Below are 57671 nucleotides of genomic sequence, written 5' to 3'. Positions count from 1 at the left end.
GACTGCCATGTCTAACACTCCTTTGAAAATAAAAATTTTAAATTGAATTGGTCTTAAAACGCTGACGCGAAAATAACGTCAACGCGTGCTGGTCTTTATCACAGAGCGCGTTTGTCCGCCGTGAAACAGATCACATTTGCCCATAGATTGGCAGTTGACCTACCGGGAAATAGTCGGATCAGGCACAGATGATGTTATGCGGAAGTGGCTAAAAGGCTCTGACGCAGAAAGCCCAAGGCAATATCGGTTGCGTCATCCGGGCTGAGGTTTCCGCCCTTGAACGACAATCGAATGTAGAGCCCATCAATCAACGATGCCAGCGCCACCGCAACCTCTTCAGCCCGCGTGCCGACAAGTGGTTTCAGATTGCTTTTCAGATTGGATTGCAGCCTGTGATAGTAGATATGCAACAGGCGTTCAGTGTCTTTGGAATATTGCGCCTGCACATAGAAACTCAGCCAGGCATTGGTGATCCCCGGACGGAAGTTCTGGCTGGAAAAACAAGATATAACAATGGCTTCCAGGCGCTGTTCAGGCGACTGTGATCGCGCCAGCCCTTTGCGCACATCGGCCCCAAAGATCGTCAGAATGCGCCGCATGGCCGAGATCAGGATCTGTTCCTTGCTGCCAAAATAGTGATGCGCCAACCCGCTGGACACTCCGGCAACATCCGCGATCTTTGCAACCGTAATATCGGTTGAGCCGGTCCGACCAATCTCGGCAATGGCGGCTTCGATGATCTCGTTTTTGCGTATGTCTTTGATTTTTGTTCTTGGCATATCCAGCGCCTAGTTCATCATAGAAACAGGGTCAAATAAATTGATTATTGACTAATGAATCAATTTTTTGATTATACGTCAACAAATATACAAGAAACCAATGGGAGAACATGATGTCTTTTAAAGTGACTGCAACGGCGCTGGCGGCGCTTCTGAGCGCAAACGCAGCTTATGCCGCCTGCGACAAGGTTACATTTTCGGATGTGGGATGGACAGACATCACCGCGACCACAGCGACGACCACAACCATTCTTGAAGCGCTGGGTTATGAGACGGATGTCAAAGTCCTGTCCGTGCCGGTGACTTACAAATCGCTCGAACTGGGGGATGTGGATGTCTTCCTGGGCAACTGGATGCCCACGATGGAGGCCGACATCGCCCCTTACCGCGAAGCTGGTACTGTCGACACCGTGCGGGCCAACCTGAAAGGCACTCAGTACACCCTGGCCACCAATGCGGCGGGTCGTGATCTGGGAATTGCCACCTTCGCCGACATTGCCACACATGCCGACGCTCTGGATGGGACCATCTACGGGATCGAGCCGGGCAATGACGGTAACCGCATTGTTCTGGACCTGATTGCCGAAGACAAGTTTGGTCTATCCGCGATGAACCTGGTCGAAAGCTCGGAACAGGGCATGCTGGCGCAAGCATCGCGCATCGACGGCCGTGGCAAACCCGTGGTGTTCCTGGGCTGGGCACCGCACCCGATGAACTCGAATATGGAGCTAACCTACCTGACGGGCGGTGAGGAATGGTTCGGCGCCGAGGGCGACGTCTATACTAACACACGCAGTGGCTATGTCACCGAATGCCCCAATGTTGGTGCGTTGCTGACCAATCTTGAGTTCACGCTGCCGATGGAAAACGAGATCATGGCGGCCATTCTGGAAGATGGTCAAGATCCGGCAGACGCGGCCAAGGCCTGGCTCGCAGGCAATATGGACACTGTCGAGGTTTGGCTGGACGGGGTCACAACGCTGGATGGCGGTGACGCGAATGCCGCGGTCAAAAGCGCTCTGGGTCTCTGATCTCAGCTGAAAACCAACTCTGTCTCCGGCCCTTATTTCTCCGTGGGGGTCGGAGATTTTTTGTGATGCGAAAGGGAAACCATGGATTGGCTAGAGGGTTCGAAAATCCCGGTCGGGAAGTTTCTCGAACAGATTTTTTTGTGGGTGCAGAACAAGGGTGCATTCTTCTTTGACGCCCTGGCAACGGGCCTCGAGGCGCTGATTGACGGTATTTTGTGGGTTCTTCAAACCCCCAACCCGCTGATCACGGTGCTTGCATTTACCGCAATATCCTATCTTTTGCAGCGCAATTGGAAGACCAGTTTATTGGTGTTTCTGTCCTTCCTGTTTGTGATCAACCAAGGCTATTGGGAAGAAACCACCGAAAGCCTGACGCTGGTTCTGTCAGCCTGTGTCGTCTGCATGTCAATCGGTGTGCCAATTGGCATTGCCGCAGCCCATCGCCCGCGATTTTTCAGCTTTTTGCGGCCGGTGCTGGACCTGATGCAGACCTTACCAACCTTTGTCTATCTGATCCCTGCGATCGTCTTCTTTGGCATCGGCATGGTGCCCGGACTGATTGCGACGGTTATCTTCGTTCTGCCCGCCCCGATCCGCCTGACCCATTTGGGCGTGTCTTCGACGCCCGAGTCTTTGCTTGAGGCAGTGGATGCGTTTGGTGCGACCCCGTTTCAGAAACTTGTCAAAGTCGAGATTCCCTGGGCGTTCCCACAGATCATGGCCGGATTGAACCAAACGATCATGCTATCGCTGTCGATGGTGGTGATCGCGGCTCTGGTCGGGGCCAGCGGTCTGGGGGTTCCGGTTGTGCGTGCCCTGAACCAGGTCAACACGGCGCTTGGGTTCGAAAGCGGCTTGGTCATCGTGGTCATCGCCATCGCGCTTGACCGGATGCTGAGAATGGAGCGCTGACCATGACAACAGCTGTCAAATTCGACAATGTTTCGATTGTGTTTGGGGACAACCCAAAGCGCGCCCTGCCCGAGATGGATCAGGGAAAGGATCGCGCTGAAATCCGCGATCTGACCGGTCAGGTTCTGGGGGTCCATGATTGCTCGCTGACGGTGGATGAGGGCGAAATCCTAGTCTTAATGGGCCTGTCCGGATCCGGTAAATCAACCCTGCTGCGCAGTGTGAATGGCCTGAACCCTGTGGTACGCGGCGATGTGCAATTGCGCCATCAGGGGTCGCTGGTCAACGTGAACCGCGCAGACGCAGCGACCCTGCGATCCATCCGCCAAAGCAGCGTTGCGATGGTGTTTCAGCAATTCGGCCTGCTGCCCTGGCGCAGCGTCCGTGAAAATGTCGGCCTTGGGCTGGAACTGAGCGGCGCACCGCAAAAAGAGACCATCGAGCGCGTGGACCGACAACTGGAGCTTGTTGGTCTGTCCGAATGGGCCGATCTGAAGGTTTCAGAACTGTCGGGTGGCATGCAGCAACGCGTTGGGCTGGCGCGTGCCTTTGTCACCGAGGCGCCGATCCTGTTGATGGATGAGCCGTTTTCGGCCTTGGACCCGCTAATCCGCAACCATTTGCAAAACGAGTTGCTGGAGCTTCAGCGCAAGCTCAAACGCACAATCATCTTTGTCAGCCACGATCTGGACGAAGCCTTCAAGCTGGGCGACAAAATCGCCATCCTCGAAGGTGGGCGCATCGTGCAAAGCGGAACACCAAAGGAAATCTATACGGACCCCGCGAATGAGTATGTGACGGAATTTGTCAATCACATGAATCCTCTGGGCGTACTGACTGCCGAAGATGTCATGGGGCCACCCGGTCAGGCGGAAGGGCGCGAGATCCCGGCCGAGATGGCCGTCAAAGACGTCATGTCAATTCTGCCCGATGACGGAACGCCTTTGATCGTCATGCGAGACGGATCGCGATTGGGCGAGATATCGAACACCTCACTGGTCAAAAACCTGTCCGAGCGGTGCTGAGCAACAGCCCCGATGACATAACGGAATATCAAGATGGACTTTCAACCAAAGGCCAGCCATTTCGTGAATGGCGCCTATATCGAGGATGCAAACGGAGCCCCGATTTCCTGCGTCTTCCCGGCAAATGGCGAAGAAATTGCCCGCCTGCATTCGGCCACACCCGAGATTGTCGAGCTTGCCGTCAAAAGTGCGCGCGCAGCGCAGATTGAGTGGGCCAAACAAACCGGAACCGAACGGGGCCGGGTGCTGCGGCGCGCCGCCGATCTGATCCGCGCCCGCAATCATGATCTGTCCTGGTTAGAAACCCATGACACGGGCAAACCGCTGCAAGAGACGATCTGCGCCGATGCGACCTCGGGCGCGGATGCACTGGAGTATTTCGGCGGGCTTGCCGCCAGCCTGACCGGCGAACATATCCCGCTGGGTGAAGATTGGGCCTATACAAAACGCGTCCCTTTGGGCGTGTGCGCCGGTATCGGGGCGTGGAACTACCCCACTCAGATCGCGTGCTGGAAAGGGGCCCCTGCCCTGGCCTGCGGAAACGCGATGGTCTTCAAGCCGTCCGAATTCACGCCGCTGAGCGCATTGAAAATTGCCGAGATTCTGATTGAGGCAGGTGCGCCTGCAGGTCTGTTCAACGTCATACAGGGCTATGGCGATGTCGGCGCGGCGCTGACACAGCATCCTGATATCGACAAGGTCTCACTGACTGGGTCGGCTGCGACCGGAGCCAAGGTCTATGCCTCGGCGGCAGCGGGTATGAAGCATGTGACGATGGAGCTGGGCGGAAAATCTCCTCTGATCGTCTTCGACGACGCGTCGCTTGAAGACGCGGTTGGCGGCGCGCTGCTGGGCAACTTCTATTCAACCGGTCAGGTCTGTTCGAACGGAACCCGCGTGTTCGTTCAGTCCGGGATCAAGGACCGTTTTCTGGAACGCCTGATCGAACGCACATCTAAGATCATCATCGGCGACCCTCGGGACGAAGAAACCCAGATGGGTCCAATGGTATCGGCCCGCCAGCTTGAGATTGTCGAAGGCTACATCGCCAAAGGCAAAGCCGAAGGCGCAACCCTCGCCTATGGCGGCGCACAGATCGACAGAGATGGGTTCTTTATTGAACCGGTCATCTTCTCGGATGTGAACGATGACATGACCATCGCGCGGGAAGAGATTTTCGGCCCGGTCATGTCGATACTTGAGTTCGAAACCGAAGACGAGATGATCACCCGTGCTAACGACACCGAATTGGGGCTGGCAGCGGGTGTGTTCACTTCGGACCTGACGCGCGCGCATCGGGTCATTGACCGCTTGGATGCGGGCACCTGTTTCATCAACTCCTATAACGACGCGCCAGTCGAAATCCCTTTTGGCGGGATGAAGAAATCGGGCGTCGGGCGCGAGAACTCGAAGGCTGCAATCGAGCATTACAGCCAGCTCAAGACGGTTTTCGTGCGCATGACACCGGTTGAGGCTCCGTACTGATCATGACCAAGCTGAATGCAGATTACATCATCATCGGCGCAGGCTCTGCCGGGTGTGCGATGGCCTATCGGCTGTCAGAAAATGGCAAACATTCGGTTCTGGTGATCGAATTTGGCGGCTCGGATGTGGGGCCGTTTATTCAAATGCCCGCGGCGCTGTCCTACCCGATGAACATGCCCCTATACGATTGGGGGTTCCAAAGCGAACCGGAACCACAGTTGAACAACCGACGTTTGGCGACGCCACGCGGCAAGGTTATCGGTGGATCATCGTCGATCAACGGGATGGTTTATGTCCGTGGCCATGCGCTTGACTATGACCATTGGCAAGATGCCGGTGCTGATGGCTGGGCCTATAAAAACGTGCTTCCCTATTTCAAACGGATGGAAACCTGGAACAGCGCCGGGCACGGCGGCGACCCGATGTGGCGGGGTACGGACGGGCCGCTTCATGTGACGCGCGGCCCGCGAAAAAACCCGCTGTTTCACGCCTTTGTCGAGGCCGGTCATCAGGCCGGATACGAGTTAACCGAAGACTATAACGGCCAAAAGCAAGAGGGCTTTGGCCCGATGGAGCAGACCGTCTACAAAGGTCGGCGTTGGTCTGCTGCGAATGCCTATCTGAGGCCAGCCCTGAAACGCGAAAACTGCCGCCTTGTCCGCGCCTTTGCCAAACGTATCGTGATCGAAAACGGACGCGCGACCGGCGTCGAAGTGATCAACGGATCAAAAACCGAGGTTCTGCATGCAAACCGAGAGGTGATTGTGGCGGCCTCTTCCATCAACTCTCCGAAACTGCTGATGCTGTCGGGCATTGGACCAGCCGCGCATCTGAAACAGCATGGGATCGAGGTCGTCGCCGACCGACCCGGGGTTGGGCAGAACCTACAGGATCATCTGGAACTCTATATCCAGATGGCCAGTAAGCAGCCGATCACATTGTACAAACACTGGAACCTGATCTCCAAGGCGGTAATCGGGGCGCAATGGTTGTTCTTCAAGAAAGGGCTTGGGGCGTCGAACCAGTTTGAATCAGCTGCGTTTTTGCGGTCTGAGCCATCAAAAACCTATCCAGATGTACAGTACCATTTCCTGCCCATGGCGGTGCGGTATGACGGCAAAGCCGCTGCCGAAGGCCATGGGTTTCAGGCACATGTCGGCCCAATGCGATCGCCTTCGCGCGGGTCGATCCAACTACGGTCTGCGGATCCGTTGGCAGCGCCGGAAATCCGGTTCAACTACATGAGCACCGAACAGGACTGGATCGATTTCCGCAGGTGCATCCGCATGACACGCGAGATTTTTGCGCAGGACGCGTTCAAACCTTATGTGAAATCTGAAATCCAGCCCGGTTCGGCGCTGCAATCAGATGACGATCTGGACGGTTTCATCCGCGAACATGCCGAAAGCGCTTATCACCCCTGCGGCACCTGCAAAATGGGCCGAGCCGACGACAAAAAAGCCGTAGTTGACCCAGAATGCCGCGTCATCGGAGTGGACGGGCTGCGCGTTGCCGACAGCTCGATCTTTCCGCGTATTACCAACGGGAACCTAAACGCACCCTCGATCATGGTGGGGGAAAAAGCGTCTGATCACATTCTGGGCCAAACGCCCCTGCCGCCCTCAAATGCTAAGCCATGGTTGCACACGAGTTGAAAGTCAGAATGCGCGCCGGCATCGGTACGCATAGAATGGGTTGGTAGAAGCAAGATTACTATTGGGTCAGGATAGACGCGCAAGAAAGGCATCCGCAGTCGCAACGTATCGATCTCTTCTCTCTGGCTTCATTCGGGCCGCAGTTCGGCACATCATGGCCCAGCGTGGATTTCGCCCGAGATTGTCCTGATGCTTGATTATGAACCGCCAATACAGGGCATCCCAGACCTCTGACCAAGGCCCTTTGGCCCAATGGCTCATTTTACGGATGTAGTTTGAGCCACAGAAATAAGGTTTGGTCGTGATAAGCCCGCCATCTGCGTGTTGGCTCATGGCATACGTATTTGGGACCATGACCCAATCGTAGCTGTCCACGAACATCTCCATGAACCAGCGGTACACGTCGTCTGGATCAATTTCACACAGAAACATAAACCCACCCAAAACCATGAGCCGTTCAATGTGATGGCAATATCCGGTCTGAAGAACCCTCGTGATGGTATCGTCGATTGGGCCTATCCCTGTCGTGCCATAATAAAACGCTGTCGGCATCCTTCGGTTGTGTCCCCAATGGTTGGTCGTCCGCATACGGACGCCAAGGTCTTCATACGTGGCACGCATAAACTCTCGCCAACCAATGATCTGACGGACAAAACCTTCTATGGAATTGAGCGGAACGTCTCGGGATTGCGCATAATCAACAGTTGCGTCGATTACTTGTTTTGGAGTTAACAACCCGATGTTCAGCGCGGGCGTCAGGACCGCGTGCCAGAGCCAGTTTTCGCCTTCTACAATTGCATCTTCATAGTCGCCGAACCGATCAAAACGGCGCTCGAGAAATTGGTTCAACCAAATCTCGGCGGCCTTATGAGATGTCGGGTAATACAGCCCGTCCAGTGAACCATAAGCGTTTGGAAAATCTGCGTTTATACTATCCCTTGCAGCGTGATCCAGCGCGCCATGTTCCGGCCAGTCGATCCAAGGCAAACAGCCCAGAAGAGCTTTGGGAACTTTCTTGCGGTTTTCGTGGTCAAAGCTCCATTGTCCACCGATTGGTTCATCGCCGTCCATCAAAACACCCAGCCGGCGCCGCTGATGCTTATAGAAGTCGGCCATGAACCAGCGTTTGTGACCACTTCGCCAAATTTCATTGTCTGCCTGAGTATTCAGAAAACCGGGAGATGGACGAATTTCAAGCGTGATACCCGCATGAAGCGCAGCCTGTTGCAGGCGCTTCTCTGCGATGAAGTCTACCGGGTCAGCCATCACAACCGAACTGACACCGTCCTGCGACAGCCCGTGGAACAAGAGACCGCACGCATCTGTTCGCATTTCATAAGAAAAGATTTCGGCATTCAGGCCTTTATCCAGCAGGTTGCGGTGGTATCGGGACATGCTTGCACGATGCAACCAAAGCTTTTGCTTGTGCATCTTTGCCGGGTACTGCGCGTCGCCAAAGAACAGGGGATCCTCAAACAAGATCACACGCGTCGAAGCGTCGACTAATCCGGGGTGATCGGCATAAAGCTGATTGGGAAGAATGAGTGTCGCCGCGGTCAATCCATATCTCCAAGCTAGAAAGTCATTAGGCCTAGCTCGCGCACATCTGCACAGGCGCAGAAAGGCGTGTCAGTTCGCCAATGCCGTCGATAGGGCAAGAACCGAATCTTCGTAGCTGTTTACGAAATCTGCACCCTCCGGCCTATGGACAAGAGGTGGGAAGACCACATTCTGCATCCCCAGCTCTTCCACAGCTCGCAACGCTGCCATTGGTGGATCTGCTTCCCAGATCAATACCTCTGCACTTGTCTGTTGTTTGAGATCAAGCAATTCGGCCAATTGCTCCGAATTTGGAGCGGCCCCAGCCTCCCACTCAAGCGATGCGATTTCCAGACCGTAGCGGCGACCGAAATACTGATACCTTGGATGCGTCGCGATCAGAGTGACATCTGTGCCGCCCGCAAGCAGCGATTGGGCCCTCTGATCCAACGCCAGCAACTCAGCGCGGAGCGTATCGAGCTTAGCTGCTATTTCATCGGGCGGGGCAAGCGCACGCTGAGTTGCGGCCCTCGCAATTGCCTCCGCCTGCGTAATCGCCAAAGTTGGGTCAAGCCAGATGTAGGATGCTAATCCCTCATGCGAGTGTTCTCCACCCTCACCATGGCTGTGGGTGATACTTTCGGTAGCGATGTATCGGTCCTCAAGCGCGGCAGAGGTGTTGACCAACCGGGATCGCGGCAGAGACACGCGATCAATCCAAGTGGCAAAGGCGGCACCGTTCAGCAGGATCAGGTCTGCCGATTGGATCATGCTGATATCGGCGATAGAGGGCCGCCAAAACGAAGGATCGACATCCGCAGGTACGGGAAACACCACATCTGCGGCATCCCCTAAAAGGCGCTCGGCGAAATACTGCAACGGGTAGTTAACTGCTACAATTTTTGACCGTTCTTGTGCAGTCGCAAACGTGGCCATCAGCAGGCCCAGAACCATCAGCGCACCACACGTGAGCATCCTTTTCATGATCAACTCCCGCATTTCCGCGCGATATCTTCGGGCGTGACAATCCAGTAGTTATCGTGGCCTCCGGTATCAACCTCGATCACCAGACCGGTTGAATGATCAACACTGCTGAGGGGGATATGCGCCATGCCATCGCTGTCAACCGAGAGGGTTTGCAGCAATGCATTCTGACCATCCAGTACGCGCACCTCACCTTTTTGGGCGGGTTTTCCGTTCGAAAACTTCGCTTCAACCGTCACCATTTTGCAATCGACCGAGGCGAAAACGACAAGTTTGTGTGCAGCCGCAGCGAAGGGGGCAGCGGCGCATAGGGCGGCTAAACCAAGTGTTCGGATCACTGACCTGTCCATTCCTCGAAATGCACCCAAAGAACTGCGCCCAGTTCGACAGCCTTGTCTTCACCGTCCTGAGGCAAGGTATAGTCCGCCGTATTAAGCGCAGCAAAACCCCACCAACCGTCGGATGGCGCCGCATAGGTAAAGACACCATCTGCGTCTGCCTTCACTGTTTGTGTGATCATCAACTCATCCGGCGCGGTTGCACCTGCGCCATTGTTGAAGAACTCTACCTCAACTTCGGCATAAGGTACGGGTGTCCCATCCATCTTGACGATACCCTGAAAGACATTGTGCTCCCACAGACCAAACGGTTTAGACAGGGGCACAATCTCGGTCTTGAGACCAAGCTCCGCATCCCAACCCTCATCATCTCCGTAAGCCGTTACATAGGTTTTGGTGTAGTGAATGATGAACGCATCTTCAGCGGGTTCCCAGTAAGGTTTGGGCTCCATCGCAAAGATGTAAGTGCCCGGGCGTTCAAGCGGAAAATCGAGCGTATATCCCTGTTCATCCATAACAGTGGCACCCTCAAGGCTGCTCAGGATGTCTGTTGTTTGCCCTTCATGTGTGACGGTAAAGGCTGCAGGTTTTTCCAGTGTCATCCCGTCCAGTTCAAACGGATGTGAGAAGGACATGGTCAAGGATAAGCTGCGGCCATCTTCCTGACTAATCATCGGATCATTCGGGATGATCATTCCGTAGTGGGCAAGCGCAGGTGTGGCGGCAACGCTGCCTGCCAATGCCGCCAGAAGAATATGCTGTTTCATAGTCTTTCCTTTCTGATCATGTGCCGAGCGAGAGCAGCCAGCCCACCCACGTCTCAGCATGTCGTGACACCAACGCAGCACCAAAGGCTGCGATACACCCTGAAATGAACAGCAGAGTGACTGTTTCGGCTGCCAGCAGACGCAAAACCATGCCCTGCCTGGCCCCCAACTTGACGGCTGTCGCAATCTCTTTTGCGCGCAGCCGATAGCTTAGGAAAACGGCAAGCCCAACGGCGGCAACAGCCGCCACTGCGATGATCGCCGTCACCACGTCCAATAATGATTTGATCCGAAATATCCGATCGACCAGCCCTTGTATGACCTGCGCCGGTTCAAACAATTGGCTGGGATTTTCGCTGTCCAGATACCGCCCTTTCAGGATCGTGGCCGACCGCCGGTCATTCGGGACTAAGATCACAGCAGTGGCTGGAAACTCAGCCTGTGCCCCATGAAAATGAAAGCTATCGATATTGTCCGGCGTGATACGCTGATATTGCACCACAGCTGCATTCGCCAGCGCATCAGTCCCAGCTGCAATATCCGCGGCGGTCACCACATCCTCGTGGCCATGCCCAATCCCTTGGATCACCCAAGCCGTTTTGATATCAACAAAAATCGCTTGATCGTCTGGCGTGTTGGTCGGAGCCAACACCCCGACAATTGGCATCTCTAGAGGGTAAACGCCATCAAGGTCGAACAGATTCTCGGGCGCGGAGACTAACACATCGCCCATGCCCTTCCCCAAGTCTTGGGCCACTTGCGCCCCGATCACCGCTTCCCCCAGAAAGGACAGACCCCTCCCATCTGCAAGTGCCAGATCCCTGAACTCAAAGTAGTCGAGTGTCGTTCCTACGATCCGGAACCCGCCGGACGAAAACGCAGTATGAACCGGAATGGGAAGAGCCAAATTGCTGTCCCAGATCACATCCACCTCGCGCATTGCCATGGGATCAGGGCGTTCATCTGAGAAATACAGGGCAGCCATTGTCAGATCCAACCGCGATCCACGATTTCCCAACAGCAGTGGCGTCGCCTCACCCCGCGCGACCAAGGATGTCTGACTTGTGGAAAGCAAGATCTGTGTGGCAACCGGCACAAACAGGATCAGCGCCGTCGCAATCACCAACACAAGACTACGCGCCCAATGATAACGCAGATAGGAAAGGGCGAGGTAGAGCGCATTCATACCTCGGCCACCTCGCGATATTGCGCAAAGTCGATAACTCGCTCAAAACGCGGCAAAAGTTCGTGATCATGGGTCACGGCCAGAACCGTCGCCCCCGCGCTTGCGGCTTGCTCGAACAGCAAATCCAGGATGCGTCCTTTGCTTTCCGGATCCAGATTGCCGGTCGCCTCGTCAGACAGAATAAGCTTGGGTTGGGTGACCAAAGCACGGCAGATGGCGACGCGTTGCTGTTCCCCCTGGCTAAGGGCCTCGGGATGCCTGTCCAGCTTATCACCAATACCACAGGCCTCCGCCAAAGCCTCTGCCCGGCTCCACACCGCGGAATCCAGTTTGAGCGCTGGTGTAATGCGATAAGGATACAGGATGTTTTGCCGTGCACTCAGGTAATCCAGCAGAGCAAAATCCTGAAAAACGAAACCGATATGGCTGGCGCGAAACCGACGACGCACCGCATTTGGCAATCCCGAGACATTTGTTCCGGCCACCTCGATACACCCTGTTTCAGGTGTCAGAATACCCGCGATCAGATTCAGCAGGGTTGTCTTTCCACTGCCGCTTGGCCCAACGATGGCCAAACGTTCGCCCTCGGTCAGGGATAGCTGCGACACCCGCAGGCGAAACGCGCCGGAACTGTAACTAAAGCTAAGGTCTTCGACGCGGATCATTGATTTTCTTCCGAAACCTGAAAAACCTCACCTGCGCTGTCCCGGCTGACCTCAAGCAAGTCGAAATCTGTAATCCGCCATGCACCCTCAATCGGAGAGATCGACAAGGCGGCATAATAGGTATTACCGCGTACATGAAGGTGTTCAGCGTGACCGACCGTTCCAATAACCTGCCATGTTGCATCGACCTCAAGCGTCTCATCGCTTTGCGTCACGAGGCTGTCTAACAGGCTGATTTCGTGGATGGTCTGATCCGCTTGATCCAGCCCATTCCCTTCCATAGCACCAACCCGTTCGAGGTAAAGATACTCCAGCGCGTCGCCATGCGTGACCTTTGCCAACTGGTCATAAATGGTATCTTCTTGGGTCTGCGCGAAGGCCTCGTAGATCACGATCAATAACGCCGGAATCAACTCATCTGATAGCTCATAGGCGACGGGAACCGTCATTCCGGGCATGTTTGGTACCGAATAAGCCCCGGGAGGCAATGCATCTGCCGATCTTTCGGACGATAGAAAAATAAAGCCAGCAATTCCGCCAACGCCCAATGCAAAAACTATGGTTAACAGAACGTTCTGACCCATGTATCCAAATCCCAGCTTAATCCAATTACGTTCCAGAACATCGATTGGATCGATAATAAAAGTCCTGACCCGTATCGGGTATTACACTGCATTGCTTTCTTATCGACCGCCCTGCCCAGCGACCATCGAAGCGGCGCGCATCTACGGCTGAGACCAGTCATTGGCAAAGCTAGGGCTAGGGTCAAGCGGTTCTGATCAGCGACCTTCACCGCTGATCGACGATTCCATGACTCGTTAGACCGCGATCCTTAGCTGCAGCGTGTACCCGGCCTCAAAGACCGAGTGTTTTGACGCGGCCGCGCAGTTGGAATTTCTGGATTTTACCGGTCGAGGTCTTCGGAAGTGCCTCGAAAACAACTGCTTTTGGGGCTTTGAACCCGGCCAGATGATCGCGACAGAAAGCGATGATATCCTCAGCGGTTACCTCGGCCCCGTCGCGTAATTCGATAAAGGCGCAGGGGACCTCACCCCATTTCTCATGCGGCATTGCGACCACGGCGGCGGCCTGAACCGCGTCATGGCGATACAGCACCGCTTCGACCTCGACGGATGAGATGTTTTCGCCGCCCGAGATGATCACGTCCTTCAGGCGGTCACGGATCTGGATGTAGCCGTTTTCATGCATCACAGCTCCGTCGCCGGACCAGAACCAGCCGTCCTCGAAGGCGTTTGAACTCGCCTCGGCATCTTTGTAGTACCCGGCCATGACCGTGTTGCCCCGAATGGCGATCTCACCTTGTTTGGCACCATCGCGCGGGATCGGCGCGCCGCCGTCGCGGTCGATCACCGTGACCTCTTCGACCATCGGGAAGGCGATGCCCTGCTGCGCCTGCAATTCAGCCTGTTCCGCTGGGCTGAGATCGTTCCACTCCTCCTGCCAGAGGCATTGCGAGATGTGGCCGTAAGTCTCGGTCAGGCCATAGACCTGCATGACGTCAAACCCCATCGCGCGGGTCTTCTCCAAAACCGAAGGAGGCGGAGGCGCGCCGGCGGTCAGCACCCGGATTGCCGGATCAAACGGGGCGGCGTCGCTTTCGGCCTCTGCCAGCATTTGCAGAACGATGGGGGCGGCTCCGAAATGGGTCACACCATGGGTGCGGATCGCGTCCAGAATACGGTCTGCGGCGGGGATGCGTGTAAAGACAACCGTCCCACCAAGCATCGCCATCAACCAGGGATGGCCCCAACCATTGCAGTGGAACATCGGTACGACGGACAGATAGACCGGATAGGGCGGCATCTGCCACGCGGTGCCCGTACCCAGCGCCATCAGGTAAGCGCCACGGTGGTGATAGACAACCCCCTTGGGGCGGCCCGAGGTGCCAGACGTATAGTTCAGTGCAATCGCGTCCCACTCATCTTCGGGCAGCTCGATGGGCAAAGGGGTGGATGTGGTCATTGCCTCATAGGTCTGGCCGCCGAGGCTTTGACCAGTGGCAGCGGGATCGGCGATTTCGACCACAGGTATTCTGCGACCCAGCAGATCAAACGCTTTGGACAAAAGCGGCACCAGTTCGCAGTCCACGATCACCAGCTTGGTGTCCGCATGATCCAGAATAAAGGCGATGGTTTCGGGCTCGAGCCGGGTGTTGAGCGTATTCAGCACCCCTCCGGACAGGGGAAGGGCAAAATGCAGCTCAAACAGTTCCGGGATGTTTGGACTGAGAACCGAGACCGTGTCACCCTTCTGCACGCCAAGTGCGACCAACCCACTGGCCACCGCGCGAATGCGGGCGGCGGTTTCCGCCCAGCTTCGTCGGATGTCACCATAGATAACAGCGGTGCGCGCGCCATGCAGCGATTCGGCGCGACGCAGGAAGGACAAAGGGGACAAAGGCACATGGTTGGCCCGTGTCTTCTGAAGAGCTTCGAAATGGTGACGCATCCGGGTCCCGCCTGTCTTAGCTGTTGGGCCGCACGCGGGCGGCGGTCTTGTTAGCAAAGGCTTCTAGCCGTTCGCGGGCGGCGGGCTGGGTGTTGACCACGCCGCCGACCACGGCTTCGGCATAAGCTGCATCCATGCCGGACATGTTGTTCAAATGGCTGATCGCCGAACAGATCGCAAAATTGGTCAAAGGCAGGTTCTGCGCGATCTGTTCCGCCAGTTCCATTGCCTTGGCCATGCTGCCGCCATCTTCAGTGATGTATTGCGCCAGTCCCAGATCGACAGCCCCTTGCCCCTGATAGACGCGACCGGTCAGGATCATGTCGATCATGCGGTATTTGCCGATCATGTCCGAGACGCGGATGGTCGCACCTCCGCCCGTGAAAATCCCGCGCTGACCCTCGGGCAAGGCGAAATAGGTGCCGGGATCGATGACGCGGATATGGGCTGCGCTGGCAAGCTCCAGCCCTCCGCCAACTACCGCGCCTTTCAGGGCGGCAATGATCGGCACACCACCATATTCCATCTTGTTGAACGCCTCGTGCCAGCGCAGGCAGACATGCATGAAATCATCGGGGCTTCGGTCGGCTTTCCAGTGTTCAACCAGATCAAGACCTGCGCAGAAGTGATCGCCCTCGCCGGTCAGCACCACCGCCCGCACGCCGGCCATACGTGCGCCGCTGAAAAAGCGGATCAGTTCTTCGATCGTAGCCACGTCCAATGCATTGCGCTTGGTCGGGCGGTTCAGGGTCACGACATAGAGGCCATTGTCACGCTCGGAAATAGCGAGATTCTCATAGGTGGCGGGGTTCACGACATCATTCATGTTGCGGATCCTTTTAAAGGCATTATTCAGGGAAGGTCGCATCAAGCAGGCTACGCGCGCCGTGCAAGATGCGGGTGTGTTCGGCACTGCATTCGGGCAAGATGTGTTGGGCAAAGAACAGTGCGGTGGCGATCTTTTGGGTCATGAACTGCGTGTTCTGCCCTTCGTTCAACGCCGCCTGCGCCGGGGTGACACCTTTTGCCAGTTTCCAACCCGCCGCAAGCGTACCTGCCAGCATCAGGAACGGGACCGAGCCCGCAAAAGCGGCGTCGATATCTTTGCGGCTGTTTTCCAGCAGCCATTCCAACGCGGCTTCAAACGCGACGCGTGCCTGTGCAAGGCTTGCGCCGATGGCTTGTGCGGTGGCATCGCCATCTGCCAGTTCGGCTTCGGTTGCCGCAATGCGGGCGGCGAACCGGCGGGCGGTCTCGCCCCCGTCCCGCATGACTTTTCGGCCTAGAAGATCGTTGGCTTGAATGGCAGTGGTGCCCTCGTAAATCGGCAGAATGCGAGCGTCGCGGTAGTGCTGTGCGGCTCCGGCTTCTTCGATGAAGCCCATGCCACCGTGGATTTGAACCCCCAGAGAGGCGACTTCGACCGCGCGTTCCGAGCAGAAGCCCTTGACCAGCGGAACCATGAACTCTGCCAAAGCGGCCATGTCCGGATCATCCTGATGATGTGCAATGTCCAGCAACCCGGCTGTGGCCGCCGCCATGGCACGCCCGCCTTCGGTGAGGCTGCGCATCCGCATCAACATGCGGCGCACGTCGGGGTGTTCGATGATCGCCACCGCGTCCTTGACCTGGCCATTCACGGGGCGGCTTTGGACCCGGTCCCGCGCATAAGCCAAGGCGCGCTGATAGGCGCGTTCTGATGTCGCGATGCCCTGAACACCAACCGAAAAGCGCGCGGCGTTCATCATTATGAACATGTATTCCAAACCGCGATTTTCCTCACCGATCAAGAAGCCCATGGCGTCTTTGTATTCCAGCACGGCCGTTGGGCTGGCGCGCACGCCCAGCTTGTGTTCGATGCTGACACAGTTGACTGAATTCTCAGCGCCGACCGAGCCATCCTCTGCCACCATCTTTTGCGGGACGATGAACAGGCTCAAACCCTTCGGTCCGGCGGGCGCGTCAGGGGTGCGCGCCAGAACCAGATGGATGATGTTCTCAGTCAGGTCATGCGCGCCATATGTGATGAATATCTTAGTGCCGGACACGCCATAGCTGCCATCCTCGCGCCGCACCGCCTTGGTCGCGACGCGACCCAGATCGCTGCCCGCCTGCGGTTCGGTCAGGTTCATCGTGCCCGACCAACGTCCGGCAATCAGCGGCTCTAAGTAAGTGGCTTTCTGCGCGTCCGAACCTGTCAGCAACAACGCCTCAATCGCACCGTCGGTCAGTAGGGGACACAGGCCAAAGCTCATGTCGGCGGCATTCAACATCTCGACCGCCGCCGCGCCGACTGTTCGCGGAAGCCCCATGCCGCCGTATTCCACAGGATGGGTCAGCGCCTGCCAACCCATTTCGACGAATTGTGCATAAGCTTGCGCATCCCCTTCAGGCATCGTTACCCGCCCGTTGTCGAACCGGGCACCCAATGTATCTCCGATATGAGATAACGGCGCGATTTGTTCACTGCAGAACCGGGCGTAACCATCCAAAGCAGCCCCAATGTCCGCCAGATCATAGTCCGAATACAGCGCCAAAGAGGACACCTGATCCCAATGCGAGAGGTGCTCGATGCAAAACATCAAATCCTGCACGGGCGGTTGATAGGACATGACTGCCTCCTCCTCTCGGCAACTATGGTTTCACGTCATGTATCTGTGCCAAGACTTGCAGATAAGCTCATATCTTGACAAGCTTGTATCCGATTGCGCCAAACTATAGTTGCTATGACTCGTCCCGACCCCATCTCTTTGACCACCGTATCGGCGGGTTTTATCCAAGATTGGCTAGACGCCCTGACATCGTGTTGCACCCCGCCGGAGATGTCCTCTCTGCTACGGCGCTCGGGCCTGCAACCTGGCCCGATGGCATCGACCCAGCGCGTTACGCTCAACGAAATCGCACAGCTCTATCAGTTAGCCGCGCCCGAGACCGGCGACGAGATGATGGGATTGTGGAGCCGCCCAATCCGCCCTCGCGCGCTGCAACATCTGGTAACCGTACAGCGTGAGGCGGGCAGTCTAACTTCGGCCCTGTACCGGTTTACGACATTCTGGAACCTGTTGCTTGATGATTTCCGGCTGGTCCTGGATACCGCACCCGATCAGGTAGAGCTGAAGCTGATCCCCTATCTGGATCACACCCGACCGCAGCGCTTTGGTCATATGCTGTTGCTGAAACTGGCGCATGGACTTTTATCTTGGCTCAGCGGGGCAGAGACACCGGTCAAAGCTGTGCACTTTGCCTTTCCCCGGCCCGATTTTGCAGCCGACTATGCCGTGGTCTTCCCCTGCCCCGTCGAATTTGACGCGCCGTATACAAGCATTTTGTTTGACCCTTGTAAATTCAGCCGCCCGATTGCACGCAGTTCTGCCGAAGCTTCGGTTTTTCTTAAACGCGCGCCGCTTGATTGGATTTTCACCGGTTCGCGCGCGCATACCAACAGCCTGCGGGTCCGCGCCTTTCTATACAGCGCATCCTGGCAAACCTGTCAGCTACCGGATGCTGCCCTTGCCCTGCAAATGACACCCCGCACACTGAACCGGCGGTTGAGCGAGGAAGGCACATCTTTTCAGGATATCAAAGACGCTTTGCGCCGCGACATCGCCATACGTGCCTTGCAACAGGGACAGGATAGCATCGAGCAGATCGCCTATGAGACCGGCTTTTCTGCGCCAGCGAATTTTCACCGGGCTTTTCGGAAATGGACAAACCGGACCCCTGGGTCTTACAAGAAGCACACTCCTTAAAAGCACCAACCTTCAAGACCATCTGCCCCGAACCGAAGGCTTTGCAACACACGTCCTGATCACAGCGACACGGACGCGACGCTAAGTGCGTGACGCCTCGAACGCGGCCCAGGCTGTTTCAAAGGCTTCAAAATCAAATCCTGCTGCGCGTGCAGGGGCAAGGATCAGTTTTTCGGTTTCAAGCAATTTGAGGATTGCCTGTTCGAGCTGGTCCACAACTTCGGACGGGATCACCAACGCGCCGTGGCGGTCGGCGTGAACAAGATCGCCGTTCTGAATCTCCAGGCCGAATATCGACACCGGAGTACCGATCTCGCGCACATGCACGAACCCATGGCTGGGCCCGATTGACCCAGCAACAACCGGGAAATTATCCGGCAGATCACCAAGATCACGCATCACGCCATTGGTCAGCGCGCCGCTGATGCCGAACCCCTTATGGACGGTGGTATTTATCTCGCCCCAATAGGCGCCGATGCAATCGGGATAATCCAGGTCTTCAACCACTGTTACGGCTGGGCCAGTTCCGGTTGCCATATGCCGATAGTAGTCCATCCGGCGTTTTCGGATCACCTCGGGCGATTCCGTAGGCGGGTTCACGGCGGCAATCTTTGCGGTCCGGGCATATCCGACAATGGGTTTTGCATCAGGGTCCGAACACAGCATGGTTCCACGGGTAAATGCGCTGAACCCACGCTTGCCCTGCGCCACTTCGATTGCGTTGCAGACTGTCGGGGTATCGACCGATCTGAGCAGGTCCAAAAGGGTTTGTTTCATATCGCCTCCAACCAGCGGGTCAACGCCGCTGTTGTTCTCTCGGGTTGTTCCAATGTGGGCAGGTGGCCCGCATCTTCGATGATCTCAAACCGGCTTTGGGGCATCAGACTATGCATCAGCTCGTGGCGTGATACTGGGCATAGAGTGTCCTCTCGCCCGCATAACACCAGCGCCGCACCATCATAGGCCCGCAATGTCGCGCTTTGATCCGGGCGACCTCGGAGTGCCCTGGACTGGTTGACAAAAACCTCAGGGCCAAGATCGGTTGCCATCTCCATACACAGGTCCAGAATAGCGCTGCGATTTGGCCCGTCAGTCAGATAGTTGGGCTTCATCTCCTCGGCCATAACGGCGCGTAATTGACCACCCAAGACGGCGTCGATCTGAGGTTGGCGTCTGGCTTTGACCTCGTGTTTTTCTGCCAAAGGGTTGGTGTCCAAAAGAGCCAGCCCACAAATGCGGTCGGGGGCCTGACGCAGAACCTCCATCGCAACGATCCCGCCCATGGACAGCCCCGCAATGGCAAAGCGCGGCGGGGCGTAGGATAGTACTTCGGCAGCCAGCGCCTCCACCGTGTCGCACGCGCCAATCGGGGCAGACAAGATAGGCCACTGCCCTGACAACGCCGCGATCTGTGGCGCAAACAAGCGCGCGTCGCACATCATGCCCGGCAATAGAACAAGCGGGGTCATTTGAGCAGGGATACCCCTTCGGACAGCGCCCCCAGCTTGGCATATGCGATGTCGGGATCAACCGCGCCGAACCCAGCGAAGGTGCCAAAGCCGCAATCCGACCCAGCAACCACACGATCAGCGCCAACGATATCAACAAAGCGCTGGGTACGTTGGGCGACCACTTCGGGGTGTTCGACGAAATTTGTCGTGGTGTCGACCACGCCGGGCACCAACACCTTGTCGTCCGGTATCTCATCCTTTCGGTCGCGGAACACAGTCCATTCATGCGCGTGGCGCGGGTTCGAGGTTTCAAACAACACATAGCGCGATTTGGTGTTCATCAGCGTTGCGAAAACCTTGTCCATGCCGATATCACAGCAATGCGGCCCCTCGTAATTCCCCCAGCAAATATGCACGCGCACCTTGTCGGCGGGCACGTTTTGCAGTGCATGGTTCAGGGCCTCGACATGCATATCGGCAACCTTGACGAACTCTTCATCAGAAAGCTCGGTGAACAGCATGTGGCGAGACAGGGCCAAATCGGGGCAGTCCAGCTGTAAGTCCAAACCGGCGGCGACAATGGTCTCGTACTCGTCCTTCATCGCATCGGCGAGCGCGGACAGATAGGCCTCACGCGTGGGGTAGAAATCATTTTGTAGGAATAGTGAGATCACGCCGGGGCTTGCCGCATTCATGAACCCGCGATCAACCCCATGCTGCGCCATTGCCGCCTTAAGGTTCGCTATATCTTTCTGCAACTCTCCCTGCCCTTTCGAGCGTACCTCGCCCACGCACTTCGGGCGCGCATATTGCGGGGTGCCGCCATCATCGGCCAGGCGTTTCAGAAAGCCGGGAAACATCTTCAAATCCGCAGGCGCATTGCGCGGGCTGTCGCCGGCAAAGCCGGTGTAGCGGTCCTTGACATAGGTCGCATAAGAGATCTTTGAGGTCTCGCCATCCGATACGATATCAACCCCGGCTTGGGCCTGTTTGCGGACGGTTTCGGCCACAGATGATGTCATGCACGCATCAAATGCGGCTTGGTCAAACTCTTTTTCATTCTCTCGGGCGAAGATGAAATCCACAACTTCCTGAGATCGTGGTAACGACCCAACATGTGTTGTTTTGACGGTCATGAAACCTCCTTAAATCTTGTGTGCCATCAGCACGGTATGGCTTTGGGTTTCGGGATCTTTGGCCAGAAACCCGCTTAAGATCATCCCGTTGTCTTCGAGACAGGCCGCATAACCAGCCGGAGAAAGCGAGGCGTGGTAAACCAGTTCACCACCAACGGTCCCTTGCGCCTCACCCGCGCTGTGCCCCACGGTCAGCATCAACATGCCAGCGCTGCGCAGATGGCGCGCCATTCGCGTAATGCAGGCTTTTTGTTCGTCCGCGGTTAGGTGAAAAAAGCTGTTCCAGGCGATGATCCCGTCGAAGCGTTGGCTCAGCTCAAAATCCCGCATGTCGGCCTGTCGCCAATCACCTTCGGGCCAACGGCTGCGGGCGATTTCAAGCATAGCCTCAGAAAAATCAACACCCGTGACGTTAAACCCCTCGGCCATGAACCAACGCGCAATTGGCTCGCCCGCACCACACCCCAGGTCCAGCACATGACCACCGGGTTTCAAGTTGGCGGTGAAGCGCGTCAGCCAGCGCGCTTCGAACAGGGCCCGCGAGCGTTGCTCGTCATAGGCCCTGGCCTGCCGTTCATAGATGGCATGGGTATCGTCGGGGTTTATCGTCATCCGATCCAGGTGGCACCGGCAGGATCGTCGGTGGCTGTGATCCGGTACAGGCCCGCCTGCCCGGTCATGGACGGTGCGACGCTGTAAGTTTCGCCAGGCAAGACCAGCGCGGTATCACCGTTGGACAATGTGGTCTCAACATCGTTGATCGCAATCCGCCAATGGCCGCTTGCGGGCATCAGAACCACCGGTTTTTCAGCTTTCAACGGGCCGTTCACTGACGATCCACGGGTCAGGAAATCGACCTCAAATCCCGGCTTGTCTTTGATCAGGCCGTTTTCGCCAATCACCACCGCAGGCTCATTGGCCGCCAAAGCCATCAGGTCCCAATACCGGGCGACATATTTGCCGATCACTTCCCCAACCGGAACCTCCGGGTAAGCCTTCAGTTCCTCTTCGGTCAGCAACGGCATAGGCTGCACGTTATGAGGAAGCTCCTCGCCTTTCTTGCTGTCGTACAGAACCCCGTTGTTGCCCAGCATCAAACCATGGGCTTGCGCATCCTCGATAACCTGAGGGGCCCAAGTTACGCCTCCGCCCGCATCGTCGCCGCCAAGGATCGACATGATCATTCCATAATCCTGACCCACATTTTCAAACCCACGGAAGATGCCCGTTGGGATGTTGAAGATGTCGCCTTCCTCTGCGATGAACTCACCCGCCGTGCCATAGCGGCCCCAGAAGAACCGCCAACGGCCTTTGGCGACAAAGAACACCTCGGCCGTCGTGTGGCTGTGCAGCGAGTTGCGGCATTTCGGCGGTTGCCCCGCCGCGCCGATATTGAACCCGATCTTGTCGGTAATGTGGACGTGCTGGTCCGGGCTTTCTGAAACACCACCGCCCACAATGGTAAAGTTCTCTTTCTGGTCCGAGCCCGGCGTATGTGCGTCAATGAAGGCGGTTTTGCAGGGTTGCAACTCGCCATAGCGAACAATGCGGCTTTGAATTGTACTCATCTCTGTCTTCCTTTTGTTTGGAGTTTCTGGTTCAAAACCCCAAATCCGGGCGGGCGGTTATTCAACCGCCGCGCACGCAGACTGGCCCGATGGGCGTGGTAGCGCCGCATCGACTGTCGTGCGTCCAGATTTGACATCAGATGTCGCATTTTACAGATCGCCGGTTTTCAACAGAATTTGCTTCCAGACAGATGTTTCGTCGAACAGAGTGTATTCGCGGCGCAGGCCCCAGGGGCCGAACTCTGCATGGCTGATGCCAAGGATAAAGACCTCGGCACCGGTTGGTTTGCCAAACACGCCCCAGCCGTCATGCGTGCCGTGCAAGGTCCAGCGGATCGCCGCACGCGGAGGCATCATCGGGTCCTCTCGACCGATCTGATGCTGAATGGCGAATTCGGCATTTGGGAATGAGGCGCGCAGCCCCATCCAGAACCGATCTACCGGGCCCCAGCTGTGCCCAGTCACGCCGCCGGGATATTCCGACTGTACGGCCCTGTCGTATTCGGCCTCAACTGCGGCCATATCTGCGTTCATGATCCGGTTCAGGATATCGGCGTATTTCTCACCCCATTCGTTGTCATTGCCGCTGCCTTTGTACGGTCCCGGCTGCTCATTTAAAGGGGTATAGGGCTGCACACAGGCCTCTGGGCCGCCCTCACGCATGATCAAGTCGCGGGCATAGTCCTTGGGGTCCCAACCCATTTGCTGCACGATGGCGCTCTGATCCCGGATCAGCCATTCATCGTCGATCTTATTGTTGATCGCGTGACAATCGGCCAGGATACGATAGACCAGTTTCTTGCCCGTCGCGTTGCCGTAGACACCATTGCCCAAATGGGTCGCCGTCGAAATGATTCGATGCGACGACAACATCCCCTGTTCCGGCGTACCCGACCAGATGACATCTTCGCCCAGCAGCGTGCGGTCGGGAAATTCGGCCAGCGTTGCCATCGTGGCCGCAATCACGCCCTGATTGCCAACAACCACAGAACCCGGGGTGCGCACAACGATATCCGCACCATAATATTCATGCAGCGTGGCAATGCCGCGATCTTCCCAGATCTCTTTGGTGATCCCGATAATATAGTCGGGAAAGTCTTTGAATTTGGGATCAAATCCCTTCATGTCTTCCATCCTTCAGGTATGCGGGCAGACCCGCGAATGATCAGCGGTCCGTCAATCTCAAGCTGCCTGGGTTCCATCTCCGGGTCGTCGATTTTGCTGAGCAATATGTCGACGGTTTCAGCCACCATGCGGTTGGCGGGCTGCCGGACCGTTGTCAGGTCATAGCTGGGCCAGGCCGCGACGGCGACATCGTCATACCCCACTACGGAAACGTCTTCAGGGATCTTCAAACCCAACTCGAACCTCAGCGTGTCCATCACGGAAATCGCCATATGGTCATTGGCCACAAAGACAGCATCGGGTGGGTCTGAGGCGAACATTCGGCGGACGGCTTCTTTGGACTCTTCTGTACCAAAGTTGCCGATCTCGCGGCTGTGTAGTGTCACGCGTGCCTCGTTCAGAGCCGCGACAAACCCTGTCTCACGATCTCGCTGGGTCGAAGCGCCTTCCCACCCGGCGATGTAGCTGATTTTCTTGTGTCCGGCAGCCAACAAGAACTCGGCCACTTTCCGGCCTCCGGCCAGATTGTCCGATGTCACTGACGACATGGACGGATCGTCCTGCCCCCGGTTGAACAGAACCATGGGCACCCCGGCTGACTGGCAGCGCGCAGACAGATCGGATGAAAGCGCAACCGAGGCGGCGATGATCCCATCGACCTGAAAATCCAGAATTTCTCCGACAACCTTGTCTATGTTCTGAGCCGAGTTCGAGGCCATGAACACCAACGCATGATAGCCGCGTTCCTGCAACGTGTTGGTTAGCTTCTCAAGCGCTTCCGGATAGAACTGATTGTTCAGATACGCGACAACAAGCCCGATGATGCGGCTTTTGCCCGACACCACCGCACGGGCCAGAACATTGGGCCGGTACCCCAATTGGTCAGCCGCTTTGCGGACTTTCGCGACGGTTTTTGCCGAGGCAGATGCCCCAGGCGTGAACACGCGGCTGACGGCGGACTGGCTTACACCGGCCAGTCGCGCGACATCCATCGATGTGACTTTTTGCACTGCCATCAATCCGCTGTCCAACCTCCATCCACCATCAGTGATGTTCCGGTCACGAGCCCCGATGCATCCGAGGCCAGATAGACAACCGCGCCCATGATGTCTTCGATTTCGCCCGGACGGCCCAGTTTGATCTTGTCGAGGATCCAGGCGCGTTTGTCCGGGTCGTCAAAAGTCGGGCGCGTCAGATCGGTCAGAATGAAGGTCGGGCAGATTGTGTTGACGCGTATCTTTGCAGGTGCGAATTCCAACGCCATCGCCTTGGAGAACCCCTCGACCGCGAATTTCGATGCGCAATAGACCGCACGCTCGCGACCGCCGACATGGCCCATCTGGCTGGATATGTTGATCAGCGAGCCGGGACGCCCCGCCGCCAACAACCCTTTGGCCACAGCTTGCGTCAAAAAATACGCGCCTTTGACATTGATATTCATCACCGCGTCGAAATCTTCGACATATGTGTCGACCGCCTTGCTGTGGCGCGCCGAACCCGCAGAGTTCAGAAGGATGTCAAAGGGGCCATGTTCAGCCACTGCCGAGGCAGTTGCCTCGATATCGGTCACGTCCAGTTCGAGCACTTTGGCAGACCACCCGCGCGAGGTCATATCTGCGGCGATCTCTTTCAAGGCATCTGTGCGGCGCGCGGCAAGGGTGACCTCGGCCCCGTGCTCAGCCAAGGCCACGGCGCAGGCCATGCCGATGCCCGAGGACGCACCGGCAACCAACGCGCGTTTGCCGTTCAACTTGAAACTGGGTGTCGTGGGGAATTGAGCCATCTTAGACCTCGCCAACCGGAAACGGGATTTCACCCGGAACGCGGGCTTTGTTGAATTCGCGTAGACGCGCAAAGACGTCAACACCCAGCTGCTGATAGGCATCCAGCAGGTCGACCAATACCCAGTTTTCGCGGATCAGGCCATTCTCAAGCCGCCAGAAATCGAGCGACCGCAGGCTGATCCGCTTATCCGACGGGGCGATACCCATCCACCCGTCATGGGTGACGGTCTGGATCATGTTTGGCCAACCTGTCACGGCGGCGTAATCCGCATCCCCGAAGAAATGATAAGTGATGTCGTCTACATATTTTCCGCGATCCGGCATGCCGTTGAGGAACGGTATCTGGTGCCAGTTGCGGAACCCGGCGATCCCACGCCCGGTGCCGATTCCGGCGGGGCCATACCAGTTCATGCGTGGATGCCAGAACCGCTGCATCTCCATCACTTCCGGCCCGCCCTGGTTTGGATGTTTCTTGAGATGGTCCAGCATGTCGATAATGTGATCACAGGAGAACTTCGACTGCGCCTCATCCCACGGGCCCGGTACGATACCATCCTGAGTTGCCGGGCCCGGCACGCAGAATTCCAACCCCAAAGATGGAGCCATCGGCCAGGCCCTGGCCTGCATCATGACCTCGGGAATGTCCCAGATCGCCTGAAGCTCGACCACCTGACCCTCGACGATCCGATAGAATTCGTGGAACCGCATATGGGTCAAGTGACCTGTTGGCGGAATATCCAGCCAAGGGGCGACAAAAGTGCCGTAGTAGTGGCCGCCGCACCCGATCCAGTCATCGCCATGTTCGGTGCACCCGCCAACCACGATCCAATCGCGCCGTTCCAGATCAGGCATCGCCTTAAGCAATGGCGCATAACAGATCTGATACAGCGCCTGCGGCCCCGTAAGATCCCCGAAAGGATGCGGCATGTGAACCATGGCGTCCGGAGCAAACGCGCCGTTTAGCGTCGCCTGCACCCGAACATCATCAAAATCGTGCATCGCCGCACGAAGCGGCGCAATCAGCGCTTTGTTCGCTGAATGCACATCACTCATTCTGCGGCCTCGCGATAGGGTGCGCCTTCGCCATAGGGCACATTGATCCCGCCATAGCGGCGCACGCGGATGTTGCATTGCTCGGCATGGCCAACAAAGCCTTCGAGCATACACAGGCGCGAGCCGAATTCGCCGATCATGGTCGCGGCCTCATCGGTGGTGACCTTTTGATAGCTGTGGGTTTTCATGAACTTGCCAACCCAGAGACCGCCGGTATATCGCCCGGCTTTCTTGGTCGGCAGGGTGTGGTTGGTACCGATCACCTTATCGCCATTTGCCACATTGGTGCGCGGTCCGAGGAACAGCGCGCCATAACAGGTCATGTTCTCAAGGAACCAGTCGTCTCGGTCTGTCATCACCTGAACATGCTCAGACGCGATGTCATCTGCCACTTGCAGCATCTCGTCATAGGTGTCGCAGACGATCACCTCGCCATACTCATCCCAGCTGACCTGCGCAGTGCCCGAGGTTGGCAGGATACCCAGAATACGCTCAACCTCGGCCAGTGTATCTTCGGCCAGTTTGCGCGAATTGGTGAGCAGCACGCAGGGGCTGTTATACCCATGCTCGGCCTGCCCCAGCAGATCGGTCGCGCACAGCTCGGCATCGGCGGCAGTTTCATCGGCGATGACCATAGTCTCGGTCGGCCCTGCGAACAGGTCGATACCCACACGGCCAAACAACTGGCGTTTAGCTTCGGCGACAAAGGCGTTGCCGGGGCCCACCAGCATATGCACAGGTTCGATCGTCTCAGTCCCGATGGCCATCGCGCCGACGGCCTGAATGCCACCCATGACATAAATCTCATGCGCGCCACCCAGATGCATCGCCGCAATCACGGCTGCATTTGGCTGGCCATTGAACGGAGGGGTGCAAGCGATAATACGCGGCACGCCAGCCACTTTGGCGGTCGCCACCGACATATGTGCCGAGGCCACCATGGGGAACTTGCCGCCAGGCACATAACAACCCACGGATTGAACCGGGATGTTCTTATGGCCAAGGATCACACCTGGCAGCGTTTCAACCTCGATATCCAGCATCGAATCCCGCTGCGCTTGCGCAAAGTTCGTCACCTGCTCTTGCGCGAACTTGATATCCGCCAGCTCGCGATCAGACAACGAGGCGATCAGGTCATCGATCTGCTGCTGGCTCAGGCGATAGCTTTCCGGCGAGTAATTGTCGAACTTCTCGGACAATTCGCGCACAGCCGCATCGCCGCGCGTTTCGATATCCTTCAACGTTGCCTCTACGACTGCTCGTGTTTTGGCGTCATCCTCTGCTCTGTCAGCCTCGGGTTTGCCGCGTTTGAGATATTCGATAGCCATTGTCCTGATCCTCAGTTGTCGGGCCGGGGCGGAGTTCTCTCTCCCCGGTCGAATGTTTCCCAGCCCTGCCCGTTGAACAAATCAACGCCAAGCTGAGCAGCAACATGGGCGAAATCGACATTCACCCAATTGTCGACGATCTTGCCGTCGACGACTTTCCAGAAATCCATGTACCGGATTTCAACTCTTTTCCCGGTGGGGGCTATCCCCAGAAACTCACCAGAATGGGTGGCTTCCTGACGGCCAAAGGCGGCCGCCCATTCCCCCATGTAAAGACGCGCCTCATCGATGCAGGTCTTGTCCGAGAACGCGGCCTGGAACGGGCGTTGCCAGTTTTCCTGAAACTCCTGCAGGCCGGTTTTGGTGCCGCAGCCCTGATTGCCCATCCAACGAAAGCCTTGCGTGAAGAATTCGCCAATATCGTCGATGCGGTGATCGTTCAGCCCGTCGACCATGCCTTCGATGACAGCGCGGGTTTCTTCGGTTTTGCTCATATCCGTGTTTTTGGTCAGCACGGCTTGTTCGGGGCGCGAACCCTTCATGTTTCTATTCCTTATTTGGTTGCCAAGAGGTTTTCTGCGTCAAATGGGAGGGTCAATGGGCTAGCAGAAAATCCCTGGGCATCCGGTTGAGTGCCGGGTGGCGCGCAACGGCGGTATGTCTTGCACTCGCGCTCATCAGCCCTTGACCGCCCCGGCGGTCAGGCCGCCGACAATCTGGCGCTGGAAGAACATAACCAGGATGAACAGAGGCACGGTGGCTGAAACCACTGCGGCGACCGCAAACATCACATTGCCTTCGGTTTGCGTGGTCCCGAGGAACGCCGCGATGGCGGGCACCATGGTGCGGTTGCTTTCAGACAGCAGCATCGCGCCGACGGCAAAGTCGTTATAGGCCAGCAGGAATGAGAACAGCCCCGTGGTAATCACACCCGGCCACATCACCGGAATGATCACGCGGCGGAACGCCTGGAATTGGTTGCAGCCATCAACCTTGGCACTTTCGTCCAACTCGCTTGGAATGTTCTTGAAGAAGGAATGCAACATCCACAGGGTGAACGGCTGGTTGATCGCCACCAGTACGATGATCGTGGTCGGTAGAATGCCCCAGATGTTCCATTCAAAGAACGGCAGCAGATACCCTGAAACCAGCGTGATCGGCGGCATGGCACGGAAGATTAGCGCGGTAATCAGCAACCAGAAGGTGTAATTGTAGGACGACCGCGACAGGGCATAACCTCCCAGCGTGCCAATCGTCAGCGAGATGGTTACCACAAAGAAACAGACGATCCCTGTGTTCAGAACATTGCGCCAGAACTCCTCTTGGATCCACGCGCCCTCGTACCCGGTGGTGGTAAAGGGCGAGCCATAGACAGCCTCGGTACGGGCACCGGTTAGGGCATTGGTCCAATCTGCGATTGAGAAGAAATCAAGCTCAACCTTAAACGACCCCCATACCGTCCACAGGAACGGAAAGGCTGCTAGGACAAACCAAAGAAGCACAAACAGGGACGAGGCGACCCGAAGGCTTGTGGGCATTCTTTGTGCGCGGCTGGCCATGTTATCGTGCTCCTTTAAAGTCGCGCCAGGTGCGGACAAGCACGGGCGACAGAAGAATGGCGACGCCGATTATCGTCATCACAGAGGTTGCGGCGGCAGATGAGAGCTGGCGGGTTTCACCGCCAAGGTCATCAAATATGAAGGTACTGAGAGATTGCGCGTGTGCCTGAGCGCTGAAGCCGATGATTGGTTCAAACACCTTGAAGTTATCCATCAGCTGGATCAGAGCCACAAACGTGACCAGAGGCATCAGGTGCGGGACGACCACGAACTTGACCTGTTGCCAGCGGGTTGCGCCATCAATCTGTGCAGCTTCGATCTGATCCTGTGGCAGCGTTTGCAGCCCGGCATAGAACACGACGAAGGCAAATGGGGCCGAGCTCCAGACGCCATAAACCATCAAGGCCACCCACATCAGCCCGGTCGAGGCCTTGAGGCTGAAATTCGGGTCTCCTGCCATGTACACAAGGGCGTTTCCGATGACACCGCGACTGTCGATCATCCAGAAGAGGATCAGCGAACCGATCAGCGGAGTGACGATCATGGGCAGAAGAGAGAAGAAGATCATCAGCCCTTTGAGGTGCCGATGCAACGAATTCACAGCCAGTGCAATGACCAGACCCAGCAGGATCGTCAGCGGCGTTACAATGAAGGTAAACGTCAGCGTAAACGCCATTGCACGATAGAATGGCAGGTTACCTAGGTCCGAGAAAAAGCCGCCAAAAGTCTCATTGGCCGCCCACATCTGGCTGATTTCCTGGATCGCCAGGTGACCGCGGTCAAAATAGATGCCCAGCCCAACAAACCGACCCAAAGGTTGAGCCTCCCGCAGGGCGGCAGTGGCCTCTTGGTCGATGGTCGTTTCTGTTGTGCAGCCGATCAGCGGTGTACAGTTTTCTACTTCCAACAGAACGGCGGGATGTGGTGCAAAGATCGATTGGATCACGACCGACACGATGGGCATCGCGATAAACAGCAACATCGCAAGTCCTGTGGGCAGGAAGAACCAAAGGAATGTCTTATGGCGCATGTCGCAATCCTTGCATCGGTGTGTTTGTGCGGGCGGCTACCAGAGGCGCCCGCACAAGCTGCGTTTTACTGCAGGTAGCCTTGCTCGATGGCTGCGGCGCGATAGGCGGCCTCGACATCGGCGAGGGCCTGTTCAGCGCTTTCCTTGCCCTGCATGAAGTCGGCCAGTTCGTTGCCAAGCGCACTGTGCATCAGACCCATGTACGGCAGCATCGGATAGGCGGGTGTGCCCATTTTAGCCGCTGCAAACACGCCTTCTGCATCAGCAGCGGGCTCGTAGCCTTCGATCAGCCAAACCGCCAGCGGCGTGGTCTCATCATTCAGCATGTCCGGACGGATGCCGTGTTTCATGGCGATGAAGGTGGCCTCGGCCTCTTCATCCGAGATGTTCTTGCCGACGGTCCAGCCATCCCACCATAGGGTCGATGCCGGGGTTTCCCCGCCGCCCACTGTCAGCGGTGCACCAATTGCGTGGCCATCGATCACCTCTTGCAGCACGCCTTCGGTGGTGGTCTGCTGCGAGGCACGCGATCCCCACATGTTCATGATCGCAACGTTGCCGGCGCGGTATTCAGCGTTGGTGGCGTTGGAATCATGGGTCAGGAAGTCGGGATTCATGTATTCCGACAGCGCCTTCATCATGTTCAGCGCATTCACACCAGCCTCAGAATTCACATTGGGCTCGGCTGTGCCGGGCTGGAAGTGCTGACCGCCATAGCCAAGGAACATGTTGTTGAATTCCTGCGCCAGGTTCCAACCGGATTGGTAAGCACCGCCAACAGGGTTCTGCATGATGCCCTGCTCACGAATGGCCTCGGCCACCTCAAGCAGTTCCTCATAGGTCGTCGGCACTTCGACACCCGCTTGCTCCAGCACGTCCTTGCGGTACATCAGGTGCTGCGCGTTCGCCATGAAGGCGACGGCCATGATGTCATCGCCGATCTTGATCAGCTGTCCCGGCTGCAGATCCTGACCATGCTTTTCCACCAGATCGTTCAGCGGACGAATGACATCTTCGTTCATCAAAGCCACAATCGAGCTGTTGGCGATAATGGCGCTTGTGTATTCCGACGGGTTGCCCGAAAGACCAGCCACGTTGATCGTCTGGTGCTCGGATGTCAGGTTGGATTCAACCGACGCGCCGGTACATTCCTTGGCACCGGCCGCAACCGCCTGAATGGCCGCAAATTCGTTGCCAACAATGTTGACCCGACCGCCGATTTCGCAGGCATATCCTGCGCTTGCGGCAAAGGCGGCGACTGAGCCAGCCAATGCAATTCTCTTTAGAAACATGAGTATTCCTCCCTAGATGGAATGGGTGCATCTTCGAAGTCTGCACCCGGGTTTGACCCGTCGTTGCGGGCTTGATTTCACCGTTTAGCCGGTCAGGCGCGCACCTGTTTGTGCATCGAACAGATGGCAGTGATCGGTATGGATGTGGATCGAAACCTGATCGTCGATTTCAGCCCGATAGGTCTTGTCAGCCTTGACCGAGACCAGCGCACCACCGATCCGAACCGAGACCATGGTGCTGTCGCCCAAAAGCTCTTGGGTGTAAATTGGCGCGTTGATCTCACCACCACTTTCCACAACATTTGCATCTTCTGCGCGAAAGCCCAGCGTGATGGGGCCATCAGGCGCATTCAGCCCATGCACCTCGGTGCTTTGAGCGCGAAACACGCCGCCCTGAACCTCACCATCGACAAGGTTCATCGCCGGGTTGCCAATAAAGCTGGCGACAAATGTGTTGGCGGGTTCATCGTAGATATCGGTGGGTGAGCCAACCTGCTGAACCACACCCTGTTTCATGATCACCACGCGATCCGCCAGCGTCATCGCCTCAATCTGGTCGTGGGTCACGTAGATGGTGGTGACTGCAAGCTCATGGCTTAGGTTTTTGATCTGCGCGCGTGTCGAAACGCGCAGCTTGGCGTCAAGGTTCGACAGCGGCTCATCCATCAGGAACACGTTCGGCTCCCGCACAATAGCACGCGCCAAGGCAACCCTTTGACGCTGACCACCGGACAGTTCTGCCGGTTTACGGTGCAGGAAATCGTCCAGCTCAACCATCGCCGAAGCGCGACGCACCTTTTCGTCATGGGTGGCGGGGTCAATGCCGCGAACTTTCAGCGGAAAGCGAATGTTCTCATAGACATTCATGTTCGGATAGAGCGCATAAGACTGGAACACCATGGCGACATCACGGTCCTTGGGCTCCATGTCATTGACGCGCGCACCGTCGATCAGGATGTCACCTTCGCTTGCATCTTCGAGCCCTGCAATCATGCGCATGGTCGTGGTCTTGCCACATCCCGAAGGACCAAGAAGAACCAGAAACTCCTTGTCGGCAATTGTCAGATCAAAATTGTCCACGCCGACAAATGATCCCCAACGTTTACCGACATTACGAAGCTGAATTTCGGCCATTCTGTCCTCCCTTGCGCATTCGTTATGCATACGCTTGCAGGAGCATAGACATTTAGAAAAGCCTATGGCAAGCTTTTTTTGCATGCGAATGCAAAGCCTATGGGCGGCACCACCGAAACCTCGTTAACACATTGAAAGCTAATAGAATGCCATATGAATCCGAGAAAAAGCTTGTCCTCGGTTTTTACGAAGCGCTGAGTCGATGCGAGGACGCAACCGTCGTGGAAACACTCCCAAAATACTGCGCTGACGGGCTTGTTTGGCGGGGATTCCACCCCTTCAACGAACTACAGGGAATCGACGAAGTCGCCCGCACATTCTGGCAACCACTCAGGGCCAGCCTGACCGGTTTGCAGCGCCGGATGGATGTATTCATGGCAGGCGAAAACGAGATCGACGGGTTCAACTCGGTTTGGGTGGTGTCGATGGGTCATCTGATGGGCTTGTTTGACACAAGCTGGCTGGGCATCCCGCCCACTGGCAAGATGGCATTTCTGCGATATTGCGAGTTCAACAGGGTTGAGAACGGCAAGATCACCGAAACCGCGATGTATTTCGACATCCCTCATCTGATGATGCAGGCCGGTCTGCACCCCTTCCCGCCGCAAACCGCCGCCCAATTGGTTCAGCCGGGACCGATGACACATGATGGCCTGATGTTCGGCCCGCAGCCCACCGAAGAAGGCAACCGGACCCTTGCCATAATCAACGCAATGATCTCCGATCTTGGCCGTTGGGACAGCGGCCTGAGCCTTGAGGACGAGCTGCGCCGCACATGGTGTGAGGATATGATCTGGTGGGGCCCCTCTGGCATCGGCGCGACTTACACGATCGAACGCTATGCGAAACAACATGCAGGACCGTTCCGGGCATCGTTCGCCGAGCGTTCCAAGACCAATCACATCTGCCGTATGGCTGAAGGGCACTATGGTGGGTTCTTTGGCTGGCCGAACTTCACTGCACGTCCCACCGGCGGTTTCATGGGCATGCCTGCGACCGATAAGGCGGGTGAGTTCCGGGTGATCGATATCTATCGGCGCTCCGGGGATAAACTGGCCGAAAACTGGATATTCATCGACCTTCTTCACTTCTGGAAGCAACAAGGGGTCGATATTCTGGCCCGAATGGCCGAGGTACCCAGAACATGACCGATTGGATCGACGCCCATCACCATCTTTGGGACCTGAACGCTGTCCACTATCCCTGGCTTATGGCGCGCGGGGTGAAACGGTTCTTTGGCGACCCGACACCTATTCAGCACGACTATCTGTTATCCGAATTCCGGTCGGAGGCCGCAGATTGCGGTATTCGCGCCTCGGTTCATATTCAGGTGGGCGCTGAAAGCGGGTTACAGGAAGCCCGGTGGGCGCAATCCGTCGCTGATGCCAATCCCGACTGGCCCATGGCGCAGGTGGTGTTTTGTGATCTCATCTCAGCGGATTTGTCCACGCATCTGGATACGTTTCAGACCTTGCCGACGGTCCGGGGTGTGCGCCAGATCGTTGGCCGCGCTCCAGGGGAGGATGCGCAGACCGGCACCAACACTCTGCTGGATCACCCAGGTTTTTTGAGTGGCCTGACAGAAGCCGGTCAGCGTGGCCTCAGCTTTGACCTGCAGCTTATTCCCGAGCTGATGGACAAGACCGCCCGCGTGTTGGAACAAGCGCCTGACACACCTGTCGCCCTTTGCCACGCAGGATCACCCCATGACCGAAGCACGGCCGGTCTGAAGGACTGGGCCCAGAGACTGCGCAGCCTGTCCGAGCTACCCCATGTCACCTGCAAACTATCTGGATTGGGAATGTTCGATCATGGCTGGACCGTTGATAGCATTCGTCCGATTGTTGAAGAATGTCTGGATCAATTCGGACCCAAGCGGGTCATGTTCGGGTCGAACTTCCCCGTCGATAAGCTTTACGGCGACTACGCAACGTTGATGCGGGCATATCAGAAGCTGATCCCAGTCGACGCGCATGCGCCTGTATTTCGGGACACAGCCGCGCACTTCTACAGTCTAGATACGTTGGCCAAATGACATTCTTGTATGAAACAACGGGGTCAGATAGGGCCGACTGCAGGGAACATACGCACCGTGCCCAACACGACCCAAGCTGAAGGTTCACAGTGGATGTGAGTTAGAAAGCAGTCGGGTTTCATTTGTCTTCTGAACCTGGGATTTTGGTGGTTCTTTGCTTCTGCAACACCACCAGCCGTCACAACCCATTTAAGCAGTGCAACTATAGTCGTTCTATGCCACAAAATCGCCAACGCCTCGAACACAAGGATTTCCAATGAACACCTTCAAAGCAGTTGTTTTTGATTGGGCAGGGACCATGGTCGATTTTGGCTCCTTCGCGCCCATGGGTGTCTTTGTCAAAGCATTCGCTCAATTCGGTATCGAGGCAACAATTGAACAGGCCCGCGCACCGATGGGCGCCCCGAAATGGGATCACATTCGTCAGATGATGGACATGCCCGACATCGCTGCTCAGTGGGAAAGTCAATATGGTGCGGCGCCTTCTGATACTGATGTCGACAGAGTTTATGAGGTTTTTGTGCCAATGAATGAAAAGGTCGCTGCCGATTACGCTGATCTTGTACCGGGTGGCAAAGCTGCAATTGATGAGCTACGTGCCATGGGCCTGAAGATCGGCTCGACCACAGGCTATACCCGCTCCATCATGGAGCACGTGCTCCCTGTTGCGGCACGTCAGGGGTACTCACCCGACAATCTGGTGTGTTCAGACGACTTACCCGAAGGTCGCCCTGGCCCTTTGGGCATGTACAAATGCATGGTTGATCTGGCGGCCTACCCACCTTCGGCGATCATCAAAGTTGACGATACCGAACCGGGTATCAAGGAAGGCGTTGCAGCCGGTTGTGTCACTGTCGGAGTATCCCTTTCGGGCAATGCCGTAGGCAAAACGCCGGAAGAGTTGAATGCGCTCTCCGATGCAGAAGTCGATCACCTTCGCGTGCAGGCGACCAAGATCCTCACCGATGCTGGAGCCAACTATGTCATCGACACAGTTGCTGATTTGCCCGCATTGGTCAGGCAGCTAGGCAGCTCAGCTTAGCATCAAGTTAATCGGAGCAGCCCCAGTGTCATGCGTTCACTACTGTTTTACGCAGCATCATTGACGCCATCTGATCCAGATCATCGTCGTTGACAGGACAGGCCGCGTTTTGGGCCATACCAATATTGGCCGGGTTCCGCATTTCGGTTGCCAAGGCCTCCACTGTCACGCTGGCGCATTCTGCGGGCAGATCTGGCGATATCTGGCACTTGCGCATCAGGTTCGATAAAGCCTCTGGCAAAGCCTCGGCGCTTTCTGCTGCCCCCATCGCCTTCGCTGCGCGCGCATAGTTTTCAGCACCTTCAGGGTGTGCAACCAGCCACGGCAGGCTGGCCTCTAACGCCAGACCCGTCGCCAGCCCGTGATGGATACGCACCAAAGACCCCAAAGCGTGGCTGATATTGTGGCCCATATGCGTGTTGCAGTTGTGCAGCGCAAGACCCGCAACCATACTGGCCCAAAGAACACGTCCGCGCGCCTCAAGGTCGGTGCCGTCTGCCACGGCCCGCGGCAAGGCATCGGTTAGAATGCGAAGTGCTTCCAAACCGTAAAGCTGGCCCGCCGGGCTGGTGTTGCGCGCTGTTGCACCCTCTAATGCATGCGCAACAGCATCTATGCCGGTCCAAGCTGTGAGGGACGCCGGCAAACTCAGCGTCAGTTCAGGATCCAGCACTGCCTGCGCGAACATAAGTTCTTCGCCCCAGAACCAAGTCTTGCTGCCATTTGCCTGCGATATTACGGACGTTCTGGTCACCTCTGAACCGGTACCGGCGGTGGTCGGGATCGCTATTGCCGGGATGCCACCTGCGGGCAACGGCTGAGCCGCCAGCGCAAATTCGGCGGCAGCTCGACCGGACCGGGCTATCGCAGCCACCAGCTTGGCCGCATCCATCGCCGCACCACCGCCGAGGCCAACAACCACACCGGCCTCAATCTCGCGTGCACGCTCACTCAGACTATCCACCAACGCTTCTTTTGGCTCACCGGACACATCGGCTGCCAACTCAAAGGCAATGCCTTCGGCAGCCAACCCTTTGGTCAGCTTTTCGGTAGCCCCGATTTCAGCAAGAAAGGCGTCGCATACAATCAGCACCGGACCGCCACCCAACTCGCTGACGATTTTGGGTACTTTCGCAATCCTGCCCGCACCGAAGGTTGCCGGAGGAACCCGGCCTACGTTGAATGGTGGCATATGCATCTCCTGCCGTCTGTGTTTCCAACAGAGTGTAACGACGCACTTTCATCTGGGTAGAAAGAAACGACACAGATTTCACTGAACCGACATATTTTTTGTTCAACCAGTGTAAATGCGCATCGGAGCCTAAATGCCCGGGCCTGACCTCTGCAAAACCACGGCGGTATCTCGCTGTTTTGAAGCCATCGATTCATTTTTTAGTCCGGCTTGAGCATTACACTCTAGCCCTTAAACACCTCACCATCCTCCAACCGAGAACACGCAACCTGCCTGCCGAGTTTAATGGCTTCGTCGCAGACAAGCGCAGGAAGTAACCCAACGAGTGTGCACTTTTGGAAACGGCTCGATATCAAAAATCCGATTCGCCACCCCACCGCTGGCGCAACTTGCGCTACTCTCGGGAAAGCCTCATGATTTGCGAGGTTTGTGACAATTTTAATCACACATTGTCGAATGATCGACGCCAAGAAATCATCGCCCAGGCTATCGTCTCAGTAGCGGTCCACAGGAGTCATTTTGAACGTGCATCTACAGAATCTCATCAAACTCAGACAAGCATTCCATCGGGACCCAGAGCTTGGTTTTGATGAACACCGTACTAAGGCGGTCGTTGCTGCTCGTTTGCGCGAGTTGGGGCTCGAAGTACACGAAGGTGTCGGGGTCGTCGGCATTCTAAAAACCGGAACCGGAAACCGCGCCATCGGGTTACGGGCCGATATGGATGCCCTCCCAATCGCAGAACAAAGCACTCATGACTATGTATCCGCCAATCCCGGCGTCATGCATGCCTGTGGTCACGATGGCCATATGGCGATGCTGTTGGGGGCCGCAGAAATGCTGGTCAGTGACAAGGATTTCAACGGCACGGTCGTGTTCATCTTCCAACCAAACGAAGAACACGGGTTGGGGGCGAAAGCGATGATTGAGGAAGGGCTGCTGGAGCGGTTCCCGATTCAAGAGGTCTACGCCATCCACAATCTGCCCGGTGCCCCTGTGGGGCAGGTTTCGACCCGTCCGGGTCAAATTTGCGCCTCAGAAAGCCTGTTCGAAATTCAGATCACTGGCAGAGGCGGTCATGCGTCGATGCCGCAGATGGGGGTGGATGCGATCACAGTGGGTGCTGAAATGGTGCTGGCCCTTCAAACAATCGTCTCGCGCAAACTGGCCCCCAGTGCGGGCGCCGTGGTGTCGGTGACCGAGTTCACGACCGATGGGCAAAGAAATGTCCTGCCGGGGAACGCGGTTTTGAAAGGCGATGTTCGGGCACGGCTGCCCGAGGATCGTCAGGCCGTCGAACATTTCATGCGCCAGATCGTCGATGGTGTGGCCGCCACACATGGCGTGACGGCGACGATGCAATTCAACACGGAATTCATCGAAACGATAAACGCACCCGAACCCGTCAATGCGGTTCTGCGCGCCGCGCAGGCTGCCGAGCTTGAAGCCGATGGTCAGCGCCCACCGATGAGCTTTTCGGAAGATTTCGCCCATTTCTCTGCCGCTGTACCGGGCTGCTTTCTGTTGCTTGGCAATGGCACCGAGGGTGCGCATGGCCAACCGCTGCATGCTGCGGATTACGACTTTAACGACGCGCTTCTGCCAATCGGCGCAGCCTTCTGGGCCGCGCTGGTGCGGGATCGCCTACCTGCCAAAGAGGACAAATCGTGACCGACCTTCTTCCAAACGCCCATCTGGGCCATGTCGCAGTGACCCGCAAAATCGGTGATGCATCAGACAGAGTCCTTACCGCAGCAGATTTCGCCACAGCCCAATCCGAGATCATGGCCTGGGACAGCTATGCGCCGACACCACTTGTGTCTCTGAAAACCCTGGCCAAGCAGATCGGTGTTGGCGAGGTTTTGTACAAACATGAGGGCCCGCGCTTTGGCCTTGGCAGCTTCAAGGCCCTTGGCGGCGCCTATGCGGCCTTGCGTGTGCTGCAGCGCGAGATTTCAAAGCGCCTTGGAGCCGAGGCTAGCCTGTCGGACATCCGTCAGGGTAAATACAGCGATGAAGTGGCCAAAATCACGCTGGTTTCGGCCACCGACGGCAATCACGGACGCTCGCTTGCCTGGGGGTGTCAGCGCTTTGGCGCGCCCTGCCGCATCTATATTCACGCGGAGGTCAGCGAAGGCCGTGCCGAAGCCATGCGCGATTTGGGGGCGGACGTGATCCGGATCGCGGGCGATTATGATGAATCGGTCGTTCTGGCGAAATCCGAGGCCCACGAGAACGGGTGGTTTGTGGTCTCCGACACCTCGTGGCCCGGCTATTCCCTACCGCCGCGCGATGTCATGGCGGGCTACGGGGTGATGACTCGCGAAATCTGCGAGGCATTGGCTCAGGCACCGACCCATGTTTTCTTGCAGGGCGGTGTTGGCGGGCTTGCCGCAGGTGCCGCTGCTGCGTTGCGCCAGTATTGGAGCGTGGAATCCCCGCGCGTGATTATCGTTGAACCAGAACTGGCGGCCTGTCTGTTCGAAAGCGCGAAAGCGGGTGCCGCCACCTCTGTCGCGATCGCTGAAGAGACGATCATGGCCGGTCTGTCTTGCGGCGAACCTTCGCCTCTGGCGTGGGAGATCCTCGCCGAGGAAGCCACCGATTTCCTGACGATCCCGGAAAGCGTCGTTGCACCGGCTGTACGGCTGTTGGCGCGGCCGTTGCCCGGAGACACAGCGCTTGAAGCAGGTGAGAGCGCAGTTGCCGGTCTGGCGGCTTTGATCATGGCGCGCACGGATGACGATGTTTCGGCGCAGTTGGGTCTGGACGGCGAGTCTCGCGTGTTGCTGATCGGGTCCGAAGGTGTGACAGATCCGGCTATTTTCCAGATGATCATGGAGGGCTGCGATGCAGCCTAGCGCCCCCGAACGCGGCTTCCCCGAAGCAGAATTCGCGGCGCGCACCGCAAAAGCCCAGGACCGAATGATCCAAGACGGCCTTGCCGGTCTTCTTTTGATGACGGAACCCGAAGTCGCCTACTTTACCGGCTTCCAGACATTGTTTTGGCAAAGCCCAACGCGCCCCTGGTTTCTATTCGTCCCCGCTGCGGGCAAACCTATCGCGATCATCCCCGAGATTGGGGCAGAGCTGATGCGTCAAACCTGGCTGGATGATATCCGCACATGGAGCGCACCCTGCCCCGAAGATGATGGCATCAGCCTGCTAACCGATCTTCTTGCGCCGCTGGCAAAAGCTGGTGACAGGATCGGTGTCCTGAAAGGGCATGAGACGCAGCTGCGCATGCCTCTTGGGGATTGGGAGCGGCTGGTTGCCGCCCTGCCCGGCTTGCACATCGCCGACGCAACCCGCCTGATGCAACATCTGCGCATGGTGAAATCCGAGGCTGAGATCGAAAAACTCGCCCATATTTGCGCCATCGGCTCAGCCACCTTTGCACGGGTGCCCGAACTCGTGTCCGAGGGCATGCCGCTGGAAGATGTATTCCGCGCCTTTCGCCGTGAAGCGCTGGCACAAGGCGCAGATAACGCGCCCTATCTCGTGGGGGCAGCCGCACCTGGCGGATATGCAGATGTCATCTCGCCCCCGTCGCGCCGCCCGCTTCAGGCAGGTGATGTGATGATGCTGGATACCGGCTGTGTCTGGGATGGGTATTTCTGCGATTTTGACCGCAACTGGGCCATCGGTCACGCCGATGATGCGACCCGCCAGGCCTATGATACACTCTGGCGCGCGACCGAAGCCGGGTTGGAGGCCGCCATACCCGGAAACAACTGCAAAGATCTGTTCCGGGCCATGTCAGAGGTGATCGCTGAAATCGACCCCTCGGGCGGCGATGTTGGTCGCCTGGGACATGGGTTGGGACTGCAACTGACCGAACAACCCTCGCACGCGGCCTTCGATAAAACAGTTCTTGAAGACGGCATGGTGCTGACGCTTGAGCCGTCGCTGTCTTACGGGTCCGGGCTAATGATGGTGCACGAGGAAAACATCCTTGTCCGCAAACACGGCGCAGAGCTGTTGACCACCCGCGCACCCCAGGGCCTTATCGTGATCTAAAGATTTGCTATCTACGCGCTTCCCGACTTCAACGTCTGGGGGCGCAATCGCGCCATCACAGGATATCAAGCGATACTTTTACACGGTCCATAACAATGGAAGAGGTGAACCCGTTCACATTGGAATCGTCAAAGAAATATTCCTGCGTAAACGCCTCATATTCCTTAATGTCCGCTACAACGACGATCACAACAAAATCAGCCTCACCTGTCGTATAGTAGCATTGCTGGACCGCCGGGCTGTTTCGCATCAACCGCTTGAAGTTATCCAGATGCAAACGGCTTTCCCGAACCAATTTAACTTCGACGATAACCGTCATTTCCCGCCCAAGCTTGGGCGGCGAGAGAACCGCAATCTCTTTCTCGATTACGCCCGTTTCGCGTAGCTTTTTTAAACGTTTCTGAACGGCCGGGGTCGACAAACCGATTTCCAAACCCAAGGATTCGGCGGTTTGACGTGCGTTTTTCTGCACCAGCGCGAGCAGCTCTAAGTCTTTGTCATCCATACGATCACAATGCTCTTACTTGGCGCCACTAGCAACGCGAAACCTCACCTAACGAATAGTGTTCGACGTCAAACCTCGCCATCATTGTCTAAGATGACGACAGAATGTTTCTTGAATAAATGCTCAATCCAGCGCACCACGGAAGCCATGTTGGCAGAAACAAACCCAAAAAAATGCAGTTACGTCTTTGCATCTGAGGGACGGTTTTGTCCTGAACAAAAAGCGTGTTTCCAACTCCACCACCATGATGAATTCATATCAAAGGTTGCTTTGCGAATTGTATGCTGGCTCATGAGACATGCACGTCGCCGAACCATCTGTGGAACGATGCCAAAAAACCAAACACGCAAGGAAGCCATATATGTTTGACGAAAGGCTGTCCCGGTTTCAAACCAAACTGGCCAAGGCGGGAATCGACATCGCGCTGATCACCGATGACGACAATGTCTACTACCTGACTGGATACTATGACTATCTGCATATGGAGTTTGGCCGTCCAACCATATTGGCAGTACCAAAGGATGGTCCTTCGCTTCTGATCACACCGACGATTGATCTGAATGCGGCGAAGTATTCTGCGCATGTGGACCGGATCGCAGCCTGGAACGATGGGATGGGCGAAGAATGGCGCGCGGAACTGCCCAATGCGGTCAAAAACGCCACCAAGGTTGGGATTGAACCGGACCATATGCCGCCCATTGTACGCGCATACGTGGATGAGCTTGTCGGACCCGACCGATTGGCCAGTGCAACTCCAATCCTGACCGACATGCGAATGATCAAATCACCTTACGAACTGCAATTGGCCCGCCACGCGGGCGAGGTCGCTTCGACCATGGTGGCGGCGGGTCGTGCAGCCATTGGGGATGGGGTGCCCGAGTATGAGGTTGCGATTGCCACCTCGCAAGCAGGAACCCGCAAAGCGGCAGAACTTTTGGCGGCGCATTACGAAGACAGCGACATGTCGCCCAACATGCATTTTCTGCAGATTTTGGCCTCGGGCGATCAACTGACCAAGACACATCATCGCGCCACAAACCGTATTATGCGCCATGGTGAGCCGGTGTTTATGTGTTTCTGCGGGTTAACCAATTTCCACCGGTTCAAGGTTGGCTTTGACCGCATGTTCTGGATTGGTGAGCCGGATCCAAAACAGGTCGCAATCTATGAGGTCGCCGTCGCCAGCCAACAAGCTGCGCTGGATGCGCTCAAACCCGGTGTGACCGCAGAAACTGTGCATGCCACCTATGCCGAAGTCATTCAGGACGCCGGGTTTGAATATCCGTTTCGTTGCGGTAGGGCTACAGGTTTCAGCTTTCTTGAGGCACCGCAGCTGGTAACCGGGGACAAAACCGTCATTCAGCCCGGTATGGTCTTTGCCGTCGATGGCGCGGTTGCGACCAATGACTTTCGCGCACAGGTTGGCGATACGTTCATCGTTACCGAAACCGGCTGGGAACAGGTTACACATCACCCCAAGGCAATTGAGGAGGTCATCGTCTGATGTTTAAGACCGGAGATACTGTACACTCGATACCTCGCACGCCACTCATGGGGGGCGGTATCGCTTATCGTGGCAGCTTGGGTTTCATTTTGATGTCGACCGATCTTGCCAGCGAGGCGGATTTGAATGCGATGGCCCCCGAAGGCGTCGGCATTCATATCACCCGCCTGAAGACTGACGACTATACAACAAATGAAACTCTGGCCCGCCACATCGATCACATGGCCGACGCCGCTTCGCGCCTACAGCCCGATGTGAAACCATCCGTTATCAGCTACAGCTGCACGTCGGGGTCGATTGTTTGCCGCGAAGAGAACGTCTTTCGAGAAATCCGCAAAGGCGCGCCATATGCGCAACCGATGTGTATTGTCACTGGCGTCATGGACGCCCTGCGTGAGGTTGGTGCCAAACAGATCGTCGTTGGCACACCTTATCTGGATGACGTCAACACCGCCGAGGCCGAATATCTATTGGCCGCAGGGTTCGATGTTCTGGACATTCAAGGCCTGTGTCTTGCAACCGGTATTGAGTTCGGCAAGGTCGAGCCATCCTATTGGAAAGAATTCGCCCTAGAGATCGACCGGCCCGAAGCCGATGCAATCTTCTTGTCCTGTGGGGGTATCAGATCATTGGAAGTGGTGGATGAGATTGAACAGGCAGCAGGCAAACCAGTCATCACATCGAACCAGGCGCAATTCTGGTCCTGTCTACGCCGCGCCGGGATTATGGATAAGCTTGAGGGATTCGGACAAATCTTCGAACACCCTGGTAGGCATCTAAGCAAAACTGGCTAAGTTCTTCAAATTCCAAACACTACTCGATCTCAGATACATCGAGATTCAGCTCTTTGAAGCCGCTTCCTTCTTCAATACGAACTTGAACGCGATCCCCAACTGAAAGCTTCAGATCATCGGTATCCGGAGGCAGCCGAAACAACAGCATTGCGCGTTCCTGCGCCGTCGATCCGACCCCTCTGCCATACAAAGTTGCGCTGCCGATCTGCCGCTCATTCTCGTTTGCATCAATATGCCAGGCCTGAAGAAAACCACCCGCTTCTGGGACACGGCGCAGCCAGATCCTTAGAACCCTGTCTTTGACAGCTTTATCCGTAAGTCTAACGTCCAAGGATCCAGCCCCACCCGTTTAGTTTTTGGCATAGGTACGCAAGGAACACTGATCGTAAACCAGCGCCTCGGGCGCGACGGCCTCACCTTTGTCATCCAACGTAACAAGGTAAATCTTAAGGTCTTTTACAGTCTTTTTTCGGCCAATGAAGCGCCGCAAGCCGCGCGTGATGTCCAGCCGATACCGCGTATGTTCATATCTGAGCGGATGCTTGTATCTTTGGTCATAATCGTCGCGGACGGCCAAGGCCGGGTTACAATGACCCGGCGCACCCGGGCAGGTGCCGTGACCAAAAAAGACAAGGCGCCCTGCATAGCTTTTGTCTTTGTACCCTGTCGAAGCATCGCAACTGGCGTTGTCGACATAGGCGCGCAGCTCAAAGCTTTCGGTCGGCGGGCGCATGCGATGGAATTCAAGTTCCGCCCTGACAAACCCGGCTTTCACCGTGCCCAGCCGAACCTCGGTCACATTGCTGGCCGCCGCTGACAAAGTGGCCACTGGCGCGCTGTCTGCGGTGCCCAAAGCACCAATCGCGGCTTCAACGGAATCCTCGGAATAGATGTATCGAAGTGAGGTTTCCGCATCGATCAGATCGCGGCCCACCCGACCATCATATACAACTGTGTCCAGAACATGCTGTGGAACATTGGCCGCGGGCCACAGCGCCTGCCAATCCGCCCAAACCTTGTCGCACATCGCATGGTGCAGCCAGAAAACGGGATCGTAAGACGCGGACACTGTGCTGCCCATATCTCCAATCGAGCGGGGCAATGGCGACGATGCATCCGTGCCACCCGTTAAAACGTGGATACCGCCATGAGCCGCAAAGTTGAAGTCGGCCTGGAAGGCTTCAAAGTTTGGATTGGTCAGGTAACGCTCAACCTCATCCTCCAGCAACGGGATATTGCTGCGCAGGCGCGTCGTGTATCTGCGTGTAAAGACCTCGTCGCCGGTCAAACCCAGGGCAATGCTGCGATAGAGGCTGTGCGCGCGGGCAAGCGGATTGGGAACATCATCCCCGGCACCGTTTGTGTAGGTCGCATCATCCACCACTTTCGGCAGCCCGTTCGAGGCATGCGTCGCCGTGGCAAACTGCGTCCAATCCCAATAGGGAAGCGTAAGTTCAAGTTCGTCATCCCCGCGCTTCCATTGCAGCGCGCTGTTGAGCGCTTTTTCGAACGAATAGACATAGGACCGGTGCCAGGTCAGAAACGTGCGGTCATCGTCATGGCAAAGGTCTTGATCATAACCGTGCCCACGCGCCAGAGCGAAATACCCGCGCCGATCACCCATCGCGATGCCCGAGATTTCGTACATCGCAGCATAGGCGTCACGCAGGTCCTGGATATCTTCTTCACGCAATCTGATCAGGTCGAAACGGATCAGCGGCAACCCGGCCTGTTTTCTTAGAAAGTTCAGTTTGGCAATCGTTGTCATCTAAAAATCCCCCTTAAGGAGTGCTTCAATGCGCCCAGTATAGCATAAAACCAACGCCGATGGCGGTGGCACGCTCAAACGCTCGGCACTACTAGATGACGATTGGCAGATCTAACGCTGCTCTTTCTCATGCAGCACGCGCCCAATGATATTCATTAGCAACTGGGCCGCAAGGATTTGGGTGGAGCTGGTGGCGTCATAATCCGGTGCGACTTCAACAAGATCGAGTCCGACAATGTCGCCCCGCTTGGCCAGACCTGCCATGAGCTCTAGCACTTCGTAGTAAATGAACCCGCCATGGCTTGGTGTACCTGTACCTGGGGCGATGGATGGGTCGAAGGCATCAATGTCTATAGTCACATAATACCGCGCGCCTTCTGGAATGCGGGCCAGCATCCCATCGACCCCCATTTTGCGGAATTGCCGGACAGATTGGATGTCTGATCCCATGGCGCGGGCATCCGCATAGCCATCCTTAGCGGTGGACGACACATTGCGAATGCCGATCTGACTGAGGCCGGTGACATAGGGTTTTTCGGCGGCACGGCGCATTGGGTTTCCGTGGCCATAGCGCACCCCATGCCGTTCATCGACAAAATCCAGGTGCGCGTCGATTTGCACCACATGAATTGGTTCTTGATCATCAAAGGCATTGATGCAGGGGATATTGATCGAATGATCGCCGCCCAAGACGACCGGTAGCGCCCCCGCCTCCAGTATTTTGCGCACCCCAAACTCGATATTTGCATGGCTTTTCATTGTGTCGGTATGCACGATGTCTGCATCGCCGATATCAACAATGGTTACTTTGGCCGGATCCAGATAGGTGACATCATCTTCGTGGTCATAAGCGCCAGCATGGCCGAATGAGAACAGCGTCGACGCCTCACGGATCGCGCGTGGCCCCATCCGCGCCCCGGACCGCCATTGACAGCCAAAATCAAACGGGGCGCCAAGAACCGCAACGTCGGCGTCAATCGCGTCCCAATCCTCGACATAGGGATACTTGCCAAAGGTACAGATACCAACGAAAGGCAGGTTCAATCGGCCGGACTCGTAGCCATGGTTCGACATATGAGGGTTCTTTCTGTTCAGATCTTCAACATTTGCGAACATTAAGGCACCCGAATGCCACGCCCTGTAAAGCCTTTTGCATGGATTGAACTCACTGCCATTTCAGCTTTGGCGGACATTTTCGGCGTTGTCAGATTGCGCCAAACCCAGTGGACATAGTGAATCGCGTATGAGACAGTGAAAGCGATGGTGTCCGGCTCGGTTCGAGTCGGCTGAAAAGGGAACACGGTGCGGGTTCATACCCAATTCCGTGACTGCCCCCGCAACTGTAAGCGGCGAGCGACCCCGTTGGAAACCACTGAGCCCTAGGGTTCGGGAAGGAACGGGAAAGCGTTGACCCGCAAGTCAGGAGACCTGCCATCTACGGTGTGTGATGCCATGCGCCGCAGTCAACTTGAACCCGGGCGGGGTGCCTTGGGAACGGCAGAGACGACCGAAGGACCAAGCGTCCCCGGCACATCACCGTGACCAGCCACACTCCTCCCCTTGCGCGGAGGGCGCGATGTTATTGGAACGGACGATTATTCAACTCGATACAGGCCCCATGCCTGCGGATGAAGCACGTCAGATGGGACAGCTTGGCTATATGCAATGGATCGCGGGTGTTCCTGGCAATGCCTGCTATGAAGTAGCTGCGAGGCATGCTTACGAAACAGCTGCACCATTTAAAGATCACTCACCTGCCGTTGCAGCGTTCTGCGACTTGCTTTTGACTTCGCTGGAACAGCCGTTCAGACCTTTGCCACTTGCCACGCCAAAACGTGAAAGGCGCGGGGGTGCACAAGCCCGCCGATCTTTTCGCATGCCGCTGTGACATAGAACAGGCTGCGGGATCATCGCACATCTTTAGGCTCTTAAACGCAATCGAATACCCACCTCCGGCGACTACAAATTTTACCGGCACAACAGGTTTCATTTGCCGAGTCCGGTGTTTGCGTGGATAGTCCAGAATTGCATGCTTGCTTGCGCCCGCTGACCCACACGTAAACGCCAAAGGACATGCTATGGATCAGGTGAAATTCACGCAGATGAAGGACGGGGACAAAGAGGACTACACCTTCCTCGATACTCTGGAGCGTGAGTACTGCAAAGGAACGTCAGATCGTTTGCTCGAGGCGATGGAGAGGCTCGACAAAAGCCTGTCCGGCTATCAAGTCACACGTCTTGGCCATTCGGTGCAGTCAGCAACCCGCGCCTGGTTTGACGGGGCAGACATAGATTGGATCGTTGGCGCCTTGCTGCATGATATCGGTGACATCTATGCGCCGCATAATCACGATGAATATGCGGCCTCAATCCTCAAACCCTTCCTACGCGAACAGGTCACGTGGTGCGTGCATACCCATGGGGATTTTCAGCTTGTTTACTTCGGAGAGCACGTAGGCGCGAACCCCGAAAAACGCCAAGCTCATCGTGACAGCATCTATTTCGATGACTGTGCCGAGTTCTGTGAACGCTGGGATCAATCGAGTTTTGATCCCGCTTATCCCAGCAAACCACTGTCTTTCTTTGCAGATATGGTGCGTGAGGTGTTTGATCGCACACCCTATGATCCGGCTGTTGTTCAACCTGGCGTCCGGGTTCCGCTCACCGATGACGCCGTTGCTGAAATGCGATGGGCGTAGGATGTATTCGATCTAGTCAAATCACGGCCTGCTTTGTTCAAACATGCGGAGTTGGTAGAGGTGATTTGATACTCGTTGAGCACAAAAGCGGGCCAATCAGCACTACAAGAATCGCAGAATTCAGTTGTGACAAGCCAGTTTGTAATAAATACAGACGCCCCGCGACATCAGTTCGACGCCAGCTATCAACGCCTAAGAACAAACCTTTGCAACAGAGAAAGCTATGTTGTCCTGATCTGGATCATCAAGGCCAATCAAGGCTCTGATCAACTTATCCGCAATAGCGTCGCAACTCACTTCATGATTGCGCGTAACAACCTCTTGAATGTCCTTGTCTTCTAGAAACTGAAGCCCATCCGAAGCTGCAATGAGAACATCATCTGGCAGAAGCTTAAACGGGTCTGAAGGGCAATCGATCTTCGCGATGTCGCCACCATGTATGACAGACGTAAGCATGTTTCTATCGGGGTGATTTCGGGCCAAATCGGGATCCAACATGCCAAGTTTCGCCATCATATCGATTTGAGGCGCCATTGAATGATCCTCGTTCAGCTGTATTAGCTCGCCAGACCGCCAGAGATAGAGTGGCGAGTCCCCGACGGAAAACCAAAACGCGCGATCTTCGATGCAGATCAGTATGAGAAGAGTCGCTCCCATTCCCTTTACATTCAGATCGTTGCGGCTGGCTTCGAAAATCTGCTTATTCGCCCGTTCGGCGCTGTCATGTAAGAATGCGACGACTTCCGAATTTGATGAGTCTTTGTTCAGCCCGGCGGCCAACCAACCTTTCATCACCTCACAAACGATCAGGTTAGAGGCAACATCTCCTGCCGCGTGGCCACCCATACCATCTGCCAGAACCACGAACCCTAAGTCCGATCCGATCGGCTTTTCAGAAAGAATGGCATCTTCCTGATATTCACGAGCACCCTGGTTAAGCACGGTTGAAATATCGAAGACATCACGCAGGCGTTCCTCCGCCTGTTGAAATCTGGGCTCGTGAACTTGCATCAGAGATCTTTCAGAATGAGACACTTGAATTTCCTTCAAGGCAATGTAGGCGGCTCTTAACTATAAGAGCCGCCATAGCATTAATGCGTAAGTGGCAGATCCACCGATTGCAGTTCGCCATTCCGCGCGATGGTCAACAACGCAAGCTCTGCACCTGTATTGCTAAGCTCTTCGAACAACTGAGTAATACCGTTCTCACCCTCGATGGAAATCTGCGAAGCGGTTTCTGATACGACAATATCGCCCACGCGAACTGATTTGGCCGACGCCGGAGCACGCAATACCTTACTGATCCATTTCCCATTGCCGTTGGTGACCGTAATGAACTGAACTCCATTTGTGAGCTCAACCACCTTACCAGTTTGAAGGGTCAGGTTCTTTTCAGAAACCGGACTATCTCCTTCGGTTCTGACCCGCATATCCACCAGAATCTCACCACTTTCGGGATTAGCCTCACGTGATTGGATTGCGCGAATGATCGAGTTGTCATCCACCACCAAATGACCATTTACGGAATAGATGATCGTGCCGGATTTCAACCAATCCGTTGTCGCCTGATCAAGGTCAGATCGCACCAGCGATACCATCGAGAACCTGCCCTGCGGCTGCGATGTTGTAACGGTTGCAAACGGCAGATCCACAGCGGGACCAGTCCACGCTATCCAGTTTGAATCTGTCGTCGCTGGTTCCGAAGCAACACTCTCCACTTCTGGCTCTGCGGCTGCAGGCCGGGGTTCCGGTTCCGATTCCTGTGCCGTCGCGCCGCTGCTTTCAGGCTCTTCATCGGTGGCTGGTTGCGGAGCCGCCTGCTGGGTAGCAGCAATCGCGACCACATCCTGATCCGCTTCACCACCCTGGCTGAAATAGTACCCTGCTCCACCGACTACCCCGGCGACGATCAGCGCGATCATCAGCATAGAGTTTGAGCGTTTGCGCGGCGCTTTGCTGTTGACCGCGACCTTATCGTTGAAGTCGACCGTAGCAACCGGTTCGGGCTTCGCTTCGATCGGCATCCTTTCTTCAATCGCATCCTGCCATTCCTGAACAGATTGGAACCTGTCTTCAGGCGGGATACTCAGGGCACGATCAATCGCTCGCAAGAAACTGACAGGATAACCCTCAACCGCACCTTCAAGCGGTTCGTAGCAATCTTTGCCATTCTGAGCCAAAGCCGCCAGACGGGTCTGGCTGTCCTGCGGGGCAGCCCCTTTGATCACATGATAAAAAGTAGCCGCCAGCGCATAAAGATCGCTCGACTGATCCTGTTCCGCGCCTTGCAGATAAAACTCTTGCGGCGAATACCCTTCCTTTACGACCCTCAGCATCGACATTGCGCGGTCAGATTTGGCGGCGCTCTCACGGGCGGCACCGAAATCAATAATCATCGGTTCGCCGTCTTGGTTGATCAGGATGTTATCTGGCGAGATGTCCCGGTGCAGCATGCCTTCGCTATGAATAAAACCGACGGCTTCCAGCGTGGTGCGTAACAGCTGTTCAACCTCTTCGGGCGGTATCGTCTTACGTTCTTCGATCGTGTCCAGAAGATCTTTGCCCTCGATGAAGTCGATCGCCATATAGGCGGTCTCATTGTCTCTGAACACCTGGTGGACACCGGCAATGTTGGGATGCACAAGTTTTGACTGATTGCGCGCTTCTTTTTCGAAGGATTTCACCAGCGCTTCGTACGAGGATGTATGCGACTGGGATCGCGGGCGAACCGCGGTCTGGCTGCGACGGCAGATCGCCTCGGGGAAGCATTCCTTGATCACGATCGTGCGCTCAAGGCTGTCCTTGGCAAGGTAGGTGATGCCAAAGCCACCGCTGTTGAGAAACCGCATGATCGTGTATTGACCGGACAGCAATTTGGTACCCGGAGCAAGCTCGTCCGGGAACTGATCGTTTGTGTGGGCTGATTGTACCATAAGAAACACTTACCTTGCTGTAGCCGGATGCAGACGCGCCCGTGCTTTTTTTGCGACCGAAGCTTGAGGGAAACTGACCTCAGAAACCGCAGTTCTTTTCATTATCCACCCCATGCGCGTATCTCCGCATCAGGGCTGCTCACTTCACTCCAGACTTCGACACGGCGGTTCTTTGCGCGACCCACTGGGTTGGTATTGCATGCAACAGGGGCCATTTCCCCATAACCGCGCACTTCGATCACTGTGTTAACAGGACCATTGGCTTTCATGCTTGATGAAAGCTCCCTCAGGACCTGCTTGGCGCGGGCGAGCGAGAGCTGACGATTCTTCCCGTAGCTGCCGCCAGCATCCGCAAATCCCGCCAAGACGATTTTGTGGGGTTCGACATCGCGGATGTATTCAGCAATCCGTTCGATATCCCGTTTTGCCTTGTTGTCCAGAAACGAAGACCCGGGCGAGAAGCGGAATGTTGTCGACAGACGTGTGGTTGTCAGCTTGTCACTCACATACGAGCGGAGTTCGGACGCATTGGCCGAGACTGTCATCTCGGCAACGTCTGATTTTAGTCTGGCAAACTTCTCGTCTTCACTCTGAGCGATAACCGAAAGGCTGGTGATACCGGATTTGGACACAAACCCATCTATTCTTGGGCTGTCCAGAAATTCGACCAATGCCGTACCCACACCCGAAAGATCGCTGCCGTTGTAGACGGTCACCCGGTTCTGCAGCCCATATTCTTCGGTCTTCATTGAAAACTGGTTGGGCTGATGAATGATTCCGCATTCACTGCGCAACGGCACCGGGCGTGAGTCACGAATATTCGAAAACCGCATGACGGCGAAGCCATATGGGTCAGTTTCAATCGCTCGGGAAAGCTCTCGGTTCGAGTTTACGATGTTGCTATCGGTCAGAAAATCGCGTTCGAAGGGCGAAAGGATAAGCCCATCGACCCTGTGAAACGCTTCTGAATTTTGTGGTAACGTGTAGACGTTGATCTTGTGATCGGGCCCACCAAACTGAGTCCAATTTACAATCTCACCCGACAGAATTTGCGATATCTGCTCGATTGTCAGGGACAACAGATCGTTCTCAGGATTGACAGTAGCCGTATAGCCATCAACCGCCAGAACATGTTCCTGCTGAAATGAGGTCAGCTCGCCCAGACCACTTTTTCTGGCCTGCGTATAGTTTTGAGGCGAGACCGGTTCTTCGCTAACGATCAGATCGCTTTCGCGCGTCATCAAGGATTCAAAGAGGTTCTGACCCGAAGCCTCTTTCACAAGAATGCTATGAACTGGGCTGGCCTCTTCATCCATGATCAGAATGTCGAAAGCCTCAGATCCGATCGCGCCAGAGACTGTATCGTCTTGCCCAAACGCATGTTGTTCACCCAGGGGAACACCTTGCAGATCAAAAACATCCGAGAAGAGTTCCTGTTCAGCGGCAAACCCTTCGGCAAGCAACGGAAGAAGGATGTCTGCCAAACCGGCGCCACCAGCCACAACGAGATCGGTGTCTGTTGGCAGGCTTGCTGGGCAAGCCGCGCCACTGCAGTGAAACTCTGCTGTATTGAGGGATAGAACCCCGACATTCGATCGTACGATGAACTTGCCGGGTTGGATCGTAACCAGCTCGCCAGTCACTGACCTAGAGCCGTCTTTCGCGGTCAACGTTACTTCCTGCGCAAGCCCCGAAGACGCGATACCAACAAAGGCTATTGCTGCAGCATATTTTGACCAACTTTTCATACTCGCCTCGAACCCTGAAGAAACTACACCTGTGACGCGCAAGCCGCGACGTGATTGCCGCGGCTTGCTTTTTCTCACCTTAACCGGCGATCCATACTTCGACGCGACGGTTGATCGCGCGGCCACGTGGGCTGTCATTGCAGGCGACAGGCTCAAGTTCGCCATAACCAGCTGCCTTCAGGGTGATCCCTTCCAGTTCGCCACCAGTGGCAACCTCGACCAGATGGTCCAACGCAGCCTGAGCACGTTCCTGTGAAATCAGCAGGTTCGAGTCGAATGGGCCCTTGTTGTCAGTAAACCCGACGATCACAACTTCGCTCGGCTTGGTTTCGGCCAGATAGTTCACCATACGCATCAGGTCGCGTTCAGCTTTGTTGTCGAAACGCTTCGATCCCGGAGCAAAACGGAACGTTGTCGACAGGCGCGCGTGGGTGTTCATGTTTTTCAGCAGGTCTTCGACAAGCTCTGCCTCATACTCATTCTCACCCTCTTCCAGCTCGGCGACCAGACGTTCTGCGGCGCGCTCCTGGCTGTCCGAAGTGATCGACAGGTCGATATAGCCCGCTTTAGCGACAAGGCCGTCCAGGCTGCCATCATCCAGGAAATCAACCAGTTCGCGGGCATAGCCGTCGATATCCGAGCGGTTATAGGCCACGACACGTTCCTGCAGATAGTATTCCTCGGTCTTCAGGTTGAAGAGGCTTGGGTCCTGAACAATCCCGCAGGTTGTGCGCAGCGGAACTGCCCGTGCATCGCGCTTGGAGGCGTAGTTGACGATACCGAAGCCGGCCACATCTTCCATGATCGCGGTGGTCAATTCCGTGCGGTCGTGCACAATGCTCGACTCGTTCGTCAGTGTCTTATCGGACTTCTTGAACAGAAGCTTTTCGATGTGATGATACGCTTCGGTATCAGGGTCGAACGAGTAGACATGGATGGGTGCATCCGAACCGCCAACTTCAGACCAGTTCACGATATCACCGGACATGATGTCACGAGCCTGCTTGACGCTCAGATCGGGGATCTGGTTCAGCGGGTTCACAATCATTGCAAAACCGTCCACCGCGATAACACGCTCCTGATCAAAGTCGCGCAGATTGCCGCCACTGCTTTCAGACACAATCGAGCGATCAGCCTTACGTGCAGAGGTTTCGCTAAAGATGATCGAGGCATCTTTCTTGGCAAGACGCTCGAACAGGCGTGCACCATTGGCTGTATGGATGCCGAATGTGGCAACATCATCGCCTTCCAGATCGGTCAGCAGCAATGCAAAATCATGCTCCTCGCCGTATTTGTGGTCGCCCACATCAACGGTCTCGGTATCGACCGGCTCTCCGTTCTCGTCATAAAGCTGGGCCTCTGCTTCCAGAGCGGCAGCGGCATATCCTTCTGCGATGATCGGAACAAGAACCTCTGCGATTTCATCTGGGGCGGAGATTTCGAGGTCGTAGACATAGGTCTGCTCGGTCGGACAAGCCTCACCTTCGCAGGTCACCAAGTCCTGATTGATCACAAACTCGCCGATATCCGTTTCGACCAGATACTTCCCGTCTTTTGACGACAGAAGATTGCCGATCACGTCGATATTGCTGTCCTTCCCGACCAGGCGAACCTCTTGTGCAAATGACGCGGTGGTGACAGCGCCTGAGATGATCGATGCGGCAACACAAAGCCGCGTGAATGGTGAATTTAACATTTTAACTCCTCGAGTTAGCACTCATTTAGTATTTTTCCGATGCATGTTTTAGGCATCAAAGTAGTCGCAATTTGGCTTTGCTACGAGTTCCGTTCAGGTGCTGTAGTTTGGGGCCAAATCACGTGAGACATGGGTTAGCGTTCAGGAATCCAGCTTGATGGCCTCTTCATAGAGAAGCGCGGCCTTTTCGGACTCAATCTCAAGCACATCCATCTCGGCACAGAAGTGAGCTACGTCATCGACGTTTGGCACGTCTACGCTGTCAAGTTGCTCGACAACCGGCTGCAGTTTTGCCCAATGGGTCTGAACTTCGGTCAAGGCCTCAAGCGCCGCGTTGCTTGGCGGTTTGGCCATCGTGATCGAACTGCTTCCACCTTCAATCAGAACGTCGACAATCTTGCCGAACTTCTTGGCGTTCTTCTTGAATTTCTTGTGGTGCTCTTCGGTGTCCTGACCTGCTGCTGCCAGCGCGATTTCCTTGCAGATCTTCTGTGTCAGCATTCTCTGACGTCCTGCAAAGTCCAGTGCCAATGCCAGTGCCAGATCGATATCCACGTCGCCATAGGCCTCTTCCAGCTTACGAACGACTTCGTGGCAGGTTTTTTCCAGAACCTCATCATTGCCGACAATTAGGTGTAGATGCTCATCATCCACCTTTCCTGCCTCGATAATCTCTTCGATCGCCTTGCGGTAAGGCATCCAAAGCTTTTCGACCTCTTTCAGCGCGTTGTTCACGGAAACAAACCGCTCACGGTCAACGCCCGAAGATCCCTTACCCTCGCGAAAGCCCAACAGAATGTCGTCAAACTCATCATGGGCTTCTTGCAGTTCAGCCAGATCCTTTTCGACTTCGGCACCCAGGCTTAGCAGTACAACTGCCTTCGCAACCTTCTCTGTCAAGAAACTCAGCTTGTCTGCGGCCAGTATCCGATGCGCAACCTGCCCGGCCGCCATTGCCAGCGCACGCCCGCCGACCGGCACCATAGCGACACAGGCCGCCAACGATGCGCTATTAAGAAATACTCGTCGGTTCATTTTCATAGTGGCTAACCTTACCTTTTCTCACTTTTTACCCACCGATTGTGTTAACAATGGCGAGAAATTGAGCTGTATTGTGGTTGGCCCAAGAAAAGTTTGTGTTGTTTTCTTGACTTACCTTAAGATCGAACTAAGCATTGAAATCATTCAATATTTCTTGCTATCGCTATCAATTTGATACGCAAAAAGAAGAAGAGCACTCCACATTTATGCGAAACGCTCTGCTTTAAGGAGAGTTTACTTTAGATCAACTCAATCTTCTTGCCAGTCGAACTCATCATCGCAAAATGCGGTAAAGCGCATTGTGGTGTCACTGATGCGAATATCGTCACCACTCGACAATGGAACCGTGCTAAGCACAGGCCCCGAATTTAGGCGAACCAAATTCGCTTTACCCCCATGACCCAAATAGCACTTTCGGGCTTCTGGGTCATAAGCGATCACTGCATGATTACTGCGAGAGATACCGTTGTCGCCAAAATCGAGTTGGATGGCTTGATCGTCATTCCGACCGATCTGCATCAATCCACCTGTGAGCATCACACTTGTTCCACGACCGGGGCCTTTGGTCACAACCAACCAACCGACCGGATAAGCTTCGTGTTGTTGGGAATTGTTTTTCACAGGCTCCGCGGTTTTTAGAATATCTTCGATCGGATCCGCCTGGTTCCCAAAGCCCAGGAAAGTTGTTTTGACCCGCCGGCCGCGTTTAGCATTCGAAGCATCAGCTTCAGGGGCGTCGTCGTTTTCTCCGGGTCCCGGATGAGGATCGGGCATCGGAGCCGGTTCAACTAGCTGAGGCGCTGGGGCATCGAGAGCATTTTCCACATTGGGCGTATTCAGCGCCTCCAGTCTTTCCGCAAACGCCAGAGATGCAATCGCATCCGATCCGGCCAACTGAATTTCGGATTGAAGGGCCGCTTCCACCTCGGGCGTTTCAGGTTCTGTAGGTTCAGTCGTCAATTCTGAATCTTCGGCAACGATGACACCACTATCGACCGTTTCGTCTTCAGCGACGCTGGGCATATTGGTTCCATCAAGAATACGGCTGAGCGGGCTTTTGTATTTGAACATCTGTTTCACCATCTAACTTTTCACAACTTTTGAGCCAATCCTATGATGGCCAAACGCGCATGGACGTTGGAACAAGACTCGCATCAGGTCCAAGTTCAGACGAGTTAGCGAGCACGCAACCACCCCAGAATCCGGCGCCAACCCAAAGAATCCTTTCAATGTGCCCAAAGTTTGTTTTCTTCCTGCCTTCATTGGGGAATTGGTTAAGATAGAAAAAGCGGCCCGAAATCACCGTTTTCGCCCATGGAGCGGGTGAGCAGACTGAATGGGAACGGTCTGCATTCTCACTTTTGTGAGTTCGGCATGACAGACGACCTGCCCTCTTATGTTTCGCCCCCAGCAGAGCTTTAAGCGCTACTGAAGCATTGCGAGTTTGAGGTGTTTCAAATGCGGGATCGTCGCCCACAATCAGCAAAAGAACTGCACTATTGGCGAAACTATTTTGACCAAATACGTGGTGTCACTTTCGAATCTCAGTTGCGAGTTCTCTAGGTTCTGGACCCATTAATTTGGTTGCCGTCATCTCGGCTGCGTGATTCAAACCCCTGAGTTTCAGGGGTATAACATGAGTAATCTATT

The 57671-nt window shown here is 55.9% G+C and carries 54 protein-coding genes and 1 riboswitch (1 of these 55 running past the window's edge); of the genes, 16 read left to right on the top strand and 38 right to left on the bottom strand.

Annotation, left to right across the window (positions count from 1 at the left end; genetic code table 11):
- Both ACR0JE_RS18215 and betI read right to left on the bottom strand, forming a co-directional pair.
- Window positions 1-9, bottom strand: the start of a protein-coding gene (locus ACR0JE_RS18215; RefSeq protein ID WP_480865178.1) for a vanadium-dependent haloperoxidase. 1791 nt of this gene lie to the left of the window's left edge; only the first 9 of its 1800 coding nucleotides appear in the window; the start codon lies at window positions 7-9; its stop codon lies off the left edge, out of view.
- Between the two features lie 185 nt (window positions 10-194).
- Window positions 195-779 (bottom strand): choline-binding transcriptional repressor BetI, encoded by a 585-nt coding sequence (gene betI / locus ACR0JE_RS18210; RefSeq protein WP_480865177.1) that lies wholly within the window; start codon window positions 777-779, stop codon window positions 195-197.
- Window positions 780-892: 113 nt separating this feature from the next.
- Here betI and choX point away from each other — a divergent pair, with 113 nt between their 5' ends.
- From choX to betA, 5 genes are all read left to right on the top strand, one after another.
- Entirely contained in the window at window positions 893-1810 is a 918-nt protein-coding gene (gene choX, locus ACR0JE_RS18205) for a choline ABC transporter substrate-binding protein (RefSeq protein WP_170535326.1), read from the top strand.
- A gap of 81 nt (window positions 1811-1891) precedes the next feature.
- On the top strand, window positions 1892-2722 hold the full coding sequence (choW, locus tag ACR0JE_RS18200) for a choline ABC transporter permease subunit (RefSeq protein ID WP_170535328.1): 831 nt from the start codon (window positions 1892-1894) through the stop codon (window positions 2720-2722).
- Window positions 2723-2724: 2 nt separating this feature from the next.
- Window positions 2725-3747, top strand: coding sequence for a choline ABC transporter ATP-binding protein (gene choV, locus ACR0JE_RS18195; RefSeq protein ID WP_480865176.1), 1023 nt, complete (start codon window positions 2725-2727; stop codon window positions 3745-3747).
- 33 nt (window positions 3748-3780) lie between these two features.
- Window positions 3781-5232, top strand: a complete 1452-nt coding sequence (betB, locus tag ACR0JE_RS18190; RefSeq protein WP_480865175.1) for a betaine-aldehyde dehydrogenase — start codon at window positions 3781-3783, stop codon at window positions 5230-5232.
- An 11-nt stretch (window positions 5233-5243) separates the two neighbouring features.
- Window positions 5244-6887 (top strand): choline dehydrogenase, encoded by a 1644-nt coding sequence (gene betA / locus ACR0JE_RS18185; RefSeq protein ID WP_480865182.1) that lies wholly within the window; start codon window positions 5244-5246, stop codon window positions 6885-6887.
- Between the two features lie 66 nt (window positions 6888-6953).
- Here betA and ACR0JE_RS18180 read toward each other — a convergent pair whose 3' ends face one another.
- The 10 genes from ACR0JE_RS18180 to ACR0JE_RS18135 form a co-directional block, all read right to left on the bottom strand.
- Window positions 6954-8447 (bottom strand): cryptochrome/photolyase family protein, encoded by a 1494-nt coding sequence (locus ACR0JE_RS18180; protein WP_480865174.1) that lies wholly within the window; start codon window positions 8445-8447, stop codon window positions 6954-6956.
- 69 nt (window positions 8448-8516) lie between these two features.
- Window positions 8517-9410 (bottom strand): metal ABC transporter substrate-binding protein, encoded by an 894-nt coding sequence (locus ACR0JE_RS18175; protein WP_480865173.1) that lies wholly within the window; start codon window positions 9408-9410, stop codon window positions 8517-8519.
- A gap of 2 nt (window positions 9411-9412) precedes the next feature.
- Window positions 9413-9748, bottom strand: a complete 336-nt coding sequence (locus ACR0JE_RS18170) for a hypothetical protein (RefSeq protein WP_480544614.1) — start codon at window positions 9746-9748, stop codon at window positions 9413-9415.
- The gene (locus ACR0JE_RS18165) at window positions 9745-10515 is read right to left on the bottom strand and encodes a DUF4198 domain-containing protein (RefSeq protein ID WP_480865172.1); all 771 of its coding nucleotides are present in this window, start codon (window positions 10513-10515) and stop codon (window positions 9745-9747) included. The genes ACR0JE_RS18170 and ACR0JE_RS18165 overlap by 4 nt, the downstream gene beginning before the upstream one ends.
- Window positions 10516-10531: 16 nt before the next feature.
- Window positions 10532-11701 carry an ABC transporter permease gene (locus tag ACR0JE_RS18160; RefSeq protein WP_480865171.1) on the bottom strand — a complete coding sequence of 390 codons (1170 nt, stop codon included), beginning with the start codon at window positions 11699-11701 and terminating at the stop codon, window positions 10532-10534.
- Entirely contained in the window at window positions 11698-12366 is a 669-nt protein-coding gene (locus ACR0JE_RS18155; protein ID WP_480865170.1) for an ABC transporter ATP-binding protein, read from the bottom strand. Before ACR0JE_RS18155 ends, ACR0JE_RS18160 begins: the two co-directional genes overlap by 4 nt.
- Window positions 12363-12824 carry a hypothetical protein gene (locus ACR0JE_RS18150; protein ID WP_480549717.1) on the bottom strand — a complete coding sequence of 154 codons (462 nt, stop codon included), beginning with the start codon at window positions 12822-12824 and terminating at the stop codon, window positions 12363-12365. The genes ACR0JE_RS18155 and ACR0JE_RS18150 overlap by 4 nt, the downstream gene beginning before the upstream one ends.
- A gap of 397 nt (window positions 12825-13221) precedes the next feature.
- Window positions 13222-14835: an AMP-binding protein gene (locus tag ACR0JE_RS18145; protein WP_480865169.1), complete on the bottom strand. Its 1614-nt coding sequence runs from the start codon at window positions 14833-14835 to the stop codon at window positions 13222-13224.
- Between the two features lie 16 nt (window positions 14836-14851).
- Entirely contained in the window at window positions 14852-15661 is an 810-nt protein-coding gene (gene dmdD, locus ACR0JE_RS18140; protein ID WP_480544608.1) for a methylthioacryloyl-CoA hydratase, read from the bottom strand.
- 22 nt (window positions 15662-15683) lie between these two features.
- Complete coding sequence (locus ACR0JE_RS18135; protein WP_480865168.1) at window positions 15684-17447, bottom strand: acyl-CoA dehydrogenase family protein; 1764 nt, start codon at window positions 17445-17447, stop codon at window positions 15684-15686.
- Window positions 17448-17657: 210 nt separating this feature from the next.
- Here ACR0JE_RS18135 and ACR0JE_RS18130 point away from each other — a divergent pair, with 210 nt between their 5' ends.
- Window positions 17658-18584 (top strand): AraC family transcriptional regulator, encoded by a 927-nt coding sequence (locus tag ACR0JE_RS18130; protein ID WP_480865167.1) that lies wholly within the window; start codon window positions 17658-17660, stop codon window positions 18582-18584.
- Between the two features lie 81 nt (window positions 18585-18665).
- On the opposite strand, the gene ACR0JE_RS18125 is transcribed toward ACR0JE_RS18130, so the two are convergent.
- The 15 genes from ACR0JE_RS18125 to ACR0JE_RS18055 all read right to left on the bottom strand — a co-directional run bounded on the left by ACR0JE_RS18125 (window position 18666) and on the right by ACR0JE_RS18055 (window position 33044).
- A complete protein-coding gene (locus tag ACR0JE_RS18125) occupies window positions 18666-19361 on the bottom strand; it encodes an RraA family protein (protein WP_480865166.1) in 696 nt (231 codons plus the stop codon).
- Complete coding sequence (locus ACR0JE_RS18120) at window positions 19358-20053, bottom strand: alpha/beta fold hydrolase (RefSeq protein WP_480865165.1); 696 nt, start codon at window positions 20051-20053, stop codon at window positions 19358-19360. The genes ACR0JE_RS18125 and ACR0JE_RS18120 overlap by 4 nt, the downstream gene beginning before the upstream one ends.
- Window positions 20050-21171, bottom strand: coding sequence for a cobalamin-independent methionine synthase II family protein (locus tag ACR0JE_RS18115; protein ID WP_480865164.1), 1122 nt, complete (start codon window positions 21169-21171; stop codon window positions 20050-20052). Before ACR0JE_RS18115 ends, ACR0JE_RS18120 begins: the two co-directional genes overlap by 4 nt.
- Before the next feature lie 9 nt (window positions 21172-21180).
- Window positions 21181-21783 (bottom strand): class I SAM-dependent DNA methyltransferase, encoded by a 603-nt coding sequence (locus ACR0JE_RS18110; protein WP_480865163.1) that lies wholly within the window; start codon window positions 21781-21783, stop codon window positions 21181-21183.
- Window positions 21780-22739 carry a cupin domain-containing protein gene (locus ACR0JE_RS18105; RefSeq protein ID WP_480865162.1) on the bottom strand — a complete coding sequence of 320 codons (960 nt, stop codon included), beginning with the start codon at window positions 22737-22739 and terminating at the stop codon, window positions 21780-21782. Before ACR0JE_RS18105 ends, ACR0JE_RS18110 begins: the two co-directional genes overlap by 4 nt.
- Before the next feature lie 150 nt (window positions 22740-22889).
- The gene (locus ACR0JE_RS18100) at window positions 22890-23864 is read right to left on the bottom strand and encodes a nuclear transport factor 2 family protein (RefSeq protein WP_480865161.1); all 975 of its coding nucleotides are present in this window, start codon (window positions 23862-23864) and stop codon (window positions 22890-22892) included.
- Complete coding sequence (locus ACR0JE_RS18095) at window positions 23861-24880, bottom strand: LacI family DNA-binding transcriptional regulator (RefSeq protein WP_480865160.1); 1020 nt, start codon at window positions 24878-24880, stop codon at window positions 23861-23863. The genes ACR0JE_RS18100 and ACR0JE_RS18095 overlap by 4 nt, the downstream gene beginning before the upstream one ends.
- Window positions 24880-25647, bottom strand: coding sequence for an SDR family NAD(P)-dependent oxidoreductase (locus tag ACR0JE_RS18090; RefSeq protein WP_480865159.1), 768 nt, complete (start codon window positions 25645-25647; stop codon window positions 24880-24882). Before ACR0JE_RS18090 ends, ACR0JE_RS18095 begins: the two co-directional genes overlap by 1 nt.
- A gap of 1 nt (window position 25648) precedes the next feature.
- Window positions 25649-26701: an ester cyclase gene (locus ACR0JE_RS18085; RefSeq protein ID WP_480865158.1), complete on the bottom strand. Its 1053-nt coding sequence runs from the start codon at window positions 26699-26701 to the stop codon at window positions 25649-25651.
- Window positions 26698-28029, bottom strand: a complete 1332-nt coding sequence (gene hisD / locus ACR0JE_RS18080; RefSeq protein WP_480544593.1) for a histidinol dehydrogenase — start codon at window positions 28027-28029, stop codon at window positions 26698-26700. Before hisD ends, ACR0JE_RS18085 begins: the two co-directional genes overlap by 4 nt.
- Window positions 28030-28040: 11 nt before the next feature.
- Window positions 28041-28571 carry an ester cyclase gene (locus ACR0JE_RS18075; protein ID WP_480865157.1) on the bottom strand — a complete coding sequence of 177 codons (531 nt, stop codon included), beginning with the start codon at window positions 28569-28571 and terminating at the stop codon, window positions 28041-28043.
- A 135-nt stretch (window positions 28572-28706) separates the two neighbouring features.
- The gene (locus tag ACR0JE_RS18070) at window positions 28707-29588 is read right to left on the bottom strand and encodes a carbohydrate ABC transporter permease (protein WP_170535375.1); all 882 of its coding nucleotides are present in this window, start codon (window positions 29586-29588) and stop codon (window positions 28707-28709) included.
- 1 nt (window position 29589) lies between these two features.
- Window positions 29590-30618 carry a carbohydrate ABC transporter permease gene (locus ACR0JE_RS18065; RefSeq protein WP_480549743.1) on the bottom strand — a complete coding sequence of 343 codons (1029 nt, stop codon included), beginning with the start codon at window positions 30616-30618 and terminating at the stop codon, window positions 29590-29592.
- Between the two features lie 65 nt (window positions 30619-30683).
- Window positions 30684-31910 carry an ABC transporter substrate-binding protein gene (locus ACR0JE_RS18060; protein WP_480549745.1) on the bottom strand — a complete coding sequence of 409 codons (1227 nt, stop codon included), beginning with the start codon at window positions 31908-31910 and terminating at the stop codon, window positions 30684-30686.
- A gap of 84 nt (window positions 31911-31994) precedes the next feature.
- Window positions 31995-33044 (bottom strand): ABC transporter ATP-binding protein, encoded by a 1050-nt coding sequence (locus ACR0JE_RS18055; protein ID WP_170535381.1) that lies wholly within the window; start codon window positions 33042-33044, stop codon window positions 31995-31997.
- 146 nt (window positions 33045-33190) lie between these two features.
- On the opposite strand from ACR0JE_RS18055, the gene ACR0JE_RS18050 reads away from it, so the two are divergent.
- The 3 genes from ACR0JE_RS18050 to phnX all read left to right on the top strand — a co-directional run bounded on the left by ACR0JE_RS18050 (window position 33191) and on the right by phnX (window position 36121).
- Window positions 33191-34192, top strand: coding sequence for a nuclear transport factor 2 family protein (locus tag ACR0JE_RS18050; protein ID WP_480865156.1), 1002 nt, complete (start codon window positions 33191-33193; stop codon window positions 34190-34192).
- Window positions 34189-35079: an amidohydrolase family protein gene (locus ACR0JE_RS18045; RefSeq protein WP_480865155.1), complete on the top strand. Its 891-nt coding sequence runs from the start codon at window positions 34189-34191 to the stop codon at window positions 35077-35079. Before ACR0JE_RS18050 ends, ACR0JE_RS18045 begins: the two co-directional genes overlap by 4 nt.
- Before the next feature lie 256 nt (window positions 35080-35335).
- Window positions 35336-36121: a phosphonoacetaldehyde hydrolase gene (gene phnX / locus ACR0JE_RS18040; RefSeq protein WP_480865154.1), complete on the top strand. Its 786-nt coding sequence runs from the start codon at window positions 35336-35338 to the stop codon at window positions 36119-36121.
- Between the two features lie 28 nt (window positions 36122-36149).
- Here the strand turns inward: phnX and ACR0JE_RS18035 are convergent, their stop codons facing one another.
- Entirely contained in the window at window positions 36150-37313 is a 1164-nt protein-coding gene (locus ACR0JE_RS18035) for an iron-containing alcohol dehydrogenase (protein ID WP_480865153.1), read from the bottom strand.
- Between the two features lie 519 nt (window positions 37314-37832).
- Between ACR0JE_RS18035 and ACR0JE_RS18030 the strand changes: the two genes are divergently transcribed.
- Genes ACR0JE_RS18030 through ACR0JE_RS18020 form a run of 3 tightly spaced genes read left to right on the top strand, consistent with a single transcriptional unit; the run spans window position 37833 to window position 41333 of the window.
- Entirely contained in the window at window positions 37833-38984 is a 1152-nt protein-coding gene (locus ACR0JE_RS18030; protein WP_480865152.1) for an amidohydrolase, read from the top strand.
- A complete protein-coding gene (locus ACR0JE_RS18025; RefSeq protein ID WP_480865151.1) occupies window positions 38981-40174 on the top strand; it encodes a diaminopropionate ammonia-lyase in 1194 nt (397 codons plus the stop codon). The genes ACR0JE_RS18030 and ACR0JE_RS18025 overlap by 4 nt, the downstream gene beginning before the upstream one ends.
- Complete coding sequence (locus ACR0JE_RS18020; protein ID WP_480865150.1) at window positions 40164-41333, top strand: M24 family metallopeptidase; 1170 nt, start codon at window positions 40164-40166, stop codon at window positions 41331-41333. Before ACR0JE_RS18025 ends, ACR0JE_RS18020 begins: the two co-directional genes overlap by 11 nt.
- 55 nt (window positions 41334-41388) lie before the next feature.
- Here the strand turns inward: ACR0JE_RS18020 and ACR0JE_RS18015 are convergent, their stop codons facing one another.
- The gene (locus tag ACR0JE_RS18015; protein ID WP_480865149.1) at window positions 41389-41838 is read right to left on the bottom strand and encodes an Lrp/AsnC family transcriptional regulator; all 450 of its coding nucleotides are present in this window, start codon (window positions 41836-41838) and stop codon (window positions 41389-41391) included.
- A 361-nt stretch (window positions 41839-42199) separates the two neighbouring features.
- Here ACR0JE_RS18015 and ACR0JE_RS18010 point away from each other — a divergent pair, with 361 nt between their 5' ends.
- Both ACR0JE_RS18010 and ACR0JE_RS18005 read left to right on the top strand, forming a co-directional pair.
- A complete protein-coding gene (locus ACR0JE_RS18010) occupies window positions 42200-43342 on the top strand; it encodes a M24 family metallopeptidase (RefSeq protein WP_480865148.1) in 1143 nt (380 codons plus the stop codon).
- Entirely contained in the window at window positions 43342-44136 is a 795-nt protein-coding gene (locus ACR0JE_RS18005; protein ID WP_480865147.1) for a maleate cis-trans isomerase family protein, read from the top strand. Before ACR0JE_RS18010 ends, ACR0JE_RS18005 begins: the two co-directional genes overlap by 1 nt.
- A 19-nt stretch (window positions 44137-44155) precedes the next feature.
- Here ACR0JE_RS18005 and ACR0JE_RS18000 read toward each other — a convergent pair whose 3' ends face one another.
- The 3 genes from ACR0JE_RS18000 to speB form a co-directional block, all read right to left on the bottom strand.
- Complete coding sequence (locus tag ACR0JE_RS18000) at window positions 44156-44467, bottom strand: hypothetical protein (protein WP_480865146.1); 312 nt, start codon at window positions 44465-44467, stop codon at window positions 44156-44158.
- Between the two features lie 18 nt (window positions 44468-44485).
- The gene (locus tag ACR0JE_RS17995) at window positions 44486-45904 is read right to left on the bottom strand and encodes a tyrosinase family protein (protein ID WP_480865145.1); all 1419 of its coding nucleotides are present in this window, start codon (window positions 45902-45904) and stop codon (window positions 44486-44488) included.
- A 111-nt stretch (window positions 45905-46015) separates the two neighbouring features.
- Window positions 46016-46978: an agmatinase gene (gene speB / locus ACR0JE_RS17990; protein ID WP_480865181.1), complete on the bottom strand. Its 963-nt coding sequence runs from the start codon at window positions 46976-46978 to the stop codon at window positions 46016-46018.
- A 170-nt stretch (window positions 46979-47148) separates the two neighbouring features.
- Window positions 47149-47354: riboswitch (cobalamin riboswitch) on the top strand.
- A 126-nt stretch (window positions 47355-47480) separates the two neighbouring features.
- Here speB and ACR0JE_RS17985 point away from each other — a divergent pair.
- Together ACR0JE_RS17985 and ACR0JE_RS17980 are read left to right on the top strand one after the other, a co-directional pair.
- The gene (locus ACR0JE_RS17985) at window positions 47481-47792 is read left to right on the top strand and encodes a hypothetical protein (RefSeq protein WP_480865144.1); all 312 of its coding nucleotides are present in this window, start codon (window positions 47481-47483) and stop codon (window positions 47790-47792) included.
- Between the two features lie 190 nt (window positions 47793-47982).
- On the top strand, window positions 47983-48603 hold the full coding sequence (locus tag ACR0JE_RS17980) for an HD domain-containing protein (protein WP_480865143.1): 621 nt from the start codon (window positions 47983-47985) through the stop codon (window positions 48601-48603).
- Window positions 48604-48795: 192 nt separating this feature from the next.
- On the opposite strand, the gene ACR0JE_RS17975 is transcribed toward ACR0JE_RS17980, so the two are convergent.
- The 6 genes from ACR0JE_RS17975 to ACR0JE_RS17950 form a co-directional block, all read right to left on the bottom strand.
- Window positions 48796-49614 (bottom strand): PP2C family protein-serine/threonine phosphatase, encoded by an 819-nt coding sequence (locus ACR0JE_RS17975; protein WP_480865142.1) that lies wholly within the window; start codon window positions 49612-49614, stop codon window positions 48796-48798.
- An 80-nt stretch (window positions 49615-49694) separates the two neighbouring features.
- On the bottom strand, window positions 49695-51536 hold the full coding sequence (locus ACR0JE_RS17970) for a serine/threonine protein kinase (protein ID WP_480865141.1): 1842 nt from the start codon (window positions 51534-51536) through the stop codon (window positions 49695-49697).
- A 101-nt stretch (window positions 51537-51637) separates the two neighbouring features.
- Window positions 51638-53284, bottom strand: a complete 1647-nt coding sequence (locus tag ACR0JE_RS17965) for a phosphate ABC transporter substrate-binding/OmpA family protein (RefSeq protein ID WP_480865140.1) — start codon at window positions 53282-53284, stop codon at window positions 51638-51640.
- A gap of 79 nt (window positions 53285-53363) precedes the next feature.
- On the bottom strand, window positions 53364-54980 hold the full coding sequence (locus tag ACR0JE_RS17960; protein WP_480544574.1) for a phosphate ABC transporter substrate-binding/OmpA family protein: 1617 nt from the start codon (window positions 54978-54980) through the stop codon (window positions 53364-53366).
- A 141-nt stretch (window positions 54981-55121) separates the two neighbouring features.
- Window positions 55122-56021 (bottom strand): type IV pili methyl-accepting chemotaxis transducer N-terminal domain-containing protein, encoded by a 900-nt coding sequence (locus ACR0JE_RS17955; protein WP_480827271.1) that lies wholly within the window; start codon window positions 56019-56021, stop codon window positions 55122-55124.
- 249 nt (window positions 56022-56270) lie between these two features.
- Window positions 56271-57092 (bottom strand): FHA domain-containing protein, encoded by an 822-nt coding sequence (locus ACR0JE_RS17950; RefSeq protein ID WP_480865139.1) that lies wholly within the window; start codon window positions 57090-57092, stop codon window positions 56271-56273.
- Between the last annotated feature and the right edge of the window lie 579 nt (window positions 57093-57671).

The organism is Ruegeria sp. H3, assembly GCF_056533095.1.
The sequence above is the reverse complement of the archived record's forward strand: the minus strand, read 5'-3'. Positions and strand labels throughout refer to the sequence as shown.

What these genes read in the sequence shown, in the direction of transcription:
- ACR0JE_RS18075 (WP_480865157.1), bottom strand. Translation starts at nt 28,571, where the DNA reads ATGAAGGGTTCGCGCCCCGAACAAGCCGTGCTGACCAAAAACACGGAT.
- ACR0JE_RS18055 (WP_170535381.1), bottom strand. Translation starts at nt 33,044, where the DNA reads ATGGCCGAAATTCAGCTTCGTAATGTCGGTAAACGTTGGGGATCATTT.
- phnX (WP_480865154.1), top strand. Translation starts at nt 35,336, where the DNA reads ATGAACACCTTCAAAGCAGTTGTTTTTGATTGGGCAGGGACCATGGTC.
- ACR0JE_RS17950 (WP_480865139.1), bottom strand. Translation starts at nt 57,092, where the DNA reads ATGTTCAAATACAAAAGCCCGCTCAGCCGTATTCTTGATGGAACCAAT.
- ACR0JE_RS17975 (WP_480865142.1), bottom strand. Translation starts at nt 49,614, where the DNA reads ATGCAAGTTCACGAGCCCAGATTTCAACAGGCGGAGGAACGCCTGCGT.
- ACR0JE_RS18035 (WP_480865153.1), bottom strand. Translation starts at nt 37,313, where the DNA reads ATGCCACCATTCAACGTAGGCCGGGTTCCTCCGGCAACCTTCGGTGCG.
- ACR0JE_RS17955 (WP_480827271.1), bottom strand. Translation starts at nt 56,021, where the DNA reads ATGAAAATGAACCGACGAGTATTTCTTAATAGCGCATCGTTGGCGGCC.
- ACR0JE_RS17995 (WP_480865145.1), bottom strand. Translation starts at nt 45,904, where the DNA reads ATGACAACGATTGCCAAACTGAACTTTCTAAGAAAACAGGCCGGGTTG.
- choV (WP_480865176.1), top strand. Translation starts at nt 2,725, where the DNA reads ATGACAACAGCTGTCAAATTCGACAATGTTTCGATTGTGTTTGGGGAC.
- ACR0JE_RS17960 (WP_480544574.1), bottom strand. Translation starts at nt 54,980, where the DNA reads ATGTTAAATTCACCATTCACGCGGCTTTGTGTTGCCGCATCGATCATC.
- ACR0JE_RS18100 (WP_480865161.1), bottom strand. Translation starts at nt 23,864, where the DNA reads ATGAAGGGATTTGATCCCAAATTCAAAGACTTTCCCGACTATATTATC.
- ACR0JE_RS17970 (WP_480865141.1), bottom strand. Translation starts at nt 51,536, where the DNA reads ATGGTACAATCAGCCCACACAAACGATCAGTTCCCGGACGAGCTTGCT.
- ACR0JE_RS18175 (WP_480865173.1), bottom strand. Translation starts at nt 9,410, where the DNA reads ATGAAAAGGATGCTCACGTGTGGTGCGCTGATGGTTCTGGGCCTGCTG.
- ACR0JE_RS18160 (WP_480865171.1), bottom strand. Translation starts at nt 11,701, where the DNA reads ATGAATGCGCTCTACCTCGCCCTTTCCTATCTGCGTTATCATTGGGCG.
- ACR0JE_RS18020 (WP_480865150.1), top strand. Translation starts at nt 40,164, where the DNA reads ATGCAGCCTAGCGCCCCCGAACGCGGCTTCCCCGAAGCAGAATTCGCG.
- betB (WP_480865175.1), top strand. Translation starts at nt 3,781, where the DNA reads ATGGACTTTCAACCAAAGGCCAGCCATTTCGTGAATGGCGCCTATATC.
- ACR0JE_RS18145 (WP_480865169.1), bottom strand. Translation starts at nt 14,835, where the DNA reads ATGCGTCACCATTTCGAAGCTCTTCAGAAGACACGGGCCAACCATGTG.
- hisD (WP_480544593.1), bottom strand. Translation starts at nt 28,029, where the DNA reads ATGGCTATCGAATATCTCAAACGCGGCAAACCCGAGGCTGACAGAGCA.
- betI (WP_480865177.1), bottom strand. Translation starts at nt 779, where the DNA reads ATGCCAAGAACAAAAATCAAAGACATACGCAAAAACGAGATCATCGAA.
- ACR0JE_RS18165 (WP_480865172.1), bottom strand. Translation starts at nt 10,515, where the DNA reads ATGAAACAGCATATTCTTCTGGCGGCATTGGCAGGCAGCGTTGCCGCC.
- ACR0JE_RS17985 (WP_480865144.1), top strand. Translation starts at nt 47,481, where the DNA reads ATGTTATTGGAACGGACGATTATTCAACTCGATACAGGCCCCATGCCT.
- ACR0JE_RS18130 (WP_480865167.1), top strand. Translation starts at nt 17,658, where the DNA reads ATGTCCTCTCTGCTACGGCGCTCGGGCCTGCAACCTGGCCCGATGGCA.
- ACR0JE_RS18015 (WP_480865149.1), bottom strand. Translation starts at nt 41,838, where the DNA reads ATGGATGACAAAGACTTAGAGCTGCTCGCGCTGGTGCAGAAAAACGCA.
- dmdD (WP_480544608.1), bottom strand. Translation starts at nt 15,661, where the DNA reads ATGAATGATGTCGTGAACCCCGCCACCTATGAGAATCTCGCTATTTCC.
- ACR0JE_RS18135 (WP_480865168.1), bottom strand. Translation starts at nt 17,447, where the DNA reads ATGTCCTATCAACCGCCCGTGCAGGATTTGATGTTTTGCATCGAGCAC.
- choW (WP_170535328.1), top strand. Translation starts at nt 1,892, where the DNA reads ATGGATTGGCTAGAGGGTTCGAAAATCCCGGTCGGGAAGTTTCTCGAA.
- ACR0JE_RS18105 (WP_480865162.1), bottom strand. Translation starts at nt 22,739, where the DNA reads ATGAGTACAATTCAAAGCCGCATTGTTCGCTATGGCGAGTTGCAACCC.
- ACR0JE_RS18060 (WP_480549745.1), bottom strand. Translation starts at nt 31,910, where the DNA reads ATGTTTCTAAAGAGAATTGCATTGGCTGGCTCAGTCGCCGCCTTTGCC.
- ACR0JE_RS18155 (WP_480865170.1), bottom strand. Translation starts at nt 12,366, where the DNA reads ATGATCCGCGTCGAAGACCTTAGCTTTAGTTACAGTTCCGGCGCGTTT.
- choX (WP_170535326.1), top strand. Translation starts at nt 893, where the DNA reads ATGTCTTTTAAAGTGACTGCAACGGCGCTGGCGGCGCTTCTGAGCGCA.
- ACR0JE_RS17965 (WP_480865140.1), bottom strand. Translation starts at nt 53,284, where the DNA reads ATGAAAAGTTGGTCAAAATATGCTGCAGCAATAGCCTTTGTTGGTATC.
- ACR0JE_RS17980 (WP_480865143.1), top strand. Translation starts at nt 47,983, where the DNA reads ATGGATCAGGTGAAATTCACGCAGATGAAGGACGGGGACAAAGAGGAC.
- ACR0JE_RS18125 (WP_480865166.1), bottom strand. Translation starts at nt 19,361, where the DNA reads ATGAAACAAACCCTTTTGGACCTGCTCAGATCGGTCGATACCCCGACA.
- ACR0JE_RS18085 (WP_480865158.1), bottom strand. Translation starts at nt 26,701, where the DNA reads ATGAGTGATGTGCATTCAGCGAACAAAGCGCTGATTGCGCCGCTTCGT.
- ACR0JE_RS18010 (WP_480865148.1), top strand. Translation starts at nt 42,200, where the DNA reads ATGTTTGACGAAAGGCTGTCCCGGTTTCAAACCAAACTGGCCAAGGCG.
- ACR0JE_RS18045 (WP_480865155.1), top strand. Translation starts at nt 34,189, where the DNA reads ATGACCGATTGGATCGACGCCCATCACCATCTTTGGGACCTGAACGCT.
- ACR0JE_RS18095 (WP_480865160.1), bottom strand. Translation starts at nt 24,880, where the DNA reads ATGGCAGTGCAAAAAGTCACATCGATGGATGTCGCGCGACTGGCCGGT.
- ACR0JE_RS18120 (WP_480865165.1), bottom strand. Translation starts at nt 20,053, where the DNA reads ATGACCCCGCTTGTTCTATTGCCGGGCATGATGTGCGACGCGCGCTTG.
- ACR0JE_RS18050 (WP_480865156.1), top strand. Translation starts at nt 33,191, where the DNA reads ATGCCATATGAATCCGAGAAAAAGCTTGTCCTCGGTTTTTACGAAGCG.
- ACR0JE_RS18090 (WP_480865159.1), bottom strand. Translation starts at nt 25,647, where the DNA reads ATGGCTCAATTCCCCACGACACCCAGTTTCAAGTTGAACGGCAAACGC.
- ACR0JE_RS18070 (WP_170535375.1), bottom strand. Translation starts at nt 29,588, where the DNA reads ATGGCCAGCCGCGCACAAAGAATGCCCACAAGCCTTCGGGTCGCCTCG.
- ACR0JE_RS18005 (WP_480865147.1), top strand. Translation starts at nt 43,342, where the DNA reads ATGTTTAAGACCGGAGATACTGTACACTCGATACCTCGCACGCCACTC.
- speB (WP_480865181.1), bottom strand. Translation starts at nt 46,978, where the DNA reads ATGTCGAACCATGGCTACGAGTCCGGCCGATTGAACCTGCCTTTCGTT.
- ACR0JE_RS18115 (WP_480865164.1), bottom strand. Translation starts at nt 21,171, where the DNA reads ATGACCGTCAAAACAACACATGTTGGGTCGTTACCACGATCTCAGGAA.
- ACR0JE_RS18110 (WP_480865163.1), bottom strand. Translation starts at nt 21,783, where the DNA reads ATGACGATAAACCCCGACGATACCCATGCCATCTATGAACGGCAGGCC.
- ACR0JE_RS18150 (WP_480549717.1), bottom strand. Translation starts at nt 12,824, where the DNA reads ATGCCCGGAATGACGGTTCCCGTCGCCTATGAGCTATCAGATGAGTTG.
- ACR0JE_RS18065 (WP_480549743.1), bottom strand. Translation starts at nt 30,618, where the DNA reads ATGCGCCATAAGACATTCCTTTGGTTCTTCCTGCCCACAGGACTTGCG.